Source organism: Oceanisphaera sediminis (assembly GCF_039539745.1).
GTDB lineage: Bacteria > Pseudomonadota > Gammaproteobacteria > Enterobacterales > Aeromonadaceae > Oceanimonas > Oceanimonas sediminis.
The window spans coordinates 172,860-229,614 of the sequence record NZ_BAABDS010000026.1 but is presented as its reverse complement, the minus strand read 5'-3'; the positions used below and the strand labels follow the sequence as shown (position 1 = coordinate 229,614).

59 protein-coding genes and 1 riboswitch (2 of these 60 only partly in view) are annotated in these 56,755 nt (G+C 56.4%); of the genes, 24 read left to right on the top strand and 35 right to left on the bottom strand.

All coding sequences use genetic code 11. The features are described from left to right. A protein-coding gene (locus ABD827_RS09045; protein ID WP_344964253.1) for a TonB-dependent receptor domain-containing protein crosses the window boundary here: on the bottom strand, positions 1–304 show its start. The gene continues 1,502 nt to the left of window position 1, outside the view; 304 of the gene's 1,806 nt are visible here — the first part of the coding sequence; it begins with the start codon at positions 302–304; its stop codon lies off the left edge, out of view. Between the two features lie 37 nt (positions 305–341). Beyond that, positions 342–545, bottom strand: a riboswitch (cobalamin riboswitch). A gap of 181 nt (positions 546–726) precedes the next feature. Here ABD827_RS09045 and ABD827_RS09040 point away from each other — a divergent pair. The 3 genes from ABD827_RS09040 (at position 727) to ABD827_RS09030 (ending at position 3,911) form a co-directional block, all read left to right on the top strand. Further along, complete coding sequence (locus tag ABD827_RS09040) at positions 727–2,067, top strand: sulfite oxidase (RefSeq protein WP_344964251.1); 1,341 nt, start codon at positions 727–729, stop codon at positions 2,065–2,067. A 9-nt stretch (positions 2,068–2,076) separates the two neighbouring features. Further along, a complete protein-coding gene (locus ABD827_RS09035) occupies positions 2,077–2,445 on the top strand; it encodes a hypothetical protein (protein ID WP_298721819.1) in 369 nt (122 codons plus the stop codon). A 533-nt stretch (positions 2,446–2,978) separates the two neighbouring features. Continuing rightward, a complete protein-coding gene (locus tag ABD827_RS09030) occupies positions 2,979–3,911 on the top strand; it encodes a hypothetical protein (protein WP_344964249.1) in 933 nt (310 codons plus the stop codon). 51 nt (positions 3,912–3,962) lie between these two features. On the opposite strand, the gene ABD827_RS09025 is transcribed toward ABD827_RS09030, so the two are convergent. Then, positions 3,963–4,490, bottom strand: coding sequence for an ATP--cob(I)alamin adenosyltransferase (locus ABD827_RS09025; RefSeq protein WP_298721813.1), 528 nt, complete (start codon positions 4,488–4,490; stop codon positions 3,963–3,965). A 142-nt stretch (positions 4,491–4,632) separates the two neighbouring features. Between ABD827_RS09025 and trmA the strand changes: the two genes are divergently transcribed. Then, complete coding sequence (gene trmA / locus ABD827_RS09020) at positions 4,633–5,730, top strand: tRNA (uridine(54)-C5)-methyltransferase TrmA (RefSeq protein WP_344964247.1); 1,098 nt, start codon at positions 4,633–4,635, stop codon at positions 5,728–5,730. A 120-nt stretch (positions 5,731–5,850) separates the two neighbouring features. On the opposite strand, the gene ABD827_RS09015 is transcribed toward trmA, so the two are convergent. The 3 genes from ABD827_RS09015 to rpmE all read right to left on the bottom strand — a co-directional run bounded on the left by ABD827_RS09015 (position 5,851) and on the right by rpmE (position 8,294). Further along, positions 5,851–7,095: a malic enzyme-like NAD(P)-binding protein gene (locus tag ABD827_RS09015; protein ID WP_298721807.1), complete on the bottom strand. Its 1,245-nt coding sequence runs from the start codon at positions 7,093–7,095 to the stop codon at positions 5,851–5,853. 117 nt (positions 7,096–7,212) lie between these two features. Next, a complete protein-coding gene (locus ABD827_RS09010; RefSeq protein ID WP_344964246.1) occupies positions 7,213–7,965 on the bottom strand; it encodes a thermonuclease family protein in 753 nt (250 codons plus the stop codon). Between the two features lie 113 nt (positions 7,966–8,078). Beyond that, positions 8,079–8,294 (bottom strand): 50S ribosomal protein L31, encoded by a 216-nt coding sequence (gene rpmE / locus ABD827_RS09005; protein ID WP_298721801.1) that lies wholly within the window; start codon positions 8,292–8,294, stop codon positions 8,079–8,081. 142 nt (positions 8,295–8,436) lie between these two features. Here rpmE and priA point away from each other — a divergent pair, with 142 nt between their 5' ends. Further along, positions 8,437–10,635: a primosomal protein N' gene (gene priA, locus ABD827_RS09000; protein WP_344964243.1), complete on the top strand. Its 2,199-nt coding sequence runs from the start codon at positions 8,437–8,439 to the stop codon at positions 10,633–10,635. 2 nt (positions 10,636–10,637) lie between these two features. On the opposite strand, the gene ABD827_RS08995 is transcribed toward priA, so the two are convergent. Continuing rightward, positions 10,638–11,228, bottom strand: coding sequence for an LON peptidase substrate-binding domain-containing protein (locus ABD827_RS08995; RefSeq protein ID WP_344964241.1), 591 nt, complete (start codon positions 11,226–11,228; stop codon positions 10,638–10,640). Positions 11,229–11,393: 165 nt separating this feature from the next. On the opposite strand from ABD827_RS08995, the gene argS reads away from it, so the two are divergent. The 5 genes from argS (at position 11,394) to rraA (ending at position 16,309) form a co-directional block, all read left to right on the top strand. Further along, positions 11,394–13,148, top strand: coding sequence for an arginine--tRNA ligase (gene argS, locus ABD827_RS08990; RefSeq protein ID WP_344964239.1), 1,755 nt, complete (start codon positions 11,394–11,396; stop codon positions 13,146–13,148). 3 nt (positions 13,149–13,151) lie between these two features. Further along, a complete protein-coding gene (locus tag ABD827_RS08985; protein ID WP_344964238.1) occupies positions 13,152–13,736 on the top strand; it encodes an SPOR domain-containing protein in 585 nt (194 codons plus the stop codon). Positions 13,737–13,817: 81 nt separating this feature from the next. Continuing rightward, on the top strand, positions 13,818–14,348 hold the full coding sequence (gene hslV, locus ABD827_RS08980; protein ID WP_344964235.1) for an ATP-dependent protease subunit HslV: 531 nt from the start codon (positions 13,818–13,820) through the stop codon (positions 14,346–14,348). Positions 14,349–14,396: 48 nt separating this feature from the next. Then, entirely contained in the window at positions 14,397–15,725 is a 1,329-nt protein-coding gene (hslU, locus tag ABD827_RS08975) for an ATP-dependent protease ATPase subunit HslU (protein WP_344964233.1), read from the top strand. Positions 15,726–15,823: 98 nt separating this feature from the next. Then, entirely contained in the window at positions 15,824–16,309 is a 486-nt protein-coding gene (rraA, locus tag ABD827_RS08970; RefSeq protein ID WP_298721779.1) for a ribonuclease E activity regulator RraA, read from the top strand. A gap of 108 nt (positions 16,310–16,417) precedes the next feature. Here rraA and ABD827_RS08965 read toward each other — a convergent pair whose 3' ends face one another. From ABD827_RS08965 to ABD827_RS08920, 10 genes are all read right to left on the bottom strand, one after another. Beyond that, on the bottom strand, positions 16,418–16,627 hold the full coding sequence (locus ABD827_RS08965) for a cell division protein ZapB (protein ID WP_298721776.1): 210 nt from the start codon (positions 16,625–16,627) through the stop codon (positions 16,418–16,420). A 141-nt stretch (positions 16,628–16,768) separates the two neighbouring features. Further along, complete coding sequence (cysE, locus tag ABD827_RS08960; RefSeq protein ID WP_344964231.1) at positions 16,769–17,551, bottom strand: serine O-acetyltransferase; 783 nt, start codon at positions 17,549–17,551, stop codon at positions 16,769–16,771. Positions 17,552–17,554: 3 nt separating this feature from the next. Continuing rightward, positions 17,555–18,490 carry a cation efflux pump FieF gene (gene fieF / locus ABD827_RS08955; protein WP_344964229.1) on the bottom strand — a complete coding sequence of 312 codons (936 nt, stop codon included), beginning with the start codon at positions 18,488–18,490 and terminating at the stop codon, positions 17,555–17,557. 88 nt (positions 18,491–18,578) lie between these two features. Further along, entirely contained in the window at positions 18,579–19,043 is a 465-nt protein-coding gene (locus tag ABD827_RS08950; protein ID WP_344964227.1) for a tRNA (cytidine(34)-2'-O)-methyltransferase, read from the bottom strand. A gap of 189 nt (positions 19,044–19,232) precedes the next feature. Next, a complete protein-coding gene (dinF, locus tag ABD827_RS08945) occupies positions 19,233–20,579 on the bottom strand; it encodes an MATE family efflux transporter DinF (protein ID WP_344964225.1) in 1,347 nt (448 codons plus the stop codon). Between the two features lie 142 nt (positions 20,580–20,721). After that, on the bottom strand, positions 20,722–21,369 hold the full coding sequence (locus ABD827_RS08940) for an SCO family protein (protein WP_344964223.1): 648 nt from the start codon (positions 21,367–21,369) through the stop codon (positions 20,722–20,724). Beyond that, complete coding sequence (cyoE, locus tag ABD827_RS08935; protein ID WP_344964222.1) at positions 21,362–22,258, bottom strand: heme o synthase; 897 nt, start codon at positions 22,256–22,258, stop codon at positions 21,362–21,364. The genes ABD827_RS08940 and cyoE overlap by 8 nt, the downstream gene beginning before the upstream one ends. Before the next feature lie 24 nt (positions 22,259–22,282). Then, entirely contained in the window at positions 22,283–23,290 is a 1,008-nt protein-coding gene (locus ABD827_RS08930; RefSeq protein WP_344964220.1) for a COX15/CtaA family protein, read from the bottom strand. Positions 23,291–23,313: 23 nt separating this feature from the next. After that, entirely contained in the window at positions 23,314–23,763 is a 450-nt protein-coding gene (locus tag ABD827_RS08925) for a hypothetical protein (protein WP_344964218.1), read from the bottom strand. Then, entirely contained in the window at positions 23,753–24,433 is a 681-nt protein-coding gene (locus ABD827_RS08920; protein WP_344964216.1) for an SURF1 family protein, read from the bottom strand. Before ABD827_RS08920 ends, ABD827_RS08925 begins: the two co-directional genes overlap by 11 nt. Positions 24,434–24,456: 23 nt before the next feature. Here ABD827_RS08920 and ABD827_RS08915 point away from each other — a divergent pair, with 23 nt between their 5' ends. Then, positions 24,457–24,663, top strand: a complete 207-nt coding sequence (locus ABD827_RS08915; protein WP_298721747.1) for a DUF2909 family protein — start codon at positions 24,457–24,459, stop codon at positions 24,661–24,663. 17 nt (positions 24,664–24,680) lie between these two features. On the opposite strand, the gene ABD827_RS08910 is transcribed toward ABD827_RS08915, so the two are convergent. From ABD827_RS08910 to ABD827_RS08880, 7 genes are all read right to left on the bottom strand, one after another. Beyond that, positions 24,681–25,550 (bottom strand): cytochrome c oxidase subunit 3, encoded by an 870-nt coding sequence (locus ABD827_RS08910; RefSeq protein WP_344964214.1) that lies wholly within the window; start codon positions 25,548–25,550, stop codon positions 24,681–24,683. Between the two features lie 10 nt (positions 25,551–25,560). After that, positions 25,561–26,097: a cytochrome c oxidase assembly protein gene (locus tag ABD827_RS08905; RefSeq protein ID WP_344964212.1), complete on the bottom strand. Its 537-nt coding sequence runs from the start codon at positions 26,095–26,097 to the stop codon at positions 25,561–25,563. Next, positions 26,084–27,703: a cytochrome c oxidase subunit I gene (gene ctaD, locus ABD827_RS08900; RefSeq protein WP_344964211.1), complete on the bottom strand. Its 1,620-nt coding sequence runs from the start codon at positions 27,701–27,703 to the stop codon at positions 26,084–26,086. The genes ABD827_RS08905 and ctaD overlap by 14 nt, the downstream gene beginning before the upstream one ends. Before the next feature lie 9 nt (positions 27,704–27,712). Further along, the gene (gene coxB, locus ABD827_RS08895; RefSeq protein WP_344964209.1) at positions 27,713–28,834 is read right to left on the bottom strand and encodes a cytochrome c oxidase subunit II; all 1,122 of its coding nucleotides are present in this window, start codon (positions 28,832–28,834) and stop codon (positions 27,713–27,715) included. Positions 28,835–29,486: 652 nt separating this feature from the next. Further along, complete coding sequence (gene lexA, locus ABD827_RS08890) at positions 29,487–30,095, bottom strand: transcriptional repressor LexA (protein WP_344964207.1); 609 nt, start codon at positions 30,093–30,095, stop codon at positions 29,487–29,489. Between the two features lie 120 nt (positions 30,096–30,215). After that, positions 30,216–31,079 carry a 4-hydroxybenzoate octaprenyltransferase gene (ubiA, locus tag ABD827_RS08885; protein WP_344964272.1) on the bottom strand — a complete coding sequence of 288 codons (864 nt, stop codon included), beginning with the start codon at positions 31,077–31,079 and terminating at the stop codon, positions 30,216–30,218. Between the two features lie 5 nt (positions 31,080–31,084). Next, complete coding sequence (locus ABD827_RS08880) at positions 31,085–31,639, bottom strand: chorismate--pyruvate lyase family protein (protein WP_344964204.1); 555 nt, start codon at positions 31,637–31,639, stop codon at positions 31,085–31,087. Between the two features lie 126 nt (positions 31,640–31,765). Here ABD827_RS08880 and ABD827_RS08875 point away from each other — a divergent pair, with 126 nt between their 5' ends. Beyond that, entirely contained in the window at positions 31,766–32,158 is a 393-nt protein-coding gene (locus ABD827_RS08875; RefSeq protein WP_344964202.1) for a flagellar basal body-associated FliL family protein, read from the top strand. Here ABD827_RS08875 and glpG read toward each other — a convergent pair. The 10 genes from glpG to ABD827_RS08825 form a co-directional block, all read right to left on the bottom strand. Then, positions 32,152–32,985, bottom strand: a complete 834-nt coding sequence (gene glpG, locus ABD827_RS08870) for a rhomboid family intramembrane serine protease GlpG (protein ID WP_344964200.1) — start codon at positions 32,983–32,985, stop codon at positions 32,152–32,154. The genes ABD827_RS08875 and glpG overlap by 7 nt on opposite strands. Beyond that, positions 32,985–33,302 carry a thiosulfate sulfurtransferase GlpE gene (gene glpE, locus ABD827_RS08865; protein ID WP_344964198.1) on the bottom strand — a complete coding sequence of 106 codons (318 nt, stop codon included), beginning with the start codon at positions 33,300–33,302 and terminating at the stop codon, positions 32,985–32,987. Before glpE ends, glpG begins: the two co-directional genes overlap by 1 nt. Before the next feature lie 68 nt (positions 33,303–33,370). Continuing rightward, a complete protein-coding gene (locus ABD827_RS08860) occupies positions 33,371–34,075 on the bottom strand; it encodes an ABC transporter ATP-binding protein (RefSeq protein WP_298721719.1) in 705 nt (234 codons plus the stop codon). A 2-nt stretch (positions 34,076–34,077) separates the two neighbouring features. Beyond that, positions 34,078–34,842 carry a high-affinity branched-chain amino acid ABC transporter ATP-binding protein LivG gene (gene livG / locus ABD827_RS08855; RefSeq protein WP_344964195.1) on the bottom strand — a complete coding sequence of 255 codons (765 nt, stop codon included), beginning with the start codon at positions 34,840–34,842 and terminating at the stop codon, positions 34,078–34,080. Continuing rightward, on the bottom strand, positions 34,839–36,080 hold the full coding sequence (locus ABD827_RS08850) for a high-affinity branched-chain amino acid ABC transporter permease LivM (protein WP_344964192.1): 1,242 nt from the start codon (positions 36,078–36,080) through the stop codon (positions 34,839–34,841). Before ABD827_RS08850 ends, livG begins: the two co-directional genes overlap by 4 nt. Next, on the bottom strand, positions 36,077–37,000 hold the full coding sequence (gene livH, locus ABD827_RS08845) for a high-affinity branched-chain amino acid ABC transporter permease LivH (protein ID WP_344964190.1): 924 nt from the start codon (positions 36,998–37,000) through the stop codon (positions 36,077–36,079). Before livH ends, ABD827_RS08850 begins: the two co-directional genes overlap by 4 nt. A gap of 233 nt (positions 37,001–37,233) precedes the next feature. Continuing rightward, the gene (locus tag ABD827_RS08840; protein ID WP_344964188.1) at positions 37,234–38,349 is read right to left on the bottom strand and encodes a branched-chain amino acid ABC transporter substrate-binding protein; all 1,116 of its coding nucleotides are present in this window, start codon (positions 38,347–38,349) and stop codon (positions 37,234–37,236) included. A 648-nt stretch (positions 38,350–38,997) separates the two neighbouring features. After that, positions 38,998–40,023 carry an L-threonine 3-dehydrogenase gene (tdh, locus tag ABD827_RS08835; RefSeq protein ID WP_298721699.1) on the bottom strand — a complete coding sequence of 342 codons (1,026 nt, stop codon included), beginning with the start codon at positions 40,021–40,023 and terminating at the stop codon, positions 38,998–39,000. A gap of 13 nt (positions 40,024–40,036) precedes the next feature. After that, positions 40,037–41,227 carry a glycine C-acetyltransferase gene (locus tag ABD827_RS08830; protein ID WP_298721694.1) on the bottom strand — a complete coding sequence of 397 codons (1,191 nt, stop codon included), beginning with the start codon at positions 41,225–41,227 and terminating at the stop codon, positions 40,037–40,039. A gap of 95 nt (positions 41,228–41,322) precedes the next feature. Continuing rightward, the gene (locus ABD827_RS08825) at positions 41,323–41,985 is read right to left on the bottom strand and encodes a TetR/AcrR family transcriptional regulator (RefSeq protein WP_344964184.1); all 663 of its coding nucleotides are present in this window, start codon (positions 41,983–41,985) and stop codon (positions 41,323–41,325) included. Positions 41,986–42,128: 143 nt separating this feature from the next. On the opposite strand from ABD827_RS08825, the gene rfaD reads away from it, so the two are divergent. The 10 genes from rfaD to waaA all read left to right on the top strand — a co-directional run bounded on the left by rfaD (position 42,129) and on the right by waaA (position 52,454). Next, on the top strand, positions 42,129–43,082 hold the full coding sequence (rfaD, locus tag ABD827_RS08820; RefSeq protein WP_344964182.1) for an ADP-glyceromanno-heptose 6-epimerase: 954 nt from the start codon (positions 42,129–42,131) through the stop codon (positions 43,080–43,082). A 25-nt stretch (positions 43,083–43,107) separates the two neighbouring features. Beyond that, positions 43,108–44,874: a bifunctional glycosyltransferase family 4 protein/polysaccharide deacetylase gene (locus ABD827_RS08815; RefSeq protein WP_344964180.1), complete on the top strand. Its 1,767-nt coding sequence runs from the start codon at positions 43,108–43,110 to the stop codon at positions 44,872–44,874. Between the two features lie 28 nt (positions 44,875–44,902). Next, the gene (locus tag ABD827_RS08810) at positions 44,903–45,514 is read left to right on the top strand and encodes an acyltransferase (RefSeq protein ID WP_344964178.1); all 612 of its coding nucleotides are present in this window, start codon (positions 44,903–44,905) and stop codon (positions 45,512–45,514) included. Positions 45,515–45,603: 89 nt separating this feature from the next. Then, positions 45,604–46,398, top strand: coding sequence for a glycosyltransferase family 32 protein (locus tag ABD827_RS08805; protein WP_344964176.1), 795 nt, complete (start codon positions 45,604–45,606; stop codon positions 46,396–46,398). A 35-nt stretch (positions 46,399–46,433) separates the two neighbouring features. Continuing rightward, positions 46,434–46,814 carry an HAD-IIIC family phosphatase gene (locus ABD827_RS08800; protein ID WP_344964173.1) on the top strand — a complete coding sequence of 127 codons (381 nt, stop codon included), beginning with the start codon at positions 46,434–46,436 and terminating at the stop codon, positions 46,812–46,814. Continuing rightward, positions 46,805–48,394: an aminoglycoside phosphotransferase family protein gene (locus ABD827_RS08795; protein WP_344964171.1), complete on the top strand. Its 1,590-nt coding sequence runs from the start codon at positions 46,805–46,807 to the stop codon at positions 48,392–48,394. Before ABD827_RS08800 ends, ABD827_RS08795 begins: the two co-directional genes overlap by 10 nt. Then, complete coding sequence (locus tag ABD827_RS08790) at positions 48,391–49,143, top strand: glycosyltransferase family 2 protein (RefSeq protein WP_344964169.1); 753 nt, start codon at positions 48,391–48,393, stop codon at positions 49,141–49,143. The genes ABD827_RS08795 and ABD827_RS08790 overlap by 4 nt, the downstream gene beginning before the upstream one ends. Next, positions 49,097–50,056: a WavE lipopolysaccharide synthesis family protein gene (locus tag ABD827_RS08785; RefSeq protein ID WP_344964167.1), complete on the top strand. Its 960-nt coding sequence runs from the start codon at positions 49,097–49,099 to the stop codon at positions 50,054–50,056. The genes ABD827_RS08790 and ABD827_RS08785 overlap by 47 nt, the downstream gene beginning before the upstream one ends. A gap of 78 nt (positions 50,057–50,134) precedes the next feature. Further along, on the top strand, positions 50,135–51,190 hold the full coding sequence (waaF, locus tag ABD827_RS08780; protein ID WP_344964270.1) for a lipopolysaccharide heptosyltransferase II: 1,056 nt from the start codon (positions 50,135–50,137) through the stop codon (positions 51,188–51,190). Positions 51,191–51,194: 4 nt separating this feature from the next. Further along, positions 51,195–52,454: a lipid IV(A) 3-deoxy-D-manno-octulosonic acid transferase gene (gene waaA / locus ABD827_RS08775; protein ID WP_344964165.1), complete on the top strand. Its 1,260-nt coding sequence runs from the start codon at positions 51,195–51,197 to the stop codon at positions 52,452–52,454. A gap of 31 nt (positions 52,455–52,485) precedes the next feature. On the opposite strand, the gene ABD827_RS08770 is transcribed toward waaA, so the two are convergent. Next, complete coding sequence (locus ABD827_RS08770; protein WP_344964163.1) at positions 52,486–54,516, bottom strand: acyltransferase family protein; 2,031 nt, start codon at positions 54,514–54,516, stop codon at positions 52,486–52,488. A gap of 79 nt (positions 54,517–54,595) precedes the next feature. After that, positions 54,596–55,303, bottom strand: coding sequence for a 3-deoxy-D-manno-octulosonic acid kinase (locus ABD827_RS08765; RefSeq protein ID WP_344964161.1), 708 nt, complete (start codon positions 55,301–55,303; stop codon positions 54,596–54,598). Between the two features lie 85 nt (positions 55,304–55,388). Between ABD827_RS08765 and ABD827_RS08760 the strand changes: the two genes are divergently transcribed. Further along, positions 55,389–56,450 carry a glycosyltransferase family 9 protein gene (locus tag ABD827_RS08760; protein ID WP_344964158.1) on the top strand — a complete coding sequence of 354 codons (1,062 nt, stop codon included), beginning with the start codon at positions 55,389–55,391 and terminating at the stop codon, positions 56,448–56,450. Beyond that, positions 56,447–56,755, top strand: the start of a protein-coding gene (locus ABD827_RS08755; RefSeq protein ID WP_344964155.1) for a glycosyltransferase family 2 protein. 471 nt of this gene lie beyond the right edge of the window; 309 of the gene's 780 nt are visible here — the first part of the coding sequence; it begins with the start codon at positions 56,447–56,449; the stop codon falls past the right edge of the window. Before ABD827_RS08760 ends, ABD827_RS08755 begins: the two co-directional genes overlap by 4 nt.

Genomic DNA, 56,755 nt, shown 5'->3' with positions numbered 1-56,755 from the left:
GACGGCCATTGAGCAGCACCAGCACATGATCGGAGTTAGTCCCGCGTACAAACAGGCTACTGTTTTGGCCAATACCCCCATTCTGGCTACCAAACTGCATGCCCGGCAGGGTTTCGAGCAAGTCGACCAGTGAACGGGGCTGGCGGCGTTCGATCTCGGCCTTGGTGATCACTTCAACCGGGGCCAGGGCGCTGGTGAGCGGCTGCTCGACCCGGTTGTAGATGGTGATATTGGTGGAGTCTGATGAATTCTGAGCAAAGGCGGCCCATGGCAGCAAGGCTACTGCCAACAACTTTTTGGACATGTTCTTCCCTAAATCGCGTAGTGATCGCCAACAGGCCATTCCTATTGGCTCTTTGGCAGGTATTCGGGCTTGAAGGCTCGGGCCATGCCCACCTAGACGACGACTTCCCACCCATTTTTGATTGGGCAGTGCCTGGGATGAACCCGTGTCGTGTTCGTTCCTCTTTACCGCTGCGCGCCAGCTCCGGATTTGCACCGGATTCCCGTTTATGCCTGTCGGCACCAAAGCGGGGGCATTATAGGAAAAGGGGGCTTGACTGTATATGCACACGCAGTAGTCAAATACGCATAATTCATCATAAAAATTAATATGATGCGGATCGCAACCAAACAAGATTTACATATCGGCAACATGCGGCTATTTGTTAGGCTGCAGTCACTCAGGATCAGGCTCGGCGCCAACAGCGCCCAAGGAGAGAAACAATGGCAAACGACCCAAACAGCAAAAACAAGCAGCCCAGCCGAGGCTTGCACGAACTCTACGCCGAAGACCCCATCAAAGCCGATGAGCTGGTGTGGGATCGAGAAACCGATGCGGGCAGCCGCCGGGGCTTTCTCAAGCGGGGCGGCCTGCTGGCCATGGCCACCGCCATCGGTGCCAGCATTCCCTTCGCCAACAACATGCCGGCCGGGCTGATTCCCGCCGCCTTTGCCCAGTCCGACGAACCGTTTTCCATACCGGGCAAGGAAGGCCTGACCATTCTCAACGACCGACCGATCAACGCCGAAACTCCCCCTCATCTGCTGGATGACGAGGTGACTCCGGCCAAGCACATGTTTGTACGCAACAACGGGCTGCTGCCGAATGTGAAGGCGCTGGACCCGGCCACCTGGACCCTGGAGATCGCCGGTGAGTCTTGTGAAAAACCCACCACCTTCACCCTGGCCGAGCTGAAATCCCGCTTCAAGCATCATACCTATCAGCTGGTGGTGGAATGTGGTGGCAATGGCCGCAGTGAATTTGTGCCTGCCGCCAGCGGCAACCAGTGGACAACCGGGGCCATTGCCTGCCCCCGCTATACCGGTGTTCGGCTGAGAGATGTGCTGGAAGCCTGCGGCATCAAGCAGGATGCGGTCTATATCGGTTATTACGGTGCGGATCTTCATCCCAGCGGCGACCCGGCCAAAGCCGCCATCTCTCGTGGCGTGCCCATGTCAAAGGCACTGGAAGACGAAACCCTGATCGCCTGGGCCATGAATGATGAAGATATTCCGGTGCTGAATGGTCACCCGTTGCGGCTGGTCTGCGGCGGCTGGCCCGGCTCGGTGTCGGGCAAATGGCTGAAGAAAATCGTGGTTCGCAATCAGGTGCATGATGGCAACAAGATGGCGGCCCCGTCTTATAGTGTGCCCAAATATCCGGTGGCTCCGGGCACCCAGGTACCTAATGAAGACATGGAAATCATCGAATCCATGCCGGTGAAATCGCTGATCACCTTCCCCAAAACCGGCATCACCCATCCGCAGGGAGAGTCTCTGCTGGTGCGCGGCCACGCCTGGGCCGGCGATCTGGAAGTGACCGAGCTGCATGTTTCCATCGACTTTGGCGTTACCTGGCAAAAGGCGGATCTAAAAGCCCCGGCCAATCGTCTGGCCTGGCAACACTGGAACAGCGAGCTGAGCTTTTCGGAAAAAGGCTATTACGAAATCTGGGCCAGAGCCGTCGACAGCGAAGGCAAGGCACAACCCATGGTGGTACCGGGCTGGAACCCCAGAGGGTACCTCAACAACGCCTGTCACCGTATCGCGGTACAAATTGTCTAGGAGGACGTGATGGCACATCCTGTTGCCTTGAGTTTGTTACTGCTGGGTCTGTCTTCTACGCCGGCGCTGGCCGCCGAGCTGGATCCGCAAACCGGCTTTATTATCGCCCCCGGCTGGGAAACGGTACGCAACAACTGTACCGCCTGCCACTCCGCAAAACTGGTCACCCAGAACAGCGGCAGCCGCGAACACTGGCTGTCACTGATCCGCTGGATGCAGGACAAGCAGGGGTTGTGGCCGTTCGATGCCAATACCGAGGACACTATTCTGACTTACTTGAGTAGCGCATACGGTCCGAAAGAAGGCGCGCGTCGCCCACCGCTACGAGCCGATCAACGGCCAGAAAACCCCTATAGCCAACCCGCCAAGGCGGATTAATCACGCAAGCGCCACCCGGCGAATACCGGTAACCAAAAACAACGCCGCCGCGCCCCATGGCCCGGCGGCCTTTTTGTTTTGGCTATTCGTTTTATCCCACTTCTGGCGCTAAAGAAACCCGGCGCCTGGGCCGATATACTCCTTCGAATTTTCCGGCAACAGTCGCTTCAAAAACGCACTCGCTGGCAACTCGCCTTGACGGGCAGCACCTGGAATGTATTAACGCTATCGCCCCGGTGCTGGCCGGCACGGCCGGTGTTTCATCATAAGCAATATCTCATAACTTATGTGGATGCTGGGGCTGGTTTTTCTTTCTCGTCACCCTCGCGAAGGCGGGGGTCCAGTGTCTTTACAGAAGAAGCGCAGGCTGGCAAATCTGCGCTACAGGCCCTGGATTCCCGCCTTCGCGGGAATGACAAGAGAGGGCGCGCGGGAATGACGACAGAACCACACAAGTTATGCGGGGTTACTTAGGCTTATCCTGTTGCCGCCAAGACATATAAGCACTGACCAATATAAAAAAGGAACATGACGTGTCATCACATACTCTGGTAAAAACGGCAGCCGCCGGCATGCTGCTCGCCGGGCTGACCGGTTGCGCCAACCATTTACCCGCAGAAATCGTTAACTCCATGGATATGGATCGGGAGTCGGCTCGTCAGGACTATTCCTTTCAGGTTCAAGGAGTTAACCAAAGGTTTATTGATCAACCATCGCCCGGTTTCAGCGTGATCGAGCAGGAGTCCTTTAATGTCACCACCTACTCGGTCAATAAAACACTCGATGTTTATACTCCCTACCAGCCCTTGCGCGAGCTGTATGAGTTTCCGGGCGGCATCATCATGACGGCAGGCGGCATCGTCTTGTCGATAGCCGATGTGCTGCCTTTCTTTGGCATGCTGCCAGACGTGATGACCAAGGATCTGCTGGCCAATGGAGTCTCCGGCATCAACCCCTTCATGAATATCGAAAGCCAGGCCCGAAGCGAGAAAAAGATGCTGGGCACACCCGAGCGTGAGGTGATCGATCAAAAGATCGAGAAAATCGAGTCGCCACTACGCCAGTTCAACTTGACGGCCGCCCTTGATGCCAACATTGCCTCGCTGGAAACGGATGAAAACGGTCTGTTGTTGGTAGACCTGCTGTCTTTGATGGATGGCGATACGGCACCAGGCATGCTGACCCTGAGTGCAGTCAACGCCAGTGGAGAGCAGGTGAGCCATGAATTTCCGCTGACGCGCAAATTGTCTGTCCGTCTGCTGCAGGCCAAACAACTGATGGCCAAGTATCAGCAGATTGACGGCGACAAACTGGAATTGCCAAAGGCAGTTGAAGATCTGAATACCCTGAGTCGCTGGGGCTTTGAACACAAGGTCCGCCGTCTGGAACAGCAAATCCGCGAAAAGCTCGATAGCCAGCAGCGGCGGGACTTCGATCAGCAACTGGCTCAGGCGCTGGCCGGATAACAACCATCGATAGCGGCCAGCTATAACCCGACAGATAACATCGGTATCCGCTCAGTAATTGATGCTGATATAGGGCACCTCTTCGGTGCCCAGCCGATCCTTGATGGCCACGGTCAATACGAAGAAGAAGTTGGCCAGCACATTGGCAAAACGGGGCAGGGTTTCATCGAACGTCCTGCCCTCTTGTTCCAGCCTTACCAGCATGCGCACTATTTTCTTGCCGGTACAACGACACAAATGCAACTGCGGCACCGGGGCCGGTCCTCTCGGCAGCACGAAGCCGGTGACTCGCCCTGCCGTTTCCTGCTGATAGTGACTATATCGCGCTTTCAGCCACTCGATATCCCGCTCGAAAATGCCGTTCTTGCCCCTGACCGAACCGTTAAGGTTATAGATCAGCGGTTGTAGCTGCTCCAGATCATGTCGAATGTCGTCAAACCCTTGAGGCAGCATCGACAGCACCACACCGATATGACAGCACAGCTCGTCGGTAAGAATTTCATAATCGCAGGTCAGTCGGGTCTCGAAGATAAAGGGATAACACCATTCCCGCAGATCTTCCGGTTTTTTACGGCGCATCGCCATTTCCTTTTGTTTCATTCCGTTAGCAAAGGCTGCAGTCTGGCAAAAGCTCCTTGCGAGCACCAGACCGCCGCCCGATAACTGGACAAATTCGCCGCAGGCCGTAGAATTTGCGCTTCGTTTTACAGAGAGGCAACTCATGAGCACAGTGGTCACCCCGCAAACCTACCAGGCACAGTTGGATGAAAAGGCCGACCGGCTTCGGGAAATCTTCGCGCCCTTTACCGCACCGACGCTGGACGTGTTTGCCTCCGAGCCCGAACATTACCGCATGCGCGCCGAGTTCAGGGTCTGGCATCAGGATGAAGATCTCTACTACATCATGTTTGATCAGGCCACTCGAGAGAAATATCGGGTCGACCAGTTTCCTGCCGCTTCAACCCTGATCAACCGGGCCATGCCGCTGCTGCTGGACGCGCTCAAGCCCGATCCCGCGCTGCGCCGCAAGCTGTTTCAGGTCGACTTTCTGTCATCATTGAGCGGCGAGCTGGTGATTAGCCTGCTCTATCATCGCCAGCTGGACGATGCCTGGCACAGCGCCGTACAGGGCGTGCAGGCACAACTGCAACAGCAGGGCATCACCGCCAGCATCATAGGCCGGGCCAAGAAACAGAAATGGGTGGTAGGCCAGGACTATGTGGTGGAAAAACTGCAGGTAGCCGGCAAGGAACTGGTCTACCAGCAGGTGGAGAACAGCTTTACTCAGCCCAATGGCCGCATGAACGAGCGAATGCTGAGCTGGGCCGTGGAGGCCACCCAGGGAGCCAGCGGCGATCTGCTGGAGCTGTATTGCGGCAACGGCAACTTCTCGCTGGCGCTGGCCGCCAACTTCCGCCGGGTACTGGCCACCGAAATCTCCAGCTCTTCGGTCAAGTCGGCCCAGTACAACATTGCCGCCAACACTATCGACAACGTGACCATACTGCGCATGTCGGCGGAAGAATTCACTCAGGCCATGCGCGGCGTGCGCGAGTTTCGCCGCCTGCAGGGCATCGATCTCGCCAGCTATGAGTGCAACACCATACTGGTGGATCCACCCCGGGCCGGACTGGACGAGGAAACCGTCAAACTGGTGCAGGAATACGACAACATCGTCTACATCTCCTGCAACCCCGACACTCTGCGCCAGAATCTGGACACCCTGTCACAGACGCACGACATCAGTCGCTTCGCCCTGTTCGATCAGTTCCCCTATACCCATCACATGGAAGCCGGGGTCTACCTGACTCGCAAGTGAGGGGTAAGAGGTGAGGAGTGAGGGGTAAGGAGGCTCTCCTTACCCCTCACGTTTCACTCCTTACAGCCTGAACAGCAAAAAGGGGAGCCGAAGCTCCCCTTTTTCATGTCATGTCCGGAATCAATCCAGCATGTAGTTTTCTGGCAGGCTGATGCGAGCCACACCGGATTCCACGGCAGCCACGGCCACGGCGCGGGCGACGCGAGGCAGCAGACGCGGGTCCATCGGCTTGGGAATCACGTAGTCCTTACCGAACGTCAGCGCATCGTAACCGGAAGCATTCAGCACTTCCTGCGGTACCGGCTCTTTGGCCAGTGCGCGGATGGCGTCAACGGCAGCAACTTTCATCTCGTCGTTGATACAGGAAGCGCGAACGTCCAGGGCACCACGGAAGATGAACGGGAAGCACAGCACGTTGTTCACCTGGTTCGGGTAGTCGGAACGACCGGTACCCATCACCAGATCCTGGCGTACGGAATGAGCCAGCTCGGGCTTGATTTCCGGATCCGGGTTGGAGCAGGCAAAGATAACCGGGTTCGGCGCCATCAGTGCAACGGCTTCGGCCGGCAGTACGTCGGGACCGGAAACACCGACGAATACATCGGCGTCGGTGATCACGTCTTCCAGGGTGCGCTTGTCGGTGTTGTTGGCAAACAGCGCCTTGTATTCGTTCAGATCGTCACGACGAGTGTGGATCACACCCTTGCGGTCCAGCATGTAGATGTTTTCGCGCTGGGCGCCACACTTGATCAGCAGTTCCATACAGGCAACGGCGGCGGCGCCGGCACCCATACACACCACGCGTGCTTCGGCGATGTCTTTACCCTGAACGTCCAGGGCGTTGATCATGCCGGCCGCGGTCACGATAGCGGTACCGTGCTGGTCATCGTGGAACACGGGGATGTTGCAGCGTTCGATCAGCGCCTTTTCGATTTCAAAACACTCGGGTGCCTTGATATCTTCCAGGTTGATGCCACCGAAGGTATCGGCAATGGCGGCCACGGTCTGAATAAATTCTTCGGTGGTACGGTGCTTGACTTCGATATCCACGGAGTCGAGGTTGGCGAAACGCTTGAACAGCAGCGCCTTGCCTTCCATTACCGGCTTGGAGGCCAGCGGGCCCAGGTTACCCAGCCCCAGAATGGCGGTACCGTTGGTGATAACGGCAACCAGGTTACCCTTGGCGGTATATTTGTAAGCGTTGTCGGGATCGGCGGCGATTTCGCGCACCGGCTCGGCCACACCCGGGCTGTAGGCTAAGGCGAGATCCTTGGCGGTTTCAGCCGGCTTGCTGATTTCAACGGAGATCTTACCCGGTGTAGGTAAGGCATGATAATCGAGCGCTTTTTGACGGAAGTCGGTCATTCTACGAGTACCCTGATGCGATTGTTGACATTTATACGATTTAAGTGTGAACAAGTTTATCACAATGTTTATACAATGTGATAGTAGTCAACTTATTCACCCTTGCCTAGCAAAAATTCATTGCTCTACCTGGTAAAATTGCCAGGGATGATTCAACCACAATAACTGTCGGCCATGTTGTCGACCACCGGGGCTGGCACGAACCCGGCCACGAATAAACAGCCGGTCTCCTCGCCGCAGCTTCTTCAAGCTAGCGCGTGCCGCCGCCGGCAACTGCTTGCCGGCCATCACGGTCAGCGGGCCTTCCAGCTCGAGCTTCAGTCGCCCCGAGCCTGGCCAGGGTTGTACCACCCTGGTCTGCAACAGTTGCCAGCCACCGGAGGAAACGTCGGTCAACGGCGCTTGCCATACTCCCAGACGGTGTTGGCGAGCCCGCTGCTCGGCTGCCAGCCAGCACCGCCAGTAATCATCGTTGGGCGGAATCAGCAGCAGGGGCCCCAGCCCCTGCTCGAGCATGGCGGTTACCAGCAAATCGCCGTTAACCGTCAGTGGATGAGCCAGCCAGCGTCCATAATCATCACGCCTTTCAACACCAAAAACCAGTTTCAAGCGACTCCCTTTCGGGATTTTATTCTGCAGCCAGCGCCGGGCTGCATCGGCCCCGAATTCCGCCGCTAATTTACTGTGTTTATTGAATTCTGGCGTATCGATGCCGATAAAGCGGATTACTCTACCGTTCTGCAATATGACAGTGTCACCATCTACAATATGCCGAACTGTTACGGTTTCGTCTGCCGGTGGTTTGGGGCATGTTGCCACCACCATCGGCGGCCACCCTCCCATGATCAACAGCCAGAGCCATGGCTTCATTTCGCTTCCCGACACAAAAAACTGCCATAACCATGGGAAACATCGGCGCCATTCACAAGTTGCGCGCAATAAAAAAGGCGCCCTGAGGCGCCTTTTCTTGCGATGAATATCGCTTATTTGCTGCTGGACAGCGCGCCGAAGCGCTTGTTGAAACGGTCAACGCGGCCGCCGCTATCAACCATTTTCTGCTTACCGGTGTAAAACGGGTGGCAAGCGGAGCAAACGTCCAGGTTCAGGCTTTTACCCATGGTAGAGCCGACTTTGATCTCGTTACCGCAAGAACATTTGGCAGTAATTTCGCTGTATTGTGGGTGAATACCGTTTTTCATGGGGACAACCTCTGAATTTGTAGGCCGTGTCGCTATCTGATCCTGTGCCAGACACCACACGAATGATTCACGTTTTGTGAAGGGTGCGAATAATATAGGATCGCCTTTTTACAGGCAAGGTCAAACGGGGGAAAAATCACCAATGTCGATACCGCCACAGTCAGGTTTGCTGCGGGTTACGCTGCCCGTTCCATTGCGGCGGGAATTTGATTACCTCTGCCCCCTGCCGTTGCCCGCTCCGGGCTGCCGGGTTTCGGTGCCTTTTGGCAACAGAACCATGACGGCGCTGGTACTGTCTCACCCCGCCGATTCCGACATCGATGCCACCAAACTCAAGTCCATCGGCGCCGTATTGGATGAAGAACCGATACTGGCCGAGGCCGAACTCCGGCTGCTGGCCTGGGCGACACAATATTATCTGCATGCCCCCGGCGAAGTCTATTTTCAGGCCTTGCCGACCTTGCTGCGCAAGGGTGAAGCCGCCGCCTACCGCAGCACCGCCTACTGGCATCTGCTCGATGCCGAGGCCGGCGTTTCCGCTCAGGCCGTCAAGCAACAACAGGCGCTGACCTTGTTACGCCAGGGGCCCTTGACCGCCGGTGAGCTGGAGGTTCGGGGTATCAGTGGTGCCATTCTGCAGGCGCTGGCCAAAAAGCAGCTGATCGAAAAAAGAGAGCAGTTGCCGAACCTCGTCGACTGGCGCACGACTGGCACCGAGGTGGCTGACGAGAACAAGCCCCGCCTGACTACCGAGCAGGCGCTGGCGGTCAGCCTGATCCAGAGTGCGCACGGTTTCAGCCCCTTTCTGCTGGAAGGCATCACCGGCTCCGGCAAGACCGAGGTCTATCTGCAGATCATGGAGCCGATACTAAAGTCGGGTAAACAGGTGCTGGTGCTGGTGCCGGAAATCGGCCTGACTCCGCAAACCATCTCGCGCTTTCAACAGCGTTTCAAGCTGCCGATCAGCACCCTGCATTCCGGCATGAACGAACGGGAGCGGCTGGATGCCTGGCTGTCGTGCCGGGATGGCGGCACCGCCATCGTCATCGGCACCCGCTCGGCCCTGCTGACCCCCTTCGCCCGGCTGGGGATGATTATTATCGACGAAGAGCACGACACCTCCTTCAAGCAGCAGGACGGCTTTCGTTATCACGCCCGGGATCTGGCGTTACTGCGCGCCCGCCAGCTCGACATTCCCATCGTGCTGGGCTCGGCCACCCCCAGCTTCGAAAGTCTGCACAATGCGGCCGCAGGCAAATATCAGTTGCTGACCCTGAGCCAGCGACCCGGCACCGCCACCGTGGCCGAGCACCTGCTGCTGGACAGCAAACATGTACAGATGAACGCCGGGCTATCGCCCCAGCTGCTTCAGCTGGTTGAACAGGAACTGGCCAAGGGTAATCAGGTGATGCTGTTCCTGAACCGGCGCGGCTATGCCCCGGCGCTCTTGTGTCACGACTGCGGCTGGCTGGCCGACTGCGAACGCTGTGATGCCCACTATACCTGGCACCGGCATTCCTCCCGTCTGCACTGTCACCATTGCGACCACCAGCGCCCCCTGCCCCCCAGTTGCCCGAGCTGCAACAGCCGGCAACTGGTGGGCACCGGTCTCGGTACCGAGCAGGTCGAGCAGGCCCTGAGCGGACTCTTTCCCCAGTACGGCATTATTCGCATCGATCGGGACAACACCCGGCGCAAGGGCAGCTTTCAGCAACATCTGGAAGGCATTCGCAACGGCAAGTATCAGATTTTAATCGGCACCCAGATGCTGGCCAAGGGCCATCACTTTCCCGATGTCACTCTGGTGGCGATGCTGGATGCGGACGGCGCCCTGTTCGCCAGCGATTTCAGGGCCACCGAACGTTTTGCCCAGCTTTATATTCAGGTGGCGGGCCGGGCCGGACGGGCCAGCAAGCCGGGCCGGGTGGTACTGCAGACCCATCAGCCGGAACACGCGCTGCTGCAGGATCTGGCCAATCAGGGCTATCGCCATTTTGCCCACAGTGCCCTGCAGGAACGACAGGCCGCCGCCCTGCCCCCGTTCAGCTTTCAGGCACTGTTTCGGGCCCAAGCCACTCAGGCGGACCAGGTACAGACTTTCTTGCAGCAACTGGTGCAACAGTTGTTGCCCAGCCTGCCATCTTCGGTGCTGTGTCTGGGGCCACTTAGTGCCCAGATGGAACGTAAGGCCGGGCAATACCGCTACCAGCTGTTGCTGCAGGCCGGCAACCGACGCGAGCTGGCGGCGGCCTGTCGCCTGGCGGTGGCGTTAATCGACACCCTGGCCTCGGCGCGCAAGGTACGCTGGTCGCTGGATATCGACCCGGTGGAACTCTGGTAACCTCAGTGCCGCTGCTCCGGCTGCGACGGCGCGGTCAGCATCGAAATAAGAAAGCCCAGGGCTGGCTGGCAGCTGTCTTCCGCCATCAGTTGCTGGGCCTGCCGACTTTGCAGCGGCAGCACTTCCAGCCAGCGCTGGGTGACCCAGGCCGCGTCCCCCCACCGGGGCGCGGGATGCAACTCGGCCAGCTCCGGATATTCGGCAAAGACTTCCTGCAGCTTATCGGACAGCACCTGCTCGGTCGGTGACAGGCTGCAGGGCTGCCAGTTGTCGAGCAACTCCACCTCGGCCTGCAACAAACCGTCTTCCTCCTGTTCGAGCTGCAGAATATGAAATCGATCTGCGGCTTCCACCGTCAGTCCCAGCAAGCCATCTTCCAGGTTATAGAAATCGATGATGTTCACTCGAGTACCGAGCGTAAAGAGATCGCTCTGACCGGTCTCGTCACGTTCGTCCAGCATGCCGATGCCAAAACCGATTCCGCTTCGGCTCGCCTCGCTTACCATTCGGATATAACGTTGCTCGAAGATACGCAGCGGCACCTTGCCGCCGGGCATCAGATGCAGGGTCAGGGGTAACAGCGCCAGTTTCATGGCAGATCCCTCCTTTATGAAGTAGCCATAAAGACCCTTTTTTATCCGCTCCACTTTCAATCGGCACTCTCGCCTTGCCTTGACGGTAGTTTTCTGCACCCGTTATGAGTAGAATTTCTTCCCCCGGGTTATCTCCAACCTTGTCTTAAATTTGGTGAACTGATAATGAAAGAACATATTCAAGCGCTGCTTGAGCAGACGGTCTCTATCCTGAAACAGCAAGGCAAGCTGCCTGCCGAACTGGCTCCCCGCATCCAGGTAGACCGAACCAAAGACAAGGCTCACGGAGATCTGGCCACCAATCTGGCCTTGCTGCTGGCCAAGCCCGCCGGACAAAACCCCCGCGCCCTGGCCCAGCTGCTGGTCGACAACCTGCCCACCTCCGAGCTGGTGGCCAAGACCGAGCTGGCCGGTCCCGGCTTCATCAACTTCTTTCTCGACAGCGACTGGCTGGCACGTCAGATAGACGCCATGGTCGCCGACGAACGCGCCAACGTACCGGTGGTAGAGCAGCCGCAAACCGTGGTGGTGGATTACTCGGCCCCCAACGTGGCCAAGGAAATGCACGTGGGTCACCTGCGCTCCACCATTATCGGCGACGCCGTGGTGCGCACCCTGGAGTTTCTCGGTCACAAGGTGATTCGGGCCAACCACATCGGCGACTGGGGCACCCAGTTCGGCATGCTGATCGCCTACCTGGAAAAACTGGAGCAGGAAAATCCGGACGTGCTGTCTTCCGGCCTGTCGGATCTGGAACAGTTCTACCGCGAGTCCAAGCAGCAATATGACGCGGATCCGGACTTTGCCGAACGTGCCCGGGGCTACGTGGTGAAGTTGCAGGGTGGCGACGCCTATTGTCTGGCCATGTGGCAGAAACTGGTCGACATTACCCTGCTGCATAACCAGCAGGTTTACGACCGACTCAACGTGTCGCTGAGCCCGGCCAACGTCATGGGCGAGAGCATGTACAACACCATGCTGGCACCCATCGTCGCCGATCTGCAGCAAAAAGGGCTGGCGGTAGAAGACGAAGGCGCCATCGTGGTCTATCTGGACGAGTACAAGAACAAGGACGGTGACCCCATGGGCGTCATCATCCGCAAGAAGGACGGCGGCTACCTCTACACCACCACCGACATCGCCTGTGCCAAATACCGTTACGAGCAGCTGGGCGCCGACCGGGTGCTGTACTTCATCGACTCCCGCCAGCACCAGCATCTGATGCAGGCCTGGAACATAGTGCGCAAGGCCGGCTACATTCCCGACTCGGTCAGCCTGGAGCATCACGCCTTCGGCATGATGCTGGGCAAGGACGGTCGTCCGTTCAAGACCCGCTCCGGCGGTACCATCAAGCTGGTGGACCTGCTCAACGAGGCGGAAGAACGCGCCGCCGCCCTGCTGGCGAAGAAAGACACCGGCCTCAGCGACGCAGAAAAACAGCAGGTCGTCAGCCGGGTCGCCATGGCCGCGGTGAAATACGCAGATCTGTCCAAGAGCCGCACCACCGATTACATCTTCGACTGGGACAACATGCTGTCGTTCGAGGGCAATACAGCGCCGTATCTGCAGTATGCCTATACCCGGGTGCAGTCCATCTTCCGCAAGGCCGGCGTCACCGCCGATGCCCTGCAGGGCCAAATCAGCATTCAGGCCCCGGCCGAAGAAGCCCTGGCCCAGAAACTGGTGCAGTTCAACGACACCGTGAAATCGGTGGCCGACAAGGGCCTGCCGCACCTGATGTGTCTGTATCTGTACGAGCTGTCCGGCGCCTTCATGAGCTTCTATGAAGCCTGCCCCATCAACAAGGAGGGTGTCAGCGCCGAAGAGCGGGCCAGCCGCCTGCGCCTGTGTGCGGCTACCGCCAAGGTACTGAAGCAGGGCCTGTCGCTGCTCGGCATCGACACCATGGAGCGCATGTAACCCATGCCCAGGGATTACGTCCGGCGCAGCAAGCCCAAAAGCACAAGTAAAGGCAAAAGCAACAGCCGCCCCGCCCGGGGCGGCAGTCGCAGCCGCGCACCACAGCGACGCGTTCCCTGGCTGGCCATCATACTGATACTGATGCTGGCAGGCGCCCTGGGCTACCTGATTTCCATCATCAAGGGCGCCGCCGACCATCGCCGCCCGGAGCCGCCTCCGGCTGTTACTCATACCCAGGCACCGCCCAAACCGGTGAATCCCATCGATCAGAAACCGGTGGAAAAATGGCGCTATATCGAGCAGCTGGAAAACAAGGAAGTGGTGGTCAATGTGCCGGAGGCGGAAGAGTCGACCCGGCCTTACCTGATGCAATGCGGCTCTTTCCGCTCCTCGGCCCAGGCCGAGCAACTGAAAGCCAAAATTGCCTTTCAGGGGCTGGTGGCTCAGGTTCGCCATAAAAGCGGCAGCTCCTGGCACCGCGTGATCCTGGGGCCTTACGATAGCAAACGACTGGCAGAGCAGCACAAACACAAGCTGATCAAGGCAAAAGCCGTGAGTGATTGTGCAATCTGGTTCTGGGAGGGTTGATCTCGCTCGCTGCCGTCCCCATTTCGTTGTTAATGACATTTCTGCCAGCCAGGCTGGCTACACCGTCAAGTGAGGTTTTTAGTGACAACGATCGTTTCAGTTCGCCGTAACGGCAAAGTGGTTATCGGCGGCGATGGCCAGGTTTCCCTGGGCAACACCGTCATGAAAGGCAATGCCCGCAAGGTACACCGCCTGTTTAACGGCAAGGTACTGGCCGGTTTTGCCGGTGGCACCGCCGACGCCTTTACCCTGCTGGAACGCTTTGAAGCCAAGCTGCAGGCGCATCAGGGCAACCTGGAACGCGCCGCCGTGGCGCTGGCCAAAGACTGGCGAACCGACCGCAGCCTGCGCCGATTAGAGGCCCTGCTGGCGGTGGCCGACGACAAGAACTCCTTCATCATTACCGGTAACGGCGACGTGGTGCAGCCCGAACAGGATCTGATCGCCATTGGTTCCGGCGGCTCCTTCGCCCAGTCCGCCGCTCGCGCCCTGCTGGAAAATACCGAGCTGGAAGCGCATGACATCGTCGAAAAGGCGCTGACCATTGCCGGCGACATCTGCGTCTTTACCAATGGTAACCTGACCGTCGAAGAGCTGGATTACGGCCACTGATTTGCTTTCGGGCAGGTGGCAAGCCTGCCCGCACCACAGGATTTGATTATGTCTGATATGACCCCAAGAGAAATCGTCCACGAGCTGGATCGCCATATCGTCGGCCAGGCTGCGGCCAAACGCGCCGTGGCCATTGCCCTGCGTAACCGCTGGCGTCGTATGCAACTGACCCCCGATCTGCGCCAGGAAGTTACCCCCAAGAACATTCTGATGATAGGCCCGACCGGGGTCGGCAAAACCGAAATCGCCCGTCGTCTGGCCAAGCTGGCCAACGCTCCCTTCATCAAGGTAGAAGCGACCAAGTTCACCGAAGTCGGCTACGTCGGCAAGGAAGTAGACACCATCATCCGCGATTTGACCGATATCGCCATGAAGATGACCCGCGAGCAGGAGATGGAAAAATTCCGTCACCGCGCCGAAGAGGCGGCGGAAGAACGGGTGCTGGATGCCCTACTGCCCAACCCGCGCAACACCTGGGGCGAAGAAGAGAAGGCCGACAACAGCAGCAGCCGGCAGATCTTCCGCAAGAAGCTGCGTGAAGGCCAGCTGGACGACAAAGAAATCGAAATCAATGTCTCGGCCCCGCAAATGGGCGTGGAGATCATGTCGCCGCCCGGCATGGAAGAGATGACCAACCAGCTGCAGGGCATGTTCCAGAACCTGTCCGGCAACACCAGCAAACAGCGCAAGATGAAAATCAAGGACGCCGTCAAGCTGCTGATCGAGGAGGAAGCCGCCAAGCTGCTGAATCCGGAAGAGCTGAAAGAACAGGCCATTCACGCGGTGGAAAACCAGGGCATCGTGTTCATCGACGAGTTCGACAAAATCTGTAAACGCGGCGAAAGCTCCGGCCCCGATGTGTCCCGTGAAGGGGTGCAACGGGATCTGCTGCCGCTGATTGAAGGCAGCTCCGTCAACACCAAGCACGGCATGGTGCGCACCGATCATATGCTGTTTATCGCCTCCGGCGCCTTCCAGGTCGCCAAGCCGTCGGATCTGATCCCCGAGCTGCAGGGTCGCCTGCCCATTCGGGTCGAGCTGGACTCGCTGAATACCGATGACTTCGAGCGCATTCTCACCGAGCCCAACGCCTCGCTGACCGAGCAGTACAAGGCGCTGCTGGCCACCGAAAACGTGACCGTCGACTTCACCAAGGCCGGTATTCGCCGTCTGGCCGAAGCCGCCTGGCGCGTGAACGAGACCACCGAAAACATCGGTGCTCGCCGGTTGCACACCATCATGGAGCGGCTGCTGGACGAGCTGTCCTTCGAGGCGTCCGACAAGTCCGGTGACTCCATTCTGGTAGACGAAGACTATGTGGATCGTTACCTCAAGAACCTGGTCGAAGACGAAGATCTGAGCCGCTATATCCTCTAACCCAACCTGCAGACGGGAGCGGTCACACGATTGTGATTGAAAACCGCTCCCGCCTCTTTATACTTGGGATCACCTTGTTTCCAGATGTGGCTGATTCCATGGAATACAATACTTCAGAACTGTGCGATACCTATATTGACATGGTGGACGTGGTCGAACCCATGTTCTCCAGCTTTGGCGGCCGTAATTCCTTCGGCGGCACCATTTCCACCATCAAGTGTTTCGAGTCCTGTGGCCTCATCATGGCGGCGGTAAAAGAAAATGGTGTGGGTCGAGTATTACTGATCGACGGCGGCGGCTCACTGCGCCGGGCACTGCTTGATGCCGACATCGCCGAAACCGCGGCGGAAAACGGCTGGGAAGGCATCGTCTGCTATGGTTCGGTCCGCGAGGTAGATGCGCTGGAAGATCTGGATATCGGTATTCAGGCCCTGGCCTCCATTCCCGTCGGTGCCGATGACAGCGAAATCGGCGATCGGGAAATTCCGGTCAACTTCGGTGGCGTCACCTTCTTGCCGGCCGATCATCTCTATGCCGACACCACGGGCATTATTCTGTCTCCCGAGCCGCTGGATATCGAATAATCAGCACCATCACAATACAAAAAGGCCAGCCCGAGGGCTGGCCTTTTGTCGTTATCGGCCAATGGTAACGGCTGATACGAATAACGCCGGTCATGCCGGCGTTATGGTTCAGGCGCTTTCTTCAACCTGATCGATTTTACCCAGCAACACCCGCAGGCGCTCTTGCCACGCATCGTGCTGCTGCTTCAGCTGCTGGTTTTCTTCGCCCAGCTGGCCGTTTTGATCTTTCAGCTCGTCCACTTCCATTTGCAACAAGGAAATGGTGTCCACTGCCGCCTGGATTTTGGATTCCAGTTTTTCCAATACATCAAAAGACATGCACTCACCCCTAAATAACGGTTATCCGGCCCGCAGGCCCCACAGCGCCGAGGATACCCCGGCCACCGCAAGACGACAAGCGGCCCCGTGTATCACGATGCCGTTTACCGCAAATTTATGCCGGTTGCGTCAACAAAAGTCTCAAATATTCTGACTCATATCCAGTGACGGCTTGTCCGAACCGGGACGGCCGACCACCCGGGCCGGTACGCCGGCTACCGTGGTGTGGGGCGGCACCGGCTCCAGCACCACACTGCCGGCACCAATCTTGGCGCCGACACCCACGTCGATATTGCCCAGAATCTTGGCGCCGGCGCCGATCATGACGCCTTCGCGAATCTTGGGGTGACGATCGCCGCATTCCTTGCCGGTACCGCCCAGGGTGACGCCTTGCAGTATGGAGACATCGTCTTCAATCACCGCTGTTTCGCCCACCACTATGCCGGTGGCATGATCGAACATGATGCCTTTTCCGATGCGCGCCGCCGGGTGTACGTCGACCCCGAACACCACCGAAATCTGGTTTTGCAGGTAGGTAGCCAGGGCTCGGCGGCCATGCCGCCACAGCCAGTTGCCAATCCGGTAGCCCTGCAAGGCATGAAAGCCTTTCAGATAGAGCAGCGGGGTGGAAAACAGCTCCACCGCCGGATCCCGCTCCTGTACCGCACAAATGTCCATGGCGGCCATATCCAGAATGGTCGGCTCGGCATCCACCACCATTTCGATCACTTCCCGCAGGCTGATTGCCGGCATCACCGAGCTTTCCAGCTTGTTGGCCAGAATAAAGCTCAGCGAGCATTTGAGCGTGTCGTGGTTGAGGATGGTCGAATAATAAAAACTGCCGAGCATCGGCTCTTCTGCAATCATCCGCTGGGCTTCTTCGCGGATGCGCAACCAGGTGCTGGATTGAATGCCGTCTTCCATGGGTTAAACCTTGTCTTCGATGAATTTATGTTCGCTCATATCCTGAGAATGGGCTTCTCGAGGCAGGACCGAGATAGGGTCCATATGAATAATAACGTCGGTATCGGGGAACAACTGGTGCAGCTCCCGCTCGGCCTGATCGGCAATACGATGGGCACGCACCAGGGGCAACTTGTCGTCCAGCTCCAGATGCAGTTGAATAAATCGGGTCTGGCCCGACTGTCGGGTACGCAGTTCATGCAGCCCGTAGACGCCCTCTACCGCCAGGCAGGTCTCAATAATGCGCTTTTGCTCCGCTTCCGGCAACCGCCGGTCAAGCAGCATCTGTACCGCGTCATAACCGATTTTCAGCGCCCCCTTGAGAATATAAGCCCCGATCAGCAGCGCAAACACCGCATCGGCCCAGTGCCAGCCAAACCAGGCCAGTGCTATCGCCACCAAGACGCCGACGTTGAGCAGAATATCCGAGCGATAGTGCAGTTGATCGGCACGAATCGCCACCGAGTCGGTTCGCTTGATCACATAGCCCTGAAACATCACCAGACCGATGGTTAACACCAGCGAAAACAGCATCACCCAGATACCCAACGCCGCATGGGTCACTTCCTGAGCGTTAAACAGGCGGGAGATGCCGTTGATAATCAGGAAAATGGCCGAGCCGCTGATGAAAGCGGACTGGGCCAGTCCGGCCAATGATTCCGCCTTGCCGTGACCGAACCGATGATCCTTGTCCGGCGGCACCAGCGCATAACGGATGGCCATCAGGTTGATAAGCGAGGCGCTGATATCGAGTAGCGAGTCGGTCAGCGAGGCCAGCATGCTGGCCGAACCGGTATAAAACCAGGCCAGCAACTTGGCCAGAATCATCATTCCGGCCACTACGGTGGCGGCCACCGCTGCCGTGGTAACCAGACGAGAATAAGAAGTGGAATTTGTCATGCGTCAGCCGCTAAATTAAATTTGTTCCAGTATACCCCTGTCCCGCACCTATGTTGGTACCGAGAAGAGCTCATCACCCGCCATCGCCTCACTGCGCCCCGGCAAAATCATGCTGGCGCCAGGCTTCGTAACTGATCACCGCCACCGCATTGGACAGATTCAGGCTGCGACTGTCCGGCTGCATCGGAATGCGAATACGCTGGGCCGGTGCCACCGACGCCAGCACCTCGTCCGGCAGCCCCCGGGTTTCGGGTCCGAACAGCAGCACATCACCGGGCCGATAGTCGGGCTCATGATGGGGTCGGCTGCCCTTGGTGGTACAGGCGAACAGGCGTTGCCCCGCCACCGCCTGCAAAAACGTCGCATAGTCCTTATGCACGCTGATGCGGCCAAAGTCGGCATAATCCAGCCCGGCCCGGCGCAGTTTTTTTTCTTCCAGATCAAAGCCAAGCGGTTCAATCAGGTGCAGATGGCAGCCGTTGTTACGCGCCAGCCGCATGATGTTGCCGGTATTGGGGGCTATCTCCGGCTCGTAAAGCGCAATATCAAACATCGTTACATTCTCTTGTAATCACGGTCGAGGGAGACATTATCCAATGCCTCGAGCAGGGAAAAGGGATCTGCTCGACCGACCTTCACATGCCATGGATGGCATGTGTGAGCCATACACGGATGTACTTGTAGCGTGTCGGTGGAGCAGGCCCTTTGCCCTGCATTCATACGAAAATAAAGTAAGTCACTTTTATGTAGTCGTTATAAAACCCTGCCGGCGGTCCAGTCGCCACCAGGCCCAGCCCAGGGTCAGCCCCCGGGCCAGCATGAAACACAGCATGGCTAGCCAGAGGCCGTGATTGCCCAGCTCCTGCGCCAGCCACCATACCGGAAAAAACACCCCGGCGGTCGACAACAGCATCATGTCGCGCATCTCGCGCCCCCGGGTAGTGCCGATAAAGATACCATCGAGAATAAAGCACCAACAGGCCGCCAGTGGCATCAACACCAGCCAGGGCAGATACAGGGAGGCCTGGGTCCGCACGGCGGGAATATCGGTAATCAGTCCAATCAGGGGCTCACCCGCCAGGGCAAAGACCAGGGTGAACAACAGGGCCACCACGCCGCCCCAGAACAGGTTAAGGCCACAGGCCAGACGGAACCCGCTGCGGTTACGCTCCCCTGCCGCCTTGCCCACCATGGCCTCGACCGCATAGGCGAAGCCGTCCAGCCCGAAGGAGATGAACATCAGAAAGTTCATCAGCACCGCATTGGCGGCCAGCACTTCATCACCCAGTCGTGCGCCCTGAAAGGTCATGAAGGCGAAGCACAGCTGCAGGCAGAGTGCACGAATGAAGATATCCCGATTCAACCCCAGCAGCCGCTTGAAGGCCACTAGGTGCAGGGTTCGTTGCCAGAACCCCGCCGACGGCATCAGGCCTTTTGCCTGCAGGGTACGCCATACCAGCCAGGCGCCCAGCGCCATGGCCAGATAATCCGCCACTACCGACGCCGCGGCCGCCCCCTTGACCTGCCAGCCCAGCCCCAGCACAAACCAGATATCGAGCAGGATATTGGCCCCGTTACCCAGGATCAACAACCACATCGGCGCCCGCGCATTCTGGTTGCCCAGCAGCCAGCCCAGCAGCACCAGGTTGGTCAGCGCCGCCGGCGCGCTCCAGATCCTGACCGTCACATACTCGCGGCCATAAAGCTGCACCTCGCTGCTGCCCCCGACCAGCCAGAACGCCAGATCCATCAGCGGTTGCTGCAGCAACAAAATGGCCAGCGCCAGCCCCCAGGCCAGCAGCAGGCCGCGCGCCAGCACCTGCAGCAGGCGTTCGCCGTCACCGGCGCCCACCGCCTGAGCCGCCAGCCCGGTCGTCGACATGCGCAGAAAACCGAGTAACCAGAAGATCAGGCTGATGATGGTAGCGCCCACCGCCACCCCGCCCAGGTAATAGGCATGTTCGAGGTGGCCGATGACGATGGTGTCCACCAGCCCCAGCAAGGGGACGGTAATATTGGACAGCACCATGGGCAGGGCCAGCGCAAACACCTGACGGTGACGGGCCCCGTTAAGAAAAGATGACCACATAAACAACTCTTGATGACTTGGTGAGGGGTGAGGGGTGAGGTGTAAAGGGTAAGGTGAGAGCAGCAATAACCCGACAAGGGTCCCGGCGTGAGGGTGTATTGCCCCCTCACGCCTCACACCTTACCCCTCACTGTTTAATCGTTTACTCACCCCAGAGGGCCACTATGCCGGAGAAGTTTTTCACCAGCTCGGCACCGTTGACCAGCGGCACCGGGTTTTGCTCATCAAAACCGGGCCGAAAGGAGGCGTGCAGCTGCCCTTTGGGGTTAACCAGGGCGATGGAGGCGGAGTGGTCAACCAGATACTCGGCCTGGTCCCGCTCGAAGATGCCGTAAATCAGCCCCAACTGCTGCACCGCGGGTGTCAACCGCTCATGGTCGGCGGTGGCCGCCACAAAATCGGGATTGAAGTAACCGGTATAGGCCTTCAGGCGCTCGGGGGTATCGCGAGCCGGATCGGCCGACACAAACACCACCTGCACCTTGTCGCTCAGCCGGGTCAGCTCGGGATAGATTCGTGCCAGATCCGACAGGGTGGTGGGGCAGATATCGGGACAATGGGTATAACCGACAAACACCAGGCTCCAGTGTTCGAGCAGGTCCTGCTCGGTGAACGGCTGGCCGTCGGCATCGGTCAGCTCGAACGCCTTGAGTGCACGAGGTTCCGGGTACAGTACCACCGCCTCGGTCAGGCTGTTTTGTTGACTCGCATACCAGATGCCACCCCCCAGGCCCGCCGTCGCCACCAGGGCGGCGACCAGTATCCATGTCCAACTGCGTGTTTTAGCCATAATTTATCCAGTGATCCGCCAGTATGAGGACAAAAAGCCACATTAAATGGCTGATTGAAAAGCGGAAACATTGTAATGCGGTTTGCGGCTCAGGTCTAAACTTCAACCGCCAGGCCCACTGAATAAAACGCAGGTTGAGCAGCGTCGCTCCCGTCAGATAGAGAAGGCCGGACATACCGACGACCCAGGGCAACAGACAGACCAGGGTCAGCAGCAGGGTGTAGAGCAGCACACAGGTCTTGCTGAACTCGATACCGTGAGTCACCGGCAGCATGGGGATTTCCGCCTTGGCGTAGTCATCGCGCCGATGAATGGCCAGCGCCCAGAAATGCGGCGGCGTCCAGGCAAAAATAATCATCACCAGCAGCAGTGCATGACCATGAAATTCGCCGGTCACCGCGGTCCAGCCCAGCAGCGGCGGCATGGCACCGGCCAGGCCGCCAATCACGATATTCTGCGGTGTGGCCCGCTTCAGCCACACCGTATACACCACCGCATAGCCCAGCAGAGATGCCAGGGTGAGCCAGGCGGTCAGCGCATTGACCCATAACAACAGTATGGCCAGCCCCGCGCCAGACAGAGCAAAGGCAAAAGCAAGTGCGGGTCCGCCCTGCACCCGCCCCTGAGCCACGGGTCTGTGATAGGTACGGGCCATCTTGAGGTCGATGCGCCGGTCCAGCACATGATTGATGGCCGCCGCACCTCCGGCCATCAAACCAATTCCCAGAGTGGCCGCCAGCACCCGCCACGGCGTCGGCAGGGTGTCGGTCAAAAACATGCCCACCACGGCGGTCAGCAGGATCAGCGCCACCACCTTGGGTTTGGTGAGGGCAAAATAATCCCGCCAGCTTGATGTCCAGTTTCCGGATAACAGCGCGCTTCCAGCCATATAGCCTCCATCGGGTCTTTTCCGTCAGTTTCTGTGTATTGCGGCAACCAGGCCATGCACAGGCACCGGATTGGTGCTGGCTCGCCACAAACGCTCTCCCGTTCCCGTCATTATCAGCAGCAACAGAGCAGCACCGGCGTTGTGGGCCACCGCCACTGCCAGCGGCAGGTGCAATACTACATTGGCCACCCCCAGCGCCAGCTGCATCAGAACGCCCAACGCCAGCCAGCTTCCCCAGCGCCGCAGCGCCGGCTGTTGCCACAGGCGCCAGGCCAGTATCAGCAACACGCCCGCGGTGACCATGGCCCACAACCGGTGCGCCGCATGAATGGTGACACGCTCATCCTGACTGAGCACCCCATACTGGTAGCTTTGTGCCGGCACACCGTGGGGGTGAAAGGCACTCCACTGCCACTGACTCACCCAGTCACCCTGACACACAGGTAACTCGAGGCAGGCCATGGCCGCGTAGTTGGATGCCGTCCAGCCACCCAGTGCTATCTGCAGCAGCAAGGCGCCCAGCGCCAGCAAAAACCAGCCGCCCAACCCAGCGCCACGGTAGGGCATTCGAGGGGGCCGAGTCTTACAGAGCAACAAAAACAGCAATGCCAGTATGGTAAATCCGCCCAGCAGATGCCCCATTACCACAAAAGGCAGCAGGTTGAGCGTTACCGTCAGCATGCCCAGAGTCGCCTGACCACACACCAGCGCCAACAGCCCCCAGGCAAAGCCCCGATAGGCACGAAGCGACGTGCGCAGCGACCAGAGTGCCATCAGCAATATGGTGCAGCCCAGGGTTCCCGCCGCATAGCGATGCACCATCTCGTTGCGGGCCTTGGTGACTTCCAGTGGACTGTCGGGAAAGCGCTGTGCCGCCGTGGCATGATCCTGGGCCGAGCCGGGCACATAGTTGAAGCCATAGCAGCCGGGCCAGTCGGGGCAACCCAGCCCGGCATCGGTCAGCCGGGTATAGGCGCCCAGCACCACCACCACCAGGGTCAGCCCAAAGGCAAAAAGACAGAGTCGGCGCATAACGTCCTCCTGTTCATCCGGTACTAGCCGGCCCGGGAAAATTTGAGCAGGCGACGCAAGTCGCCGAGCAACGCCTTGCCGGTGGCCCGGTCGCTGGCTTCCTCCCCGCTCAGGGAGTAACGCATGATCAGCATGCCCGGCGGATCGGCAATATAGACAAAGCCGGCCTCCAAGCCGTTACCGGCCGGCAGCCGCAGCACCGCCACCCGGTTGCTGTCCCGCCCCAGAGCGAGATCGATGTTTTCCAGCAAGGGCTCGGCCAGCTCACAGGACTCGCATTCCGGGGGGACCGGCAACACCAGCCGCCACTGAGTATCCTCGGTGATTTGCCCCTGTACCCACTCACCATGAGCCTTGACGCCGGGAGTAAACCAACCCAGGGTAAGAATGAGCCAGGCCAGCACCACCGGCAGCAAAAAAGCCGCCAGCAAGGCCAGCATCGTTTTATGGCTTGTACGGGTTTTATGCTTCATGTTGCCTCCGATACCACCATGCTGCCGCGCCCCAGATGGCCAGCGTCATGGCAAACCACTGCACCGCATAGCCGATATGCCGCTCCGGCCCCATCACCACCGGCTGCCAGTCGCCTTGTTCAATCCCGAGTTTCAGCACGAAAGGCAGTACTTGTTGTCCCCATATCTGCGCCAGTTGTTCCGTCTCCAGACTGGAGACAAGCGGGTGGCCGGGGTCGAACCGGACTTCGCCTAAGGAAAGGGGGGGGATGGAGGGGCGAACCAGGTTACCAGATAGCTGCACCGGCTCATTTTGCGGCGGTATCGGTGGCAGCTTGCGCCGATCCGGATCGGCCGGCCACCAGCCGGTGTCCACCGCCAGCAGACCATGGCGGGTTTGCAGCGGCCGTATCAGCCGATAGCCTGCCCGGCCCGACGCTATCTGGTTATCGAGAAACAGATCGCCACCGCTCAGATAAACACCGTTCGCCTTCAGCCGGTAGCCATAGGGGGACGACATCGCCAGTGCCTCATGCAACGCCAGACCGATATCTCGACGTTGCTGCCATTCCTGCAGCAACAGTCGTTTTTCGTCGGCCCGCGACAACTGCCATACCCCCATGGTGATCATCAACAGACTCATCACCCCGGTCAGTGCCAGCAAACCGCCACTTTTTCCTATACTCAACATCCAGTCTCTCCAGGAACGCATCCATGCTGCTCAAGCTACTGATTGTATTGCTACTGCTGTGTATGATCGGCAACCTGCTGTTAGGGCTAAGGGCCATGCTCTCCCGGCAGGATCCCGTGCTGATGAGTCGTTATATCGGCCGCCGCCTGCTGTTTGCCGTCATCATAGTGCTGCTGTTGCTCGTGGCGCTGGCCACCGGCCTGCTGGTGCCCAATCCCACGCCGGGGTAGAGGCTCCATAAGAGCCTTTATAGAATATAGACAAACACAAACAGACAGAGCCAGACCACATCGACAAAGTGCCAGTACCAGCTACTGGCCTGAAAGCCGAAATGCTGGGCCGGGGTAAAATGTCCCTTGCGTACCCGCAGCCACATGATAAACAGCATCAGGGTACCCAGGGTGACGTGGGCCCCATGAAAGCCGGTAAGCAGGAAGAAGGTGTTGCCGTAAATGCCGGAGTCCAGCCGCAGCCCCAGCTCCTCATAGGCGTGCACGTATTCCCACACCTGCAGCGTCAGAAAAGTCAGGCCCAGCACCACGGTGAGGCCCAGCCATTGCTTGAGACGCGGGCGCCGTTCCTGCAACAGCGCCAAATGGGCCAGATGGGCGGTCACGGACGAGGTCAGCAGAATCACGGTGTTGATCAGCGGTAAGCCAAACCAGCCCATGGCGGTGGTTTCGATACCGCCCGGCGTCTGCAACAGCGGCCAGCTGGCACTGAAGTCGGGCCAGAGTACGGCATTGGTCATGGCGTTATTACCGGCCCCGCCCAACCAGGGCACCGCCAGCACCCGCGCGTAAAACAGGGCACCGAAAAAGGCACCGAAGAACATCACCTCGGAGAAGATGAACCAGCTCATGCCCTGACGGAAAGATCTGTCCATCTGGTCGCTGTAGAGTCCGGCGTGAGACTCCTTGATCACGTTGCCGAACCAGCCAAACAGCATCACCGTCATCACCAGGGTGCCGGCGGCAAACACCACCGGCCCGGCAATGCCCCCGATGCCCGCCGCCCAAAGACCGGCACCGGAGGCCAGCAGAAACAGTCCCAGGGCACCCACTATCGGCCAGGGACTCTGGGCCGGCACATAATATTGCTGCGTCTTGACCACCATGCTCGTCTCCTTAAGCGCCGCTGCCTGCGGCAGCCTGCTCGCTGATGTCATACAGGGTGTAGGACAGGGTAAATACCTCTATGTCGGCCGGCAGTGCCTGATCCACATAGAAACGCATCGGCATCACCGCCTCGCTCCCCGCCGCTATCGGCTGCTCCTGAAAGCAGAAACACTCGGTCTTGCGCAGGTAGCTCGCCGCCACCCCCGGTGATACCGAGGGAATGGCTCTCAGCACCCGGGCATCGCCACCGGGATTATTGACGGTAAAGTCCACCTGATGCATCTCGCCCGGCCGTACCTGCAACCGGTGCACCGAGGGATCGAACCTCCCCCGCAGCCCACTGCTCTGATAGGTAACGAACTCCACCGTTACCCATCGCTGCTCGTCCACCACTCGGGATTCGGCCACCGCCCGGGTGGCGGTTTTACCGTTCAGCCCGGTGATGTCGCAGAAGACGTCATACAGCGGCACCAGGGCAAAACCGAACCCGAACATGGCCACCGCCAGCAGGCCCAGTCGAACCGCTATCCTGTTAACGTGAGCCATTGCCTTCTATCTCCGGTGGTGTGCTGAAGGTGTGGTAAGGCGCCGGTGACGGTACCGTCCATTCCAACCCGTGCGCCCCCTCCCAGGGGCTGGCCGGCGCCGTTACTCCCCCGCGGATACACCTGATCAGCACCACCACGAAGATAAGCTGGGACAAACCGAAGGCGAAGCCACCGATGCTGACCAGGGCGTTAATGTCGGCGAACTGCAGCGAATAGTCGGGAATCCGCCGAGGCATGCCGCCGAGACCCAGAAAATGCATGGGGAAGAACAGCACGTTGACCGATATTACCGAACACCAGAAATGCCACTTGGCCAGCCGTTCATTGAACATATGCCCGGTCCACTTCGGCAGCCAGTAATACACCGCCGCCAATACCGAGAAGATGGCGCCGGTGACCAGCACATAATGGAAGTGGGCCACCACGAAATAGGTATCGTGGTACTGAAAATCGGCCGGGGTGATGGCCAGCATCAGGCCGCTGAAGCCGCCGATGGTGAACAGCACGATAAAGGCCAGCGCGAATAGCATCGGCACTTCAAAACTGAGCGAGCCCCGCCACATGGTCGCCACCCAGTTGAACACCTTGACCCCGGTCGGCACCGAAATCAGCATGGTGCAATACATGAAGAACAGCTCGGCCGCCACCGGCATGCCCACGGTAAACATGTGATGCGCCCACACCAGAAAGCTCAGACCCGCGATGGAGGCGGTGGCATACACCATGGAGGCATAACCGAACAGCGGCTTGCGGCTGAATGTAGGGATGATGGCGGAGATAATGCCGAAGCTCGGCAGTATCATGATGTAGACCTCGGGGTGCCCGAAGAACCAGAAGATATGCTGGAACAGCACGGGATCACCGCCGCCGGCGGCTTCGAAGAAGCTGGTACCGAAGTACTTGTCGGTCAGCACCATGGTCACCGCTCCCGCCAGCACCGGCATGACCGCAATCAGCAGAAAGGCGGTAATCAGCCAGGTCCAGCAGAACAGCGGCAGCTTCATCCAGGTCATGCCCGGCGCCCGCAGATTCCAGATGGTCACGATGACGTTGATGGCGCCCATGATGGAGCTGATGCCCATGATATGCACGGCAAACACGAACAGCGCGGTGCTGTCGGGTGAATAGGTGGTAGACAGCGGCGCGTAGAAGGTCCAGCCGAAGTTGGGACCGCCGCCGGGCATGAACAGCGACGACAGCATCAACACGAAGGCGAAGGGCAGTATCCAGAAGCTCCAGTTGTTCATGCGCGGCAACGCCATGTCCGGCGCGCCTATCATCATCGGAATCATCCAGTTGGCGAGGCCGACAAAGGACGGCATCACGGCGCCGAAAATCATCACCAGACCGTGCATGGTGGTCATCTGATTGAAGAAGTTCGGCTCCACCAACTGCAGGCCGGGCTGAAACAGCTCGGCCCGAATCACCATGGCCATGCCGCCGCCCACAAAGAACATGGACAGGCTGAACAGCAGATACAGGGTGCCGATATCTTTGTGGTTGGTGGTAAACAGCCAGCGCCGCAAGCCTTTGGCCGGGCCGTGATGCGCCTCGTCATGGCCCAGATGTTCATCGGCGGTGTCTGTTACGTTTAGCTGTGTCATCCCTGCCCCCTATTGTCCCTGCCTGGCCTGATCAATGTCGCCGGGTTGCACCAGATCGCCGGCATCATTGCCCCAGGCATTGCGTTCATAGGTGATCACCGCGGCCAGCTCTTTCAGCGCCAGCTGCTTGTCGAAACTCTGCATGGCGGTGCCGGCCTTGCCGTACAGCACGATATCGATATGGGCGGCCCTGTCGTTGAGAACCATCTCGCTGCCCTTGAGTGCCGGAAAGGCGCCGGGTATGCCTTCGCCACTGGCCTGGTGACAGGCGGCACAGTGGCGTTGATAAACCTGCTCACCAAGCTGCATCAACTCGTCCTGGGTCATTTCCATCGCCAACAGCTGCTGTTCGGCGGCCTTGGCTGCGTCCTGCTCGGCCCGGGTGTCAGCCAGCCAACCGTCGAATTCCTCGGGCGTTCGGGCATCCACCACTATCGGCATGAAACCGTGATCCTTGCCGCACAGCTCGGCACACTGACCGCGATACAGACCGGGCTGATTGATGCGGGTCCAGGCTTCGTTGATAAAACCGGGAATGGCGTCTTTCTTCACCGCAAACGCCGGCATCCACCAGGAGTGGATAACGTCATCGGAGGTGATCAGGAAACGAATCTTGCGGTCGGTGGGCAGCACCAGCGGCTGGTCGACTTCAATCAGGTAATTTTCACCCTTGGCGACCGTTCCCTGAATTTGCTGCGGCAAGGTGGCCAGCAGGCTGTAGAACTCGACCCCCTGATCGAAGTACCGGTAATGCCACTTCCACTGAGACCCGGTGATCTGCACGGTGAGATCGGATTCTGAGGCATCTTCCATCGCCACCAGGGTACGAGTGGCGGGCACCGCCATGGCGATCAGAATGATAAAGGGGATCAGGGTCCAGAGGATCTCGACCTTGGTACTTTCATGAAACTGCGCCGCCCGGGCACCCTTGGATTTTCGATGGTGAATAATGGCCCAGAACATGACCCCGAATACCAGCAGGCCGATAATCGCGCAGATAATCAGTATGGTCATATGCAGGCCATACACCTTTTGGCTGATATCGGTGACCCCTTCGGTCATGTTCAAACGAGCTTGCGCTCTTGCAGGCAGCGTTGCCAGCAGGGACAACAGCAGAATAATCGGCTTCACACGCACCCCCAAAAGTTCTTCCTGTATTTTTGGTGCACTCGTCTAACGAGTCAGTGCTTGTCGGGCTACCACATCCCTCGGCCCGGCACTCACTAAGTAAAGCACTGATAATGAAAAAGTAAAAAATTGAAGTAAAAAAGGAAGTTAGGCCGATCCCATGAACAGTGGTCTATTCCATCGCTGTGTAAACATCGGACAAAGGGCCCACTCCACCGGCCCGCTTCAAGCACCTCCTTGTGACGCTCAGCACATGACATCCCTGTCATGTGATGGCCGCTGGAGCAGATCCCTTTGTCCTCCTTGATACTCCGGCATGGCCTGTTGGCGCCGCCTTCTGGCTACTCGGTGCTCAAGAAGAGGCAACAGAGAACGACCCCCTCGACCGTGAAATGCTATGGACGGCATTTCCGAGCCCCCATGGGGCAGCTTGCTGCCGTATATCTTTGTTGGGTAATGGACCGAGTATCCAGTGAATATTCGCAGCCGGTTACCCAGCAAAGATGGCTAGCCCAGTGGCGTGTCGAGGGAGGCGGCTGTGTTGCCTCTGGTCTGAGGCACAAATATGATCAGATACTTAATGGAGTTGATGGAAGGAAACGAAAAACGGGGCAGATCAACTGCCCCGGAGTGCGCTGTTCAGAGCAAGGGGAAATCAGAAGTCGGCGTTGCGGATCACCCCGACGGCCAGGCCTTCGATGGTCAGCTCCTGAGTACGCAGGTCCACCTCGATGGGAGCAAGTTCCTCGTTTTCGGGCAACAGGCTGACCTTGCTGCCCTGACGCCGAAAGCGCTTGACCGTGACTTCATCGTCCAGCCGGGCGACAACCACCTGGCCATTGCGCACTTCCCGGGTTTTATGTACCGCCAGCAGATCGCCGTCCATGATGCCGATGTTCTTCATGCTCATGCCCTTTACCCGCAGCAGAAAATCGGCCGACGGATGAAACAGGGACGGATCCAGCTTGTAGTGGCTCTCGATATGCTGCTGGGCCAGAATGGGCTCACCGGCGGCAACGCGTCCGATCAGCGGCAGCCCCAATTCCTCTTCTTCCTCGGCGAGGCGAATACCACGAGAGGTGCCGGGCATCATGGTGATGACGCCTTTTTTAGCCAGCGCCTTGAGGTGCTCTTCGGCGGCATTCGCCGATTTAAAGCCCAGCGTCCGGGCAATTTCGGCGCGGGTCGGCGGCATCCCGGTCTGCTGAATATGCTCTTTGATGATCTCCAGTACCTGAGACTGGCGAGGCGTAAGGGCTTTCATAATGGACCTGTTTTTTTATACAGTTAACTGTCAGTATATCCAGTAAATCCGACAGGGCAAGCATAAAATCCGAGCCCTTCCTGCGACCGGTATCCTTGCATCAGCCACCACCCGCTGTGGTTACAGCAACGTCAGTACCACGCCGGCGAATACCAGCATGCCGACGTAGTTGTTGTTGAGAAAGGCGCCGAAACAGGCCATGCGCTCCCGGTCGCGGATCTGCCGCTGCTGGTACACAAACAGGCCGGCCGCACCCAGCAGGCTCCAGTAAAAAATGGGGCCAAGGGCAAAGGCCTGGCCGGCCGCCACCAGCAACATCAGGGTCACTAGCTGCAACAGACCGACTGCCAGCTTGTCACGACGACCAAACAGGATGGCGGTCGACTTGACGCCGATTTTAAGGTCATCGTCTCGATCCACCATGGCATACATGGTGTCGTAGGCGATGGTCCAGGTCAGATTGGCGGCGAACAGCAGCCAGAGTCCCGGCGGCAGGCTGTTGCTCTGGGCGGCGAAGGCCATGGGAATGGCCCAGGAAAAGGCGATGCCCAGAAACAGCTGCGGCAGGTTGGTGTAGCGTTTCATGAAGGGATAAAGCGCCGCCCAGCCCAGGCCAGCCACCGCCAGTTGTATGGTCAGGGCGTTGGTGGTCAGCACCAGCAGGAAGGAGATACCCACCAGCAGGGCGAAAAAGCCCAGCGCCTGCTTTTCGGTCAGCTCGCCACTCGGCAGCGGCCGGGCATGGGTACGCTTGACGTGCCCGTCGATATGACGGTCCGCGTAATCGTTGATTACACAACCGGCGGAGCGCATCGAAAACACCCCGGCAACAAACACCAGCAGCAGCCAGAACGAAGGCCGGCCCTCACCGGCTATCCAGATCGCCCACAGGGTCGGCCACAGCAGCAATAGGGTGCCGATGGGTTTGTCGAGTCGGGCCAGCGCCATATAGGCACGCCAGCGAGGTCGGGATGGGGTAGTCATGGCAGTCATTTATTTCCTTCCTGATAGGCCTGCGCCTGCGGTAAAAACAGCTCGGTCACCAAGACACCGGCCCTGCCGGTAGACAACAGCGAACGCCGGGCCCAGGGCAAATAATCCTTTGCTGACGGCACTATGTCCTGCATTTGAGTCAACTGCTGCCACTGCGGAGTCGTCAGTTGGGCAAATTCGAACTCGCTGCGCAGTAATTGAGGATCTTCAAACAACAATTCGCCCAGCGCCCGCTGACCCAGCCCGCCCAGCGCCGGCACCGCATTCAGGGTCGAGGGAGAATACAGGGAGCTGGCATAAACCCAGGGCTGTTCATCGCAGAGCAGCAACACTTCACGGCAAAAGGCACGATCGGCGCCAATCCATGCGGCCTGAGTCGGGGTAAGGGATATTTCGGCGGTGGTGCGCTGTAACTGAACCCGAAACTGCCGGCAATGACGACGCAACCGTTCGGTCAGAGAGCCGGTATCCTGTAGCCAGTGGCACAATAGCCGCTGAGACTGCGGCAACTCCGGCCCCCAGTGCCAGGCATGATCGGCGGTGTTAGTCACTGGCACTTCCTGAAATGGTAAAACACATGCTCGAATCGCTTCATTATTCTGAAAAATACGTATTCACTTGACCGGCCAGTGCTTTATTTAAACAATACTCTTATTATTCAAATAGAAAGGCTTGCGATGTTTCGCTTTATTGCACTTTGTATCCTGTTGACTGCCGGTCAGCTTCACGCTCAGGAGACGGCTCCCGAAGGGCCCTTATACTACACCATGACGCCGGACATTATTACCAACTACCAGAATTCGGGGCAGACCCTGGGTTATATTCGAGTGTCCGTCGATTTGATGCTGAAAAGTGCCGACAAGATGCCGCTGGTGGAGCAGCATATGCCGCTGCTGCGCGATGCCATCAACAACCTGCTGGCAGAGCAGAACCAGCAGGAAATTCGCTCGCTGGAAGTACGCAACGAGCTGGCGCAGCAAGGACAGCAGCGACTCAACGATTTACTGCTGAAAGAAACCGGCGAAACACCGATTCATCGCCTGCTGTTTACCAAGTTCCTGTATCAGTAAGCACGACGACCACGATCAAACCAGGCCTGTAACAGTCCGATCAGCCCACCGCCCAGGTGGGCCAGATTGGCCACCGGACCCAGCACGCCGGCAAAGCCCAGCACCAGCCAGACCACCATGAACACCGCCATGCCGTCCGGCAGCCCTATGCCGCGGGCCGGGTTGAGCCGCCCCGACAACCACACATAGGCCAGCAGGGCATACACCACCCCCGACAGCCCACCGAAGCGGGGGCCGCTGGCCCAGAACTGCATCAGGTTGGGCAGCACGCCCGCCACCAACAGCAACAGCAGCAACTTGCCATGCCCCAGCCGCCGCTCGACCATGCCGCCCAGATACCACCACCAGAACAGGTTGAATACCAGATGCATGAGGGAGAAATGCAGCAGTGCCGGCGTAAAGGCGCGCCAAAACTCCGCGCCCAGCAGTTGACTCCAGTCGGACGGAAACGCCAGCAGCCCGAACATCGGCAAGCCCAACTGACTCAGGCCATAAATGGCCACGCAGGCGAGCAGCACCAGCATGTTGACCGGTCCGGTTTGGCGCAACAGATCCCGGGCAAGCCCGGGTCTGTTTGCGTCGGTGCTGAAATGCGCATGGGTGTCGCCCTGGCGCCAGGACGCATCCTGATAGCGTGGATGCAGCGGTTCGGCGATAAAACGCTTCACTTCCTGCTGGGCCTGCTGATAACGGACCTCGTTAACCAGCCAGATGCTGACGTTGTTGTCATCATCCAGCGTCAGCTCACACTTGAGGCCCATATCGGCCAGGTAATCGACGAACGACTGGGCCCGGCGCGGATCATCCAGCACCAGCAGCAGTTTCATCAGGCCGTTACCACCGTCTGGGTGCGGCGCCAGGCTTCAAAGCCGCCATCCAGGCTGTAGACTTCCTCGAAGCCCTGATTGATCAGGTACTGGGCCGCACCCTGACTGCTGACGCCGTGGTAGCACATCACCACGACCGGCGTCTCGTAATCGACCTCGTTGGTAAAGGACACCAGAGTATCGTTGGTCAGATGAAAGGCACCCTCGGCGTGAGCCTGGGCAAAGGATTGGGGATCACGAATATCCACCAGCCGGGCATGGCCCTCGGCCAGCAGGGTGTCGGCTTCGGCCACCGAAATATGGGCAAACTGCTCCATGGGTTACTCCTAGCGTAAATTTAGGGCAGTTTACCCAATATCGGCGACCTTGGCATCAGCCGCCGTCCCTAGCCACCGAGATAAGCCTGCCGTACCTGTTCGTTGACCAGCAGGGCCGCGCCGGTATCGGCCAGCACCACGCGGCCGTTTTCCAGCACATAACCTCGGTCCGCCAGCTTCAGAGCCTGATTGGCATTCTGCTCCACCAGAAAGACGGTCATGCCCTTTTCGTCCCGCAGCCGGGCGATGGTGTCGAATATCTGGGCGATGATAATCGGCGCCAGCCCGAGCGAGGGCTCGTCCAGCAGCAGCAGCCGCGGCTTGCTCATCAGCGCCCGGCCGATGGCCAGCATCTGCTGTTCGCCGCCGGACATGGTGCCGGCCCGCTGGTTCATGCGCTCCTTCAGCCGGGGAAACATTCGATACACCTCTTCCAGCAACGGCGCATGCTCGCGCTTGTCGACGAAAAAGGCGCCCATGTGCAGATTCTCCTCCACCGTCAGCCGGGCAAAGATACGCCGCCCCTCGGGCACGATGGCGATGTCCTTGCGCATGATGGCGGGCGTATCGAGCCCGCCCAGATCCTGACCTTCGAACAACACTCGCCCCCGGGCCGGTTTGGGATCACCGCAAATGGTCATCATCAGGGTGGTCTTGCCGGCACCGTTGGCGCCGATCAGGGTGACGATTTCTCCCTGTTTGATTTCAATGGTGACCTCTTCCAGCGCCTGGATTTTGCCATAGCGGGCACAGACATTATCCACATGCAGCATGCTCAGGTTTCTCCCAGGTAGGCTTTGATCACATCGGGGTTGTTACGCACCTGCTCAGGCGTGCCCTCGGCCAGTGGCCGCCCCTGATTGACCACATAGATATAGTCTGAGATATCCATCACCAGCTTCATGTCGTGTTCAATCAACAGGATGCTGACCCCTTCGTTATCACGCAAATCACAGATCAGCCGATTCAGCTCGTGCGTCTCGTTCGGGTTGAGTCCCGCCGCCGGCTCGTCCAGCATCAGCAGAGACGGGCGGGCCGCCATGCAACGGGCAATTTCCAGTCGCCGCTGCTGACCATAGGCCAGGTTGTCGGCGGTGCGATTGGCAAACTCGGTCAGGTTGACTTTTTCCAGCCAGTAATGGGCCAGCGCCAGCCCTTCCCGCTCGGCGCGACGAAAGGCCGGGGTCTTGAGCAGGCCGGACAAAAAGCCGGTGTTCAGATGAAAGTGCTGGGCCACCAGCAGGTTTTCCAGCACCGTCATTTCCTTGAACAGCCGCACATGCTGAAAGGTGCGCACCATGCCCAGTCGGGCAATCTGGTGGCCCGGCAGCCCCTGTATGTTCTGCCCCTTGAAGTTGACGCTGCCGCCGCTTGGCCGGTAAAAGCCGGACAGGCAGTTGAATATGGTGGTTTTACCGGCACCGTTGGGGCCGATCACCGAGACGATTTGGCGCTCCTCCATGCGGAGCGCCACCTGGTCGACGGCGACCAGGCCGCCGAAGCGCATGGTCAGATCGGATACGGTTAACAGGGCCGTCATGATTTCAACTCCATATGGGGGCGATGCATCGGCAGCAGCCCCTGGGGCCGCCAGATCATCATCAGCACCATCAGCAGGCCGAACAGCAGCATGCGATATTCGTTAAATTCCCGGGTCAGCTCCGGCAATATGGTCATGACGATGGCCGCCAGCACCACACCAATCTGAGAGCCCATGCCGCCGAGCACGACGATGGCCAGAATAATGGCCGACTCGATGAACACGAAGGATTCGGGGCTGATAAAGCCCTGACGGGCGGCGAAGAAGCTGCCGGCAAAACCGGCGAAGGCGGCACCGATGGTAAAGGCGCTGAGCTTGATTAGCGTCGGGTTGAGGCCCAGCGAGCGACAGGCGATTTCATCTTCGCGCAGCGCCTCCCAGGCCCGGCCCAGCGGCATGCGCAGCAGACGGTTGATGATGAAGATGGTAAAAATCACCAGCATCAGCGCCAGCAAATACAGAAAAATCACCTTGTGGCCCGAGTTGTAGGCCATATCGAAAAACTGGTGAAAGGTGTTGTCGCCCCGGCGCTCGAATTCCAGCCCGAACAGGGTCGGCTTGGGAATACCGGCGATGCCGTTCGGGCCACCGGTCAGCTCGGTCATGTTGTTGAGCAGAATGCGGATGATCTCGCCGAAGCCCAGGGTGACGATGGCCAGATAATCGCCGCGCAGCCGCAGCACCGGAAAGCCGAGCAAGAAACCGAACAGCGCCGCCATGGCGCCGGAGATCAGCAGGCAGGTCCAGAAATCCAGCCCCAGATAGGCGTTGAGCAGGGCATAGCTGTAGGCACCCACCGCATAAAAGGCGACGTAGCCCAGATCCAGCAGCCCGGCCAGGCCCACCACCACGTTCAGCCCCAGCCCCAGCATCACGTAAATCAGGGTCAGGGTGGCCAGATCGACCGCCCCGCGCGAGCCCATGAAAGGCCAAATCAACAAGGCGACCAGCACCAGCACGGTCACGATGCGATACAACCAAGGCCGTTCTTCCGGCACCGGCAGGGCAAAATAGCCCTTGCGGTCCGACAGATACTTGAAGGGGCTGCGCAACTGCCGCTGAAACAGCTGGGCGAGAAATACCAGGGCGGCCCCCAGCGCCAGCCATTCCCAGGCCTGGTCCAGGCGGTTGGAGACAATCAGCCGGGTGCCGGCGGTTTCGAGCCGAAAACCGAGCAGCCAGCCGGCCAGCAACAAAAACAGCACGGCGGCAATCAGGGCGGGTTTGAGTTTGTTCATACCTTCTCTACCTCCGGTTTACCCAGAATGCCGGTCGGCATGAACAACAACACCGCGATCAGCAGCCCGAAGGACACCACATCCTTGTATTCGGTACTGAAATAGGCGCCGGTCATGGCCTCGGTCACCCCCAGCAGCAGGCCACCTATCACCGCACCGGGAATGCTGCCGATGCCGCCCAGTACCGCGGCGGTAAAGGCCTTGAGCCCGGCCATGAAGCCGATATAGGGGTTGATGACGCCGTAGTAGGAGCCCAGTAGCACTCCGGCCACCGCCGCCAGGGCCGCGCCGATAACGAAGGTCAGCGCGATCACCGTGTTGCTGTTGATGCCGAGCAGGTTGGCCATTTTCAAATCTTCGGCACAGGCCCGGCAGGCCCGGCCCATGCGGGAGCGGGAGATAAACAGCGACAGCAGGGTCATGGCCACGAAGGTCACCACGAAGATGATCAGCTGCATGTAGGACAGCGAGGCCTGAAAGCCACTGTCGCCGAAAGTCCAGCCGCCGGGGATCAGGCTGGGCATGGCGATATCGCGCGAGCCCTGCGACAGCCGCATCATGTTCTGCAGAAAGATGGACATGCCGATGGCCGAGATCAGCGCAATCAGCCGTTTGCTGCCGCGCAGCGGCCGGTAGGCCACCCGTTCGATGGAATAACCATACACACTGGTCAGGGTAATGCTCACCAGAAAGGCGGCAGTCAGCAGTACCAAGGTGCTGTCGATACCGATCATCATCAGGCCGGTCATCACCATGAAGGCGGCATAGGCGCCAATCATGTACACCTCGCCGTGGGCAAAGTTGATCATGCCGATAATGCCGTACACCATGGTGTAGCCGATGGCGATCAGCGCATAGGTACTGCCGATGGTCAGGCCGTTTAGCAACTGCTGGATAAAATAAAGCGTGGGCTCAGACATACAACCTTTCCTTGTCGTAAGAGCGAAGCGAGTAAAGTTGGCGGGGCGAAGCTGGGGAACTATCCCTTTCGGCAAGAGCTAACATATCCAGAGCAGCCGGACAAAGGACCAGCTCCGCCGACACGCTACGAGTACATCCATGCAGGCTCGGACATGCCATCCCTGGCATGTCACGGTCGGCGTAGTCGTTCCCTTGATCCTTCTTTCCTGCCTGGCGAAAAAGATCGGGGTCATTACATCTGAGTAGAAGAGCCATCCTTGTGCCACTCGAACACACCGAATTCGAAGCCCAGCAGATCGCCTTTTTCATCCCAGCTCAGTGGCCCCATTACGGTATTGACCGGCTCGGCACGCAGGGCCTTGGCCACCGCTTGTGGGTCGGTGCCGGCGCGCTTCAGGCCCTCGGCAATGGCTTCTACCGCCGCGTAGGTGGTCCACACGAAGGGACCGGACGGATCTTCACCTTTGGCCTGAATCGCCTGCACCACGGGGGCGTTGGCCGGATCCAGATCGTATTTTTTGGGCAGGGTGACCAGCAGGCCTTCGGAAGCATCACCGGCGATGGAGGTAATATCCTTGTGACCGACACCTTCGGGGCCCATGAAGCGGGCATCAAAGCCTTTTTCGGCCGACTGGCGCAGTATCAGCCCCAGCTCCGGGTGATAGCCGCCGTAATAGACGAAATCGACCTTGTCGCGCTGCAACTTGGCAATCAGAGTCGAGAAGTCCTTGTCGCCCGAGGTGATCCCCTCGTAGGCCACCACCTCGACACCGGCGTCTTTCAGGGCATCACGCACGCTGGACGCCAAACCCTCACCGTATTGCTTCTTGTCGTGGATCACCGCGATGCGCTCGGGCTTGACCTGTTCGATAATAAAATGGGCGGCGGTAGGCCCCTGATCGCTGTCGAGGCCGATAGTGCGCATCACGAATTCCAGATCCCGTTCGGTAATGACCGGGTTGGTGGAGGCCGGGGTAATCATCAGAATGCCTTCGTCGTCATACACATCCGAGGCCGGCAGTGTGCTGTCGGAGCACAGATGACCCACCACAAACTGCACGCCATCGTTGACCACCCGGTTGGCCACCGCCACCGCCTGCTTGGGGTCACAGGCGTCGTCGTATTCCACCGCCTCCAGGGTGTAGTCACCCAGGGCACCGGATTTGTTGAACATTTCGACCGCCATGCGGCCACCGGTAAACTGCATGTCACCATATTGGGCCACGGCCCCGGTGACCGGGCCGGCGATGGCCACCTTGACCGTTTCCGCCGAGGCGGCAAACGCGGCGCCATAACCCAGGGCCACCGAGACGGCCGCCGCCACCGCTTTCTTGTTCCATGTGATCATTCCGCTTCCCTCTGTCCATTGAGTTCGTGCGCCGAAAAGGCTCCGGCCTGCTCTTTTTCTAACCCGAGTGTGCCACTTTAACAAGCGAAAAAGTGCTCCGCATGACACCAGTTATAACCTAAATCCAAGGATTGTGAAGCAGGGCGCGGATCGGGGCCGGCTTTCAGCAGATACGATACTTCGGACAAAGCGCCCGCTCCGCCAACTCGCTATGAATACCTCCTTGTACGCTCTCTGTTTCATCCATGAAACAGAAGGTTGGCGGAGCAGATCCCTTTGTCCTCCCTGATGCATCGGCGTCGTCTATAGGAGATGCCTGCGGACCACTCGGTGTTCAAGAAGAGGCAACAGGCGGCTCCGCAGCAGAGGGGCGAATGAAGGGTTCTACTCCAGCGACCATCACATGACAGGACGTCATGTGCTGAGCGTCGCAGGGATGCGGTTCAGCGTGTCGGTGGAGTTGCCCCTTCGTTCGACCTTTAAAGGGCTGCTAAACAAACCAGTTAGTTTACAGGCTGGTATGAACGAGCAACCAACCCCAGGTCGAATTATCGAAGACCAGGGTACAGGCTGGCATGAAGAATTGAGGGGAAGAATATCTAGGGGAATATCGGGGATGGGTATGGCACCCATCCCCGCAGCGGGACCTTAGGTCCAGTCGAGGATGACTTTGCCGGACTGGCCGGAACGCATGGTGTCGAAGCCCTGCTGGAAGTCGTCGACCTTGAAGTGATGGGTGATGATGGGGCTCAGATCCAGACCGGACTGGATCAGACTGGCCATCTTGTACCAGGTTTCGAACATTTCCCGGCCGTAGATGCCCTTCAGTACCAGGCCCTTGAAAATCACCTGGGTCCAGTCAATCGCCATGTCGGACGGCGGAATACCCAGCATGGCGATTTTGCCGCCGTGGTTCATCTTGTCCAGCATGTCGTTGAACGCTACCGGCACCCCGGACATTTCCAGACCCACATCAAAGCCTTCGGTCATGCCCAGCTCGGCCATCACGGTATCCAGCTTGTCGGTGGCCACGTTAACGGCCCGGGTCACGCCCATCTTGCGCGCCAGCTCCAGCCGGTATTCGTTGATGTCGGTGATCACCACATGACGGGCACCCACATGACGGGCCACGGCCGCCGCCATGATGCCGATGGGGCCGGCGCCGGTGATCAGCACATCTTCACCCACCAGATCGAACGACAGCGCCGTGTGTACCGCATTGCCGAAAGGGTCGAAGATGGAGGCCAGATCGTCGGATACTTCGTCGGGCAGCTTGAAGGCGTTGAAGGCCGGAATCACCAGATACTCGGCAAAGGCACCTTCACGGTTGACGCCCACGCCAACGGTGTTACGGCACAGGTGCGTGCGTCCGGCCCGACAGTTACGGCAATGGCCACAGGTGATATGGCCTTCACCGGACACCCGGTCGCCGACCGCAAAGCCGCGCACTTCCTGGCCCACCGCCACTACTTCGCCCACGTATTCGTGACCGACCACCATGGGAACCGGAATGGTGTTCCGGGACCATTCGTCCCAGTTATAGATATGAATATCGGTGCCGCAGATGGCGGTCTTGCGGATCTTGATCAGCAGATCGTTATGGCCCAGTTCGGGCGCGGGCACGTCGGTCATCCAGATGCCGGGTTCCGCTTTCAGTTTTGCCAGTGCTTTCATGAAACTGCTCTCCTTAAATGATGCCCAGCTCGCGGCCGACCTCGGTAAAGGCGGCAATGGCCTTGTCCAGCTGTTCGCGGCTGTGGGCCGCCGACATCTGGGTACGGATACGGGCCTGGCCCTTGGGCACCACCGGGAAGGAGAAGCCGATCACATAGATTCCGCGCTCCAGCAGCTGGTCGGACATCTGTGCCGCCAGGGCGGCATCGCCCAGCATCACCGGAATAATGGCGTGATCCTGGCCCGCCAGGGTGAAGCCGGCGGCGCTCATCTGCTCACGGAAGTAGGCACTGTTTTCCCGCACCTTGTTGCGCAGGCTATCGCCGTTCTTCAGCATTTCCAGCACCTTGATGGAGGCGGCGACGATGGCCGGTGCCACCGAGTTGGAGAACAGGTAAGGACGTGAGCGCTGGCGCAACCAGTCAATCACTTCCTTCTTGCCCGAGGTATAGCCGCCGGAGGCACCACCCAGGGCCTTGCCCAGGGTGCCGGTGATAATATCGACCCGGTCCATCACCCCGCAGAATTCCGGGGTGCCCCGCCCCTGCTCGCCGACGAAGCCGACCGCATGGGAGTCGTCCACCATCACCATGGCATTGTATTTGTCGGCCAGATCACAGATGGCCTCGAGGTTGGCGATAACGCCATCCATCGAGAAGACACCGTCGGTGGCAATCAGTTTGAAACGCGCGCCGTCGGCGTCCGCCTGCTGCAACCGGGCTTCCAGCTCGACCATGTCGTTGTTGGCATAGCGGTAGCGTTTGGCCTTGCACAGACGCACGCCGTCGATGATGGAGGCATGGTTGAGGGCGTCGGAGATGATGGCATCGTCCGGGCCCAGCAGGGTTTCGAACAGACCTGCATTGGCATCGAAACAGGAGGTATAAAGAATGGTGTCTTCCATACCCAGAAAGGCGGACAGCTCGGCTTCCAGCTGCTTGTGCAGATCCTGGGTACCGCAGATGAAACGCACCGAGGCCATACCGAAGCCGTGGCTGTCCAGCCCCTGCTTGGCCGCCTCGACCAGCTCGGGATGGTTGGCCAGGCCCAGATAGTTGTTGGCGCAGAAGTTGATCACCTCCTGTTTGCCCACCTCGATGGCGGCACTCTGGGCCGAGGTGATCACTCGCTCCTGCTTGTAGAGCCCCTCTGCTTTGGTTTGTGCTAATTGCTCGGATAAATAAGCATAAAATGCCGATGACATAGTGAACTCCCGCTATCAATCTGGCTATCTGGGTTTAATTCAGATCATTTTACTACCTAAACACCCAAGTCTCATAACATATTCCAAACTTTATCCTATTTGTGAAAGGGATCACTGGGTTGAGCCGCTAATGCCTGATAATGTGCCGACAAGGTTGCCAGTTCGAGTCCTTTCTCCGGATGAAAGTAGGGCTTGAGCAGCAACAGCACCCGCGCCACTCCCTGATAAAGCACCGCCTGGCTGATATGCGGAGTCAGCGACTGAGCCGACTGATAGCTGACCCAGAACGACACCACCATTCTCAGAATTTCACTCAGCGGGGCGATTTCTTCATCGGGAATCACCAGTACCTGCTGGGCGTTCAACTCACGCAACAGTGCTTGCAGATTCTCTGCCAGCTCCTGCTGCACCAGCAGATACTGCCGATGCAGCTCGGGATCCCGGTGCAGAATATCGTTGAGGTTGGCATAGAAAAAACGGAACTCCCACATCACGTAGAACACCGCGTCCAGATAATGAAACCAGACGCTGGAACTGGCATTGGCCGGCCCGGTGACGGGAGTGAAGCTTTTACGCAGATGGTCGGCATATTGCAGAAAAATGCGGCCAATAATGTCGTTCTTGTTGCGAAAGTGGTAATAGAGATTACCGGGACTGATGCCCAGGTGAGCGGCAATATGATTGGTGGTCACATTCGATTCCCCCTGCTCGTTAAACAACAGCAGGGCGGCGGCGACTATACGATCCTTGGTTTTCATCCTGTTAACCAAATGCTCAATACCATCACTGAATAGTAACACAGGCCGACGGGTTAGTTTTCTGCCGGGCAAGCATGGTAAACTTCGACTTTATTTTACTTCGTTCAGCCGGACAGGTTCCGGCCAGCAAGAGGCAGAAAGCGATGATCATTGTGACTGGCGGCGCCGGCTTTATCGGCAGTAATCTGGTAAAAACCCTGAACGACCAGGGACGCACCGACGTCGTGGTCGTCGACGACCTCACCGACGGCACCAAGTTCGTCAATCTGGTCGATCTGACCATCGCCGATTACCTGGACAAGGACGAATTCATTCAGCGCATTTTTTCCGGTGACGAGTTCGAGGAATGGGGCGGCATCGAAGTGATCTTTCATGAAGGCGCCTGCTCGGCCACCACCGAGTGGGACGGCAAGTTCATGATGGAAAATAACTATCAATATTCCAAAGACTTGCTGCACTACTGCCTTGAGCGGGAAATCCCCTTCATTTATGCCTCTTCCGCCGCCACCTACGGCGGGCGCAACGACAACTTCATCGAAGAGCCGCAATATGAGCAGCCGCTCAACGTTTACGGCTACTCCAAGCAGCTGTTCGACCAGTACGTGCGCCAACTGATGCCCGAGATCAACTCTCAGGTAGTGGGCCTCAAGTATTTCAACGTCTACGGCCCGCGCGAGCAGCACAAGGGCGGCATGTCGAGTGTGGCCTTCCACCTCAATACCCAGCTGCACAAGGGCGAAAACCCCAAACTGTTCAAAGGTTGTGACGGTTTCCCCAACGGCGGTCAGATGCGCGACTTCATCTATGTCAGCGATGTCTGCCAGGTCAACCTGTGGTTCTGGCAGAATCCGGGCGTCTCCGGCATCTTCAACTGCGGTACCGGCCGGGCCGAACCCTTCCAGAATGTGGCCGAGGCGGTGATCAAGCACCACGGCAAGGGCCAGATAGAATACATCCCCTTCCCCGAGCAGTTGAAGGGTCGCTATCAGAGCTTTACCCAGGCCGATCTCACCAAACTGCGTGCCGCCGGCTATCCCCACACGTTCAAGACAGTGGCAGAAGGCGTGAGCGAATACATGGCGTGGCTGAACAAGTAACCGTCGGTCCGAAACGGAAGATTCCATGAATATATTGATGGCCCTGTCCCAACTGGAAGTAACCGGGGCAGAAGTCTATGCCACGACCGTGGGTGACGAACTCAGCCGGCGCGGGCACAGCGTGTGCTATGTGTCCGATACCCTGACCAAGCCGCACCTGGGCGAGTATTTCAAACTGCGTTTCAACAAGCGCAGCATACCGCGCCGATTCTGGCATGTGGGCTACCTGATCTACCTGATCAAGAAGCACCGCATCCAGCTGGTTCATGCCCATAGTCGTGCCTCCAGCTGGAGCTGCCATGTGGCCTGCAAACTGACCGGCACCCCCATGATCACCACGGTGCACGGCCGTCAGCCGGTACATGCCTCACGCAAAAAGTTCCATGCTCTGGGCGACCGGGCGCTGGCGGTGTGCGAAGCGGTGAAAAATCAGCTGATCAGCAGCCTGGGGGTCTCACCCGAGCTGATTGCCATCGGCCGTAACGGCATCGATACCAGCCAGTACCGGCCCGTAGCGGCGCCGATAAATGATAAGCCGGTGATCAGCATCATCGGCCGGCTCACCGGCCCCAAGGGCGAGCTGTGCTACCGGCTGTTGGACGAGTGCCTGGATCTGGATGCATATCGGGTACAGATCGCCTCCGGCTCCGATATTCCCGATCGCTTTGAGCGCTTTCGCGACAAGGTGGATTTTCTGGGTTATGTGCAGGACGTGTCGGGCCTAATTGCGAACTCCGACCTGGTGATCGGCGCCGGCCGGGTGGCCATGGAAGCGATTCTGATGCAACGCCCGGTATTTGCCGTTGGCGAAGCGCAGGCTCCCGGCCTGGTTACCACCGACGACCTGGATGCGGCCATGGCGAGCAACTTCGGCGATATAGGGCCAAGAGATCTGGATATCGACTTTACCGCCCTGCCCGCCCGAATTGCCGATGCCCTGAAGGCAGACTTTGACGCCAGCGGGCTGGCCACACGGGTAAAGGCGAGCTACGACCTGAACGCCGTGGCTGATGAGCTGGAGCAGCATTACCAGAGCGTTTACGTGCACCGGCTACGCCGGGAAGTGCCCATTATCATGTATCACCGCTTCATCGAGGATGACAGCGAAAAAGGCGTACATGGCACCTATATGCACGTCAACATGCTGGAAAAGCACTTCAAGCTGCTCAAGCGACTGGGCCATGAAACCCTGACCTTTGCCGATCTGGCCGAGCAGGGCATGGCCAGCCGGCTTGAGTCTGGCAAGAAATACATCATCATCACCGTCGATGATGGCTACAAAGACAACTACGAACTGCTGTTTCCATTGCTGAAAAAGTACGGCTTCAAGGCGGTGATTTACATGGTCACCGGCGAGCAGTTCAACCGCTGGGATGTGGAAAATCCGGACAACCCGGAAAAACGGGTAGACCTGATGAGCCCGGCCCAGATCAGGGAAATGGCCGACTCCGGCCTGGTGGAATTTGGTGGCCACACCCTGAGTCACCCTCACCTGAACACCCTGGATAAAGACGCCCAACGCCACGAAATTGCCGAGAACAAGGCACAACTGGAGCAGCTGCTGGGCCAGAAGCTGGCTTCCTTCGCCTACCCGTTCGGCAGTCATAATCAGGACAGCAAGGCGTTGGCCAAAGAGCTGGACTACCCCTTCGCGGTAGCTACCGACAGTGGCCCCCTGGCCATGCACGAAGATCCCTACCAGATCCGCCGCATCGCCATCTTCCCCCGCACCGATGTATTCGGCCTGTGGCGGAAGATAAGAGGGAATTATGTGTTCAGGAAGAGCAAATAGCCTCTCGCCGAGTCATTGGAACAACTTCATGCTTAACAAGCTGACATTAAAACTATTGAATATCATAAAGAAAAAAGGCGGCAGCCTGCTTACCGCCCCCGATTCTTATCTGATATGGAACAAAATCAAACTATCCGGTAAGGGTAACCGTCTCGTGGTGCTTGGTAATGGGAAGTTCCGCCGCTGTGTCATTAGTATCAGGGGTGAAAACAACAGGGTAGAAGTGGAAGACGGTGCCAATATCAGCTTCAGTACTTTAGAAATAGTGGGTAACAATTGCCTCATTCGAATAGGGAAGGAAACCGATATTGGTGGCGCCTACCTGTCTGCCAAGGGCGAGGCAACCCGGCTCACCATTGGTGAGCACTGCATGTTCTCTCGCAACATCAGTGTGATGACCTACGACGGTCATCCCATTTATGATGCCGATACCGGTGAGATATTGAACCATCCGCAGGATATCCGCATCGGGAATCATGTATGGGTCGCCGCCAATGCCGCCATACTCAAGGGGGTCACCGTCGACGATGGCAGCATCATCGCCTTTGGTGCCATCATCACCAAAGATGTCGAAGAGAAAACCATTGTGGCGGGCTCGCCGGCCAAAACTATAAAAAAAAATATCCGCTGGGAGCATTAATGATGAATAATTTATTGATAGCATTGGATATGCTATTAATTACATCTCATCGTTGATAAACGGTATATTTCCTAACTACAGGATTGATCATGAAAAAACTTCCGATGCTTATTGCTAACCGCTCGATTCGACTAGTGGGAAATATTTTCAAGCTGCTTGCTTATCCCTTTCATTTTATATTACCGAAGTTTCGTTTTACGATTCCTGAATATTCACCCGCAAAATTAAAGCTATCCACTCATAGTGCGATTCCACGTACTATATGGCAAACCAACTTTACCAACAAATGCACCTTGCCGGTGTACATGAATTACCTGTTCAACCGATTGATGTCACTCAACTGTGATTATCGTTATGTCAGCACAGAGGCTCGCGGTGAATATCTACAAAAAAACGCGCAAAAAGAAGTCTATGACGCCTACATGAGACTCACCAATGGTGCGGCACAAGCAGACTTATGGCGCCTGGTGGTTTTAAACCTCGAAGGTGGTGTCTATATGGATATAGATGCTACTTTGGTATGGCCTCTGGACAAACTGATCGGTGAAGAAGATAAAGCCATTTATATCAAAATAGATAACAACACTCGCTTTACCAACTATTTCATTGCTTCAGCGCCGGAAAACAATGACCTGGAAAAAGCAATTGAAAATGTGCTATACAATATTGAACATTACGAACCTTCTATGGGTGTTTACCACTCAACAGGACCGAGTGTGTTAGACAAACTTTTTAGCGATAGAAACGACATCCATGCAAAAGATCGTAAATATGTCTGCATTCAAGGTAGCTTTACCAATGAACACTTCCAGTATCTTGATCGCCCTCGCTCAAAATGGACTCACATTAATCCAAAAGATCTGGTGAAGCAGAAAGAAGAATAACTGACGTATATCACTCGATATGATGGGCATTTAAAATGAAAAGACTGATTGTAGATTTAGATGGCACTCTTACTCAAGCCAATACTTCAGATTACAAAAATGTACTTCCCAGAGAAGATATCATTGAACAACTTCGTCAATATAAATCTAACGGATTTGAAATTGTCATCGCTACTGCCCGCAACATGCGTACTTATGAAGGTAACGTTGGTAAAATCAATATCCATACCCTGCCCATCATTACAGAATGGTTAGACAAGCATTCGGTTCCCTACGATGAAGTTTTGGTAGGCAAACCCTGGTGTGGCCACGAAGGTTTTTATATCGATGACAGATCCATTCGCCCTTCCGAATTCGCCTCAATGACATTAGAAGAGATTCATCAGCTGCTTGAGAAAGAAAACGTATGTTTTTAATCATGTCTGGTGCTTATGTCGGCCAGGAACTAGAGTCTGAATTTGGGCGCATACCACCCAGTTTTTTACCTTTGGGAAACCGACGCCTGTTTCAACATCAAGTCGCGTTATCCTCCCCAGGACTACAGGTTTATCTTTCTCTTCCAGAGTCATTTGAAATATCTTCAATCGACCAAGCTTGGTTAGATAAGCATAATGTCGAGGTTATTCTTACTCCTGATGGTTTAAGTCTGGGTGCATCTTTGGTAGCGGCTGTTAATATTAGTGGTCATCCAATCGATAAACCGCTACATGTTCTCTACGGTGATACTTTATTCCAGAAATTGCCTACCGGAGATGATGTGGTCAGTATTTCACAAGCAAAATACGGTTATAATTGGGCTGTACTGACGGACGACTGTGGTGAATGGTTGAAAGATCATCAAGCGCAGAGTGCCAGAGAGACTACGCGAATTATTGATGGTTACTTTAAATTCAGTCAGCCTAAAACCATTCTGAAATGCATAACTCAAAGTGAGTGGAACTTTATACAAGGCTTGAACCGTTACCATCAGGCTGTTGGATTAACACCTGTAGAGTCTCTAGGTTGGCTGGACTTTGGTCATGTAAATACTTACTACCGTTCGAAAGCCAAATTTACCACACAGCGAGCCTTCAACGAACTAACTATCACGCCAAACTGGATAGAAAAATCCAGCTTGCACAACCATAAAATAGCAGCAGAAGCCCATTGGTTTGCCACGCTTCCATATCCTTTACGCGGCTACATCCCGCAGTTTCTTGGTAGCGAGTCGGCAAGTGATGGTAAAATTTCTTATCGCCTTGAGTATTTGCACCATACTGCTCTCAATGAACTCTTTGTCTTTGCCAGACTGCCCAGTTCTAGCTGGCTTCCTATTTTAAAGAACTGTGTCGACTTTCTTACCTCATGTCGTGAATTTCCTGCTCCTGAAGGTATTACTCAAAATACACTGGATGACTTGTTTGGTACAAAAACCGTACAAAGATTAAATGAATATTGCCTAAGTTTTGATATAAAACTTTCAAGTAACTGGTCATTTAACGGTGCCCCATCCGTAGCATTAAAAAATCTGCTACAAGATAGTCATGATAACCTGCCTCCTCATAGCTCACATGCATCTGTGTTACATGGCGATTTCTGTTTCAGTAATATTCTTTATGACTTTCGTGCAGGTAAGGTAAAAGTCATAGATCCACGTGGTATGACTACAGATATGACAGAAACTCTATATGGTGACATTAATTATGATATAGCTAAGCTTAGCCATTCTGTACTGGGCATGTATGACTGGATCATTGCTGGTTATTACCAGGTAGACATAAATGATAATAAAATTTCTTTATCCATTGCTGAGCCTACAGCTCATAAAGAGCTTCAACAAAAATTTATAGAGCTGATTGAATACAACTTTGGCCTGAGTGCTAGTCATCTTTATGCAATGCAAATTCAACTCTTTTTGTCTATGTTACCTCTGCATGCGGACGATCCTAAACGTCAGCAGGCCTTGTTCGCAAATGCATTCAGACTTCATCAAATTCTTACAAGGCTTAAACAATGATTATTATCCCAATGGCAGGAATAAGCTCACGCTTCTTCAAAGCCGGCTATAAAAAACCTAAGTATATGCTTGAAGCTCACGGTAAAACACTTTTCTATCACTCGGTAAATAGTTTTAGTGCTTACTTCAACAGCACGCCTTTTTTATTTATTGTGCGAGATTTTTTTGATACCGCAGCGTTCGTCAAGCAGTCCGCAAAAAAAATGGGTATCAAAGAATTTTATATCGTTGTACTGGATCAGGAAACTCGAGGACAGGCTGAAACCGTTGCTTTAGGGCTAGCAGGCTTGTCCGAACAAGGGCTTGATTACAAGGGTGAAATCACCATCTTTAATATTGATACTTTCAGACAAAACTTTACTTTTCCCTTGGTAGAGAATATGGAAGCTGGTTATCTGGAGGTATTCCAAGGTGGCGGTGACAATTGGTCATTCGCAAAACCTAAAGACTCGAACAGTACGAAAGTGATAGAAACGGCCGAAAAGAATCCAATATCTGATTTATGCAGCACCGGATTATATCACTTCACTAAAACATCACATTATTTAGATGCATACAATAATTATTTGTCAAAACCGCTAACTGAATGGGAAAGAGGGGAACTTTACATCGCTCCTTTATACAATTACCTCATCAAAAAAGGTTTGGGAATTCACTACCATCTAATTGACCGTAATGATGTAATATTTTGCGGAATTCCAAATGAATATATCGATTTTTTGCAGCGTTGTGATCCCTATGAAAATTGACAATAAAGATATTTCTTTCGTACTGCAAGGGCCAGTTTCGGCAAGTAAGGGCCGAGTTCAAAAAGAAGGTGTTACAAAACAAAACATCTTATCCATAAGGAAATTATTTCCTGGTTCAGAAATTATCCTGTCAACCTGGAAAGGGCAAGATACAGCTGGCCTGGATGTCGACAAATTAATATTGCTTGATGATCCAGGTCAAAACAGTGTTTTCAATGATGGTGAAGAAAAAAAGCTTAATAACAACAGGCAACTCTATAGTAGCCACCAGGGTCTCAGAGCTGTTAATACTCGTTATGCCACTAAAGTCAGAACAGACAACATTATCAACGGTCGTGGGTTTGTTGAATTATTCGAGCTGTTTTCCTCTGCACCCAGAGACCCCGAATTCACATATTTAGATAACCGCATTGTTACTAGTAGCACCTTTTTTATATCTTCGCATATTGGTCAGCCCGTTTACTTTCACAAGAGTGATTTGTTTGATTTTGGTGAAACACAGGATCTACTAAAAATCTGGCATGACTCTCTAGTGCCTGAGCTCTATTTCAAAAAGCAGCCAGGTTATAAATCTCGCCATCCTGCAACTGAACAATTTTTATGTCTACATTGGATATCAAAGTTAATGGATCAAAAGTTGCCCATCAACACCAAGGCGGGTGATGATGCTAATCTGGGTCCTGAATTTTGGGAAAAATTTATCACCAACAACCTGATTATTTGTGAACCACATAAGATGGGGCTTGATGTCACCGATCGCTTCTACAAACGCGGAAATATTGCCTTGGAATATGATCTGGATGATTGGAAATATGCCGCCGGGCTGGCGGGCAAGCCCATGGATAAAAAAAGATTAAAAAGAGCGTTTAAAGTAATTGAGGGACGATTACTGAGAAAGATCATCCGAATATAATACTACGCATCTCGATAAAACAGTACAAACTGCCGTTTATGATATTATATGAACCTTGGTCCGGATAGATAAAAGATGATGAAACTATTAGTCATAGGCCCTTCATGGGTCGGGGACATGGTGATGTCACATAGCCTATATATCACCCTGAAGCAGCAACACCCGAGTGCCGAGATCCATGTGATGGCGCCGGCCTGGTGCTGTGCCCTGCTGGAGCGGATGCCCGAAGTGAACAAGGCCATAGTGATGCCGCTGGGGCATGGTGACTTCAAGCTGGCCGCACGGTTCCGCTTGGGTAGACAGCTGGCGGTCGAAGGCTATGACTGGGCCATAGTTCAGCCCAATTCGATGAAATCGGCTCTGATCCCGTTGTTCGCCGGCATCAAGAAGCGCACCGGGTGGAAAGGCGAATCCCGCTACGGCCTGCTGAACGATCTACGCAGCAACAAGACCGACTTTCCGCTGATGGTCGAACGCTACGTCGCGCTCGCCCACCCAAGGGCAGACATGCAGAATAATCACTGCATTCCCACCCTGCCTTGGCCAACTCTGCAAGTGGATGCAGCAAACCAGCAAAGCGCCTTGAGCGAGCTGAGTCTTGATACGGAAAGCCCCATCGTCAGTCTCTGCCCGGGAGCGGAATTCGGTCCCTCCAAGCGCTGGCCGGAGCAACACTACGCCGAGGTAGCTCAACACCAGATTGAACAGGGCAAGCAGGTGTGGATTTTCGGCTCGGCCAAGGACATTCCGGTCGCCGAAGCTATCAAGCATCATTTACCACGCAATTTGCAGGGAAAGTGCCACACTCTGGCGGGAAAGACCTCATTGCATCAGGCCATCGATTTAATGGCATTGAGCTCGGTGGTGATTTCCAACGATTCCGGTCTGATGCATATCGCTGCCGCGCTGCAACGGCCGCTGGTGGGTATCTACGGCTCGACTTCACCCAAATACACACCTCCGCTGGCAGAAAAGGTCGCTATAGTACATACCGATATCGAATGCCGGCCCTGCTTCAAGCGGGAATGTCCGCTCGGTCATCTGAAGTGCCTGAAAGAACTGCCCGCAGAAAAAGTGCTTGCCGCCATTCAGCAGCTAACCGACCCGGCACATATCGCCGCTAGCCACCGGTAACCTCATGATATATCGCTTTATATACAACCTGCTCATTCATCTGTTCAGCCCCTTTTTACTGGGATTGCTGTACTGGCCCAAACGGGGCAAGCCGGGTTTTGGGGCACGCTGGACGGAGCATCTGGGGCTGGTTTCGCGCCCCAGAAAAGTTAACCCGGTCTGGCTGCATGCGGTCAGCGTCGGAGAAATGGTTGCCGCCACCCCGCTGATCAGGGCCATCAAGGCGGAACATCCGGAGCTGCCCATTCTGGTCACCACCACCACCCGCACTGGCGCCGATCAGGCGGAAAAACTGGGCAACCTGATAGAACATCGCTACGCCCCGCTCGACTTCCCTTGGGCGGTATCGCTTTTTTTACGGCGAATTAAGCCCCGGGCACTGCTGATAATGGAAACCGAGCTCTGGCCCAACTGGCTGGCAGCCTGCGGACGCAAACAACTGCCGGTGATGGTACTCAACGCCCGGCTATCGGCCCGATCTGCCGAGAGATATAAACGCTTTCACGGCATATTCCGGCTGTTATTGGCGAATATCAGCCATATAGCCTGTCAGCATCGGGATGATGCCGATCGCTTTGCAGACTTGGGATTATCCCGTGACAAACTGAGCGTGACGGGATCCATCAAGTTCGATATCGACTACGACGACGAGGTTCGCCGCCAAGGGCAAGCGCTGAGAGAGCAACTGGGCGCACAACGTCCGGTGTGGATTGCCGCCTCGACCCACGAAGGCGAAGACGAACAGCTGCTCGCCGCTCATAGGGGACTGCTGCAAAGCCATCCACAGGCTCTGCTGATCCTGGTACCCCGCCACCCTCAACGCTTCGAGCAAGTCGCAGAGCTGATCACCCAGCAAGGCTTCAGCTTGAGCCGCCGTACAGACAGTAACGAGCTCCATAACATTCAGGTTTATCTGGGCGATACCATGGGCGAACTCCCCGTCATGCTGTCGGCGGCCGATGTTGCTTTTGTCGGCGGCAGCCTGATCGAACGCGGTGGCCACAATCTGCTGGAGCCAGCTGTCCTTGGTAAACCGATATTAAGCGGCCCTTCGGTATTCAACTTCAACGATATTTATCAGCAACTCAATAGCAACGATGGCCTGATCACCGTCGGTGATTGCCATTCGCTGGCTACAACACTGGAAAACCTCTTTGAAGATAGTGAACGTTGTATCAGTATAGGTACGAATGCGAAAAACGTGGTCGAAAGAAACCGAGGGGCAATTGCCGAAAGTATCAATAAGATAATGCGTTTTTTTTAATCGGGTGGAGGTAAGCCTCCACCCGTCGTATTTATGGCCTGATAAGTTTTTGTAGCTGCTGATATTGAACACTATGCTGATAACGATCGAATAGTAAGCGGCTGCCGCTATCATTAATATGATCATTATCCATATAGAGTGGCACTCCTCTCAGCTCGCTTTTGCACCAGCCATCTTTGCAAATTTTATCGTTGACACGGATCACCATCAACATAGGATATTTTTTCTCGAGCTCCATAATCACGGCATTGGCATAAGCCTGTCGCTTGGTGACATATTCCATATCGACATCACAGATCTCATCCTTCATCCATGAGTAAGTAGCCTTTTTAATCAAGCAATTACTGGGAGAAAAAGGATAGGAAGGTACCTGCTCGAACAACACCGGTTGCTTATTATTGGCAATAAGCTGTTGAATCGTAGCCTCCATACCCTTGCGGAACGCTCGACGACTATTTTCCAGAGATTCTGAATAGTCACTACTATCACCAAGAAAAACATGACTACCCTTTTCTCCCTCCGATCGAGTAGTCTCCGCATACATGGCCCAGCGCCCGGCAAGAAACACCAGCGTGGCATCCGAATTTTTTATTACCTCGAATACTTGGTTGTTCGTATCGGTACACTCCGCCTCGGGTCGGCCATGCTTGATCAGATCCACACCGATAAAAGGCGGGCAGCCTCCCGCTCCGCCGTAGAGGCTGTAAAAACCGTTTTTGAGTCCTAGCTCTTCAACAAAAGGACGAAAATGCCCCGCATGAGAATCCCCCCACAGCAATGCCTTCGGCGCCTTCGGTAGCAGATGTTCATCACCTATCGGCACCAACTCGAAAGGACGATAGCGGCCATCAGCCGATACCTCCTTGGTGATATCGTCGAAGCTAGATACGGAGATATCGTAAAGATGACGCGCCTGCTCCGGCATTCGATCGTCATAACCATGGTGCCGCTTGATGTCTTTGGCGATCATCACCAACACCAAGACCGGAAGAATAAAATAACCGATGAACACCCACTTTTTCTGAACGTTCAGATATCTAAGTGGCTTTTCGAAGTATCGCCAAGAGAGAAATGCGAGCAGAAAGGTCAGAAAGGCACAGGCGGCATAGCCCACAGCATCGATACTATTGAAGTAGTAGCGATAAAGCACCAGCACCGGCCAGTGCCAAAGATAAAGTGAAAAAGACAGCCTACCGATAAGTGCCAATATTCGAGTACTCAACAAACGATATAAGACGCCTTTTCTAAGCTCACCGTTCAGGATCACCATTGCCGTGGCAACAGAGACCAGGGCAGCATTGAAGCCAGGAAAGACAATCCCCTCTTCAAACAAGAAAAATAGACTGAGTAACACCAGAGCACCCACCAATCCCGCGATCGCCAAGGCAGACTCTCGGGCGAACAGAGCATCTTGTTTGCCATGAATGAGCATGCTCAGTAAGGCTCCAATCAGCAGTTCACTACCCCGGTTCTGGATCAGGTAATAGGCTGAAGCTTCCGCACCTCTTGCCGCATACTCAGAAATGCCAATGAGCAGTAGTAGAGATGTCAGAAAAAACCACTTTCTATGTCCGGAGGAGAGATATTTCATTGACAGAAAAAGCAGTAGCGGCCAGGCGAAATAGAACTGCTCTTCTACAGACAAAGACCACATATGCAACAACGGCATGGTGTCAGCCGCTGGTGCAAAGTATCCAGAGTTTTTTTCGAAGTAGGCGTTAGCAATAAAGACACTGGCATAACGTAGGCTGTCGGCTAGCATCACCAGATCTTCCGGTGTAAGTAAAAACCATGAAACCAGCAATGTGGTTACCGACACAAGATAAAACAGAGGTAATATTCGCTTGATTCGCTTTACATAAAATAGCGAAAAAGAGAAATTGTCCTTCATTATGTCCGCATGGATGATTCGAGTGATGATATACCCTGAAATAACAAAGAATATATCTACCCCAATAAATCCACCAGGCAACCACTGACTATTGAAATGGAATATCATTACCGTTAATACTGCAATGGCTCTCAAGCCATCTATATCTGGTCTGTATGTCGTAAAAGCCACATTTCTTCCTGAATAAAAAAACCGAGCCATACCGATGGCTCGACGGGTTTAAAATCTTATGATTTTTATTTACAAAAGATTAACTGGCTCTATAACCGTTCAGCAAGGCACGCCAGTCCGCTTCCTGCCAGTTGAAGTCGGAGTGCAGACCCAGCTCCTTGCGGAAAGAACGCAACAGCCGGTCCATGTTTTCCCGGGTCCAGCTGCCGGGCTGGCGAAAGTGACATTTATCGAAGTCGATCAGCCAGCTCTTGCCGCTGTCGTCGAGCAGAATATTGTGACTGTTCAGATCCGCATGATAGAGACCCGCATCGTGAAACTGGCGAATGGTCTTGCCGATACTCTTCCATTCGGCCTTATCCAGTGCTCTTTCCTGCAGAATGGCCACCAGATCCCGGGAGTTTTCGATTCGGGTCAGAATAATGTCGGCACGGTAGACCAGATTGGAGCGCACCATGCGGGCGGCGCAGGGCCGGGGAACCGGCAAGCCACGGCGGTAAAGCTTGGCCAACACGGTAAATTCGGCCATGGCCCGGCTTTTGGACTCGGCGACATGCAGAAAGGTATCTTCCATTACCCGCCCTATCATGCCGCCCCGGTAATAATGACGCAGCACCTTGTGACCGATTTCGTCTTCCACAAACCAGGTGGTGTTACGCCCTACCGCCTTGCCACGAATGGCGTTTCGTTCGCGCCAGTAGTCGATTTCAAAATAGTCTCGCTTAAATGCGCCGAAACATTCCGGGTCATACCAAATAATCTCCGAGCCGTGCTCTATCCGTTCCATTACCGTCCCCCCAACGAAAACACAGATTTTACATGGCCCGCCAGCCTTTGCATAATGCCGGACTCAGATCCTGGAGACTTCATCTATGGCATTGCTCGGCTCGGCCCCTGCTTCCCTTTGTTTACTGCGCTTGTCCGCCATCGGTGACTGCTGTCATGCCATCGCATTGGTACAGGCCATACAACGCCAATGGCCCCAAACCCGCATTACCTGGATTACCGGTAAAGTCGAAGCCAACTTGCTGCAACTGGTGCCAAATGTCGAGATTATCGTGTTTGATAAAGGCACCGGCTGGCGTGCCTATGCGACGCTCTGGAAACAACTGCGCGAGCGCAGGTTTGATGTGCTGCTACACATGCAGGCCGCCCTGCGCGCCAGCCTGGCCAGTCTGGGAATCCGTGCCCGCCACCGGCTGGGCTTTGAACGGGAGCGGGCCAAAGACGGGCAGTGGCTGTTCACCAATCACAAGGTGGCGGCCACCGGCGAGCATGTGGTGGACGGCTTCATGGGCTTTGGTCAGGCATTGGGGCTGACCGATCTCACACCGCACTGGACGCTACCGGTACCCGCCGAGGCAGAGCAGTGGGCGTCAGCCTATGCCGAGCGACAGCCGTTGCTGCTGATCTGCCCCGCCGCCAGCAAGACCTATAAAAACTGGACCGCCGAAGGCTACGCCGCCCTCGCCGATCATGCGCACGGTAAAGGCATGCAGGTCATGCTGATCGGCAGCCCTGCACAACAAGAACGCGACTTGGCGGCTAAAATATGTCAATTAACGGATAACATCGCCGAAAACCTGGTAGGAAAGACCAACCTGCCGCAGCTGCAGGCCCTGATCAAGGCCGCCCGTCTGGTGGTGGCGCCGGACACCGGCCCAACCCACATGGCCACCCTGGTGAACACCCCGGTGCTGGGGCTCTATGCCCATCATAATCCTCAGCGCACCGGCCCTTATCGCTGTCGCGACTATGTGGTCAGCGTCTATGATGAGGCGCTGCTGGCCGAAACCGGCAAAACGGCCGCCCAGCTACCCTGGCGCACTCGGGTCAAGGATGCGAATGCCATGCAACGCATTACCACCGCCATGGTCGAGGCCCAGTTCGATCGCATCACCCACGACTTAAATTTATTGCAGGAACCCTCATGAGCTCACGCCCCACCCTGGCCGCCGTGCTGATCGTTAAAAACGAATCCGAAAATCTGGCTGCTTGCCTGGCTACCCTGGACTGGGTGGATGAAATCGTGGTGCTGGACTCGGGCAGTACCGACGGCACCCGTGAAATGGCCGAAGCCGCCGGCGCCCGCTTTTTCGTCAACGCCGACTGGCCCGGCTTTGGTAAACAGCGACAAATTGCCCAGGCCCATGTGCAATCCGACTGGATACTGTGGGTAGATGCCGACGAACGCGTCACTCCCGAACTTAAAACCAGCATAGAAGCCATTCTGGCCAAG

Coding starts and splice junctions, on each gene's coding strand:
- ABD827_RS09040 (WP_344964251.1), top strand. CDS start 727: ATGGCAAACGACCCAAACAGCAAAAACAAGCAGCCCAGCCGAGGCTTG.
- ABD827_RS09035 (WP_298721819.1), top strand. CDS start 2,077: ATGGCACATCCTGTTGCCTTGAGTTTGTTACTGCTGGGTCTGTCTTCT.
- ABD827_RS09025 (WP_298721813.1), bottom strand. CDS start 4,490: ATGCGCCGTAAAAAACCGGAAGATCTGCGGGAATGGTGTTATCCCTTT.
- trmA (WP_344964247.1), top strand. CDS start 4,633: ATGAGCACAGTGGTCACCCCGCAAACCTACCAGGCACAGTTGGATGAA.
- ABD827_RS09015 (WP_298721807.1), bottom strand. CDS start 7,095: ATGACCGACTTCCGTCAAAAAGCGCTCGATTATCATGCCTTACCTACA.
- ABD827_RS09010 (WP_344964246.1), bottom strand. CDS start 7,965: ATGAAGCCATGGCTCTGGCTGTTGATCATGGGAGGGTGGCCGCCGATG.
- rpmE (WP_298721801.1), bottom strand. CDS start 8,294: ATGAAAAACGGTATTCACCCACAATACAGCGAAATTACTGCCAAATGT.
- priA (WP_344964243.1), top strand. CDS start 8,437: ATGTCGATACCGCCACAGTCAGGTTTGCTGCGGGTTACGCTGCCCGTT.
- ABD827_RS08995 (WP_344964241.1), bottom strand. CDS start 11,228: ATGAAACTGGCGCTGTTACCCCTGACCCTGCATCTGATGCCCGGCGGC.
- argS (WP_344964239.1), top strand. CDS start 11,394: ATGAAAGAACATATTCAAGCGCTGCTTGAGCAGACGGTCTCTATCCTG.
- ABD827_RS08985 (WP_344964238.1), top strand. CDS start 13,152: ATGCCCAGGGATTACGTCCGGCGCAGCAAGCCCAAAAGCACAAGTAAA.
- hslU (WP_344964233.1), top strand. CDS start 14,397: ATGTCTGATATGACCCCAAGAGAAATCGTCCACGAGCTGGATCGCCAT.
- rraA (WP_298721779.1), top strand. CDS start 15,824: ATGGAATACAATACTTCAGAACTGTGCGATACCTATATTGACATGGTG.
- ABD827_RS08965 (WP_298721776.1), bottom strand. CDS start 16,627: ATGTCTTTTGATGTATTGGAAAAACTGGAATCCAAAATCCAGGCGGCA.
- cysE (WP_344964231.1), bottom strand. CDS start 17,551: ATGGAAGACGGCATTCAATCCAGCACCTGGTTGCGCATCCGCGAAGAA.
- fieF (WP_344964229.1), bottom strand. CDS start 18,490: ATGACAAATTCCACTTCTTATTCTCGTCTGGTTACCACGGCAGCGGTG.
- ABD827_RS08950 (WP_344964227.1), bottom strand. CDS start 19,043: ATGTTTGATATTGCGCTTTACGAGCCGGAGATAGCCCCCAATACCGGC.
- dinF (WP_344964225.1), bottom strand. CDS start 20,579: ATGTGGTCATCTTTTCTTAACGGGGCCCGTCACCGTCAGGTGTTTGCG.
- ABD827_RS08940 (WP_344964223.1), bottom strand. CDS start 21,369: ATGGCTAAAACACGCAGTTGGACATGGATACTGGTCGCCGCCCTGGTG.
- cyoE (WP_344964222.1), bottom strand. CDS start 22,258: ATGGCTGGAAGCGCGCTGTTATCCGGAAACTGGACATCAAGCTGGCGG.
- ABD827_RS08930 (WP_344964220.1), bottom strand. CDS start 23,290: ATGCGCCGACTCTGTCTTTTTGCCTTTGGGCTGACCCTGGTGGTGGTG.
- ABD827_RS08925 (WP_344964218.1), bottom strand. CDS start 23,763: ATGAAGCATAAAACCCGTACAAGCCATAAAACGATGCTGGCCTTGCTG.
- ABD827_RS08920 (WP_344964216.1), bottom strand. CDS start 24,433: ATGTTGAGTATAGGAAAAAGTGGCGGTTTGCTGGCACTGACCGGGGTG.
- ABD827_RS08915 (WP_298721747.1), top strand. CDS start 24,457: ATGCTGCTCAAGCTACTGATTGTATTGCTACTGCTGTGTATGATCGGC.
- ABD827_RS08910 (WP_344964214.1), bottom strand. CDS start 25,550: ATGGTGGTCAAGACGCAGCAATATTATGTGCCGGCCCAGAGTCCCTGG.
- ABD827_RS08905 (WP_344964212.1), bottom strand. CDS start 26,097: ATGGCTCACGTTAACAGGATAGCGGTTCGACTGGGCCTGCTGGCGGTG.
- ctaD (WP_344964211.1), bottom strand. CDS start 27,703: ATGACACAGCTAAACGTAACAGACACCGCCGATGAACATCTGGGCCAT.
- lexA (WP_344964207.1), bottom strand. CDS start 30,095: ATGAAAGCCCTTACGCCTCGCCAGTCTCAGGTACTGGAGATCATCAAA.
- ubiA (WP_344964272.1), bottom strand. CDS start 31,079: ATGACTACCCCATCCCGACCTCGCTGGCGTGCCTATATGGCGCTGGCC.
- ABD827_RS08875 (WP_344964202.1), top strand. CDS start 31,766: ATGTTTCGCTTTATTGCACTTTGTATCCTGTTGACTGCCGGTCAGCTT.
- glpG (WP_344964200.1), bottom strand. CDS start 32,985: ATGAAACTGCTGCTGGTGCTGGATGATCCGCGCCGGGCCCAGTCGTTC.
- glpE (WP_344964198.1), bottom strand. CDS start 33,302: ATGGAGCAGTTTGCCCATATTTCGGTGGCCGAAGCCGACACCCTGCTG.
- ABD827_RS08860 (WP_298721719.1), bottom strand. CDS start 34,075: ATGCTGCATGTGGATAATGTCTGTGCCCGCTATGGCAAAATCCAGGCG.
- livG (WP_344964195.1), bottom strand. CDS start 34,842: ATGACGGCCCTGTTAACCGTATCCGATCTGACCATGCGCTTCGGCGGC.
- ABD827_RS08850 (WP_344964192.1), bottom strand. CDS start 36,080: ATGAACAAACTCAAACCCGCCCTGATTGCCGCCGTGCTGTTTTTGTTG.
- livH (WP_344964190.1), bottom strand. CDS start 37,000: ATGTCTGAGCCCACGCTTTATTTTATCCAGCAGTTGCTAAACGGCCTG.
- ABD827_RS08840 (WP_344964188.1), bottom strand. CDS start 38,349: ATGATCACATGGAACAAGAAAGCGGTGGCGGCGGCCGTCTCGGTGGCC.
- tdh (WP_298721699.1), bottom strand. CDS start 40,023: ATGAAAGCACTGGCAAAACTGAAAGCGGAACCCGGCATCTGGATGACC.
- ABD827_RS08830 (WP_298721694.1), bottom strand. CDS start 41,227: ATGTCATCGGCATTTTATGCTTATTTATCCGAGCAATTAGCACAAACC.
- ABD827_RS08825 (WP_344964184.1), bottom strand. CDS start 41,985: ATGAAAACCAAGGATCGTATAGTCGCCGCCGCCCTGCTGTTGTTTAAC.
- rfaD (WP_344964182.1), top strand. CDS start 42,129: ATGATCATTGTGACTGGCGGCGCCGGCTTTATCGGCAGTAATCTGGTA.
- ABD827_RS08815 (WP_344964180.1), top strand. CDS start 43,108: ATGAATATATTGATGGCCCTGTCCCAACTGGAAGTAACCGGGGCAGAA.
- ABD827_RS08810 (WP_344964178.1), top strand. CDS start 44,903: ATGCTTAACAAGCTGACATTAAAACTATTGAATATCATAAAGAAAAAA.
- ABD827_RS08805 (WP_344964176.1), top strand. CDS start 45,604: ATGAAAAAACTTCCGATGCTTATTGCTAACCGCTCGATTCGACTAGTG.
- ABD827_RS08800 (WP_344964173.1), top strand. CDS start 46,434: ATGAAAAGACTGATTGTAGATTTAGATGGCACTCTTACTCAAGCCAAT.
- ABD827_RS08795 (WP_344964171.1), top strand. CDS start 46,805: ATGTTTTTAATCATGTCTGGTGCTTATGTCGGCCAGGAACTAGAGTCT.
- ABD827_RS08790 (WP_344964169.1), top strand. CDS start 48,391: ATGATTATTATCCCAATGGCAGGAATAAGCTCACGCTTCTTCAAAGCC.
- ABD827_RS08785 (WP_344964167.1), top strand. CDS start 49,097: ATGAATATATCGATTTTTTGCAGCGTTGTGATCCCTATGAAAATTGAC.
- waaF (WP_344964270.1), top strand. CDS start 50,135: ATGAAACTATTAGTCATAGGCCCTTCATGGGTCGGGGACATGGTGATG.
- waaA (WP_344964165.1), top strand. CDS start 51,195: ATGATATATCGCTTTATATACAACCTGCTCATTCATCTGTTCAGCCCC.
- ABD827_RS08765 (WP_344964161.1), bottom strand. CDS start 55,303: ATGGAACGGATAGAGCACGGCTCGGAGATTATTTGGTATGACCCGGAA.
- ABD827_RS08760 (WP_344964158.1), top strand. CDS start 55,389: ATGGCATTGCTCGGCTCGGCCCCTGCTTCCCTTTGTTTACTGCGCTTG.